This is a genomic window from Ruegeria sp. SCSIO 43209, assembly GCF_019904295.1.
GTDB lineage: Bacteria > Pseudomonadota > Alphaproteobacteria > Rhodobacterales > Rhodobacteraceae > Ruegeria.
Map to the genome: position 1 here is coordinate 335001 of NZ_CP065359.1, position 57671 is coordinate 392671.

Consider the following 57671-nt stretch of genomic DNA (forward strand, 5'->3'; position numbering starts at 1 on the left):
CTAATCAATAATGAGCATGAACAGGTACTTAAGACCTGAATACATAGGGTTTTAAGAGCAAACCCGGGGAACTGAAACATCTAAGTACCCGGAGGAAAGGAAATCAATTGATACTCCCCTAGTAGCGGCGAGCGAACGGGGACCAGCCGAGCCAGATAAGTGACTAGAACACGTTGGGAAGCGTGGCCATAGCGGGTGACAGCCCCGTATAGGAAGCTTTGATGGACGTATTAAGTAGGGCGGAACACGTGAAATTCTGTCTGAAGATCGGAGGACCACCTTCGAAGGCTAAGTACTCCTTGCTGACCGATAGCGAACCAGTACCGTGAGGGAAAGGTGAAAAGCACCCCGACGAGGGGAGTGAAACAGTACCTGAAACCGAACGCCTACAATCAGTCGGAGGATCCTCGAGATCTGACGGCGTACCTTTTGTATAATGGGTCATCGACTTGGTCTTACGAGCAAGCTTAAGCCGTTAGGTGTAGGCGTAGCGAAAGCGAGTCTTAATAGGGCGAATGAGTTCGTGGGATCAGACCCGAAACCGAGTGATCTAGGCATGGCCAGGTTGAAGGTAAGGTAACACTTACTGGAGGACCGAACCCACATCCGTTGAAAAGGATCGGGATGAGCTGTGCCTAGGGGTGAAAGGCCAATCAAACTCGGAGATAGCTGGTTCTCTGCGAAATCTATTTAGGTAGAGCGTCATCCGAATACCCCGGGGGGTAGAGCACTGGATGGGTAATGGGGCCCCACAGGCTTACTGATCCTAACCAAACTCCGAATACCCGGGAGTACTAGATGGCAGACACACTGCGGATGCTAACGTCCGTAGTGGAGAGGGAAACAACCCTGACCTACGACTAAGGCCCCCAATTCATGGCTAAGTGGGAAAGCAGGTGGGACGACCAAAACAACCAGGAGGTTGGCTTAGAAGCAGCCATCCTTTAAAGATAGCGTAACAGCTCACTGGTCTAAATAAGTTGTCCTGCGGCGAAGATGTAACGGGGCTCAAGCCATGAGCCGAAGTCTAGGGATGCGTAAGCATCGGTAGCAGAGCGTAGTGTGACATAGAACCTTGTCTATATTGCCGCCGGTTATGCGGCGCGAGTAATCGCGCTCAAGTAGCCACAATGGCGGTAGCGCAGACATAGGTTCTTTCGATGAAGCGGGCGCGTGAGCGATCCCGTGGAGAGATCACTAGTGAGAATGATGACATGAGTAGCGACAAAGAGTGTGAGAGACACTCTCGCCGAAAGTCCAAGGGTTCCTGCTTAAAGCTAATCTGAGCAGGGTAAGCCGGCCCCTAAGCCGAGGCCGAAAGGCGTAGGCGATGGGAACTAGGTTAATATTCCTAGGCCAGGAGGATGTGACGGATCACAGGTGTAGTTCAATCTTATCGGATTGATTGGGCTGCTGAGTGGTTCCTGGAAATAGCCCTCCATCAGACCGTACCCTAAACCGACACAGGTGGACTGGTAGAGCATACCAAGGCGCTTGAGAGAACGATGTTGAAGGAACTCGGCAAAATACCTCCGTAAGTTCGCGAGAAGGAGGCCCGGTTCCTAGGCAACTAGGGGCTGGGGGCACAAACCAGGGGGTGGCGACTGTTTATTAAAAACACAGGGCTCTGCGAAGTCGCAAGACGACGTATAGGGTCTGACGCCTGCCCGGTGCCTGAAGGTTAAAAGGAGAGGTGAGAGCCTTGAATTGAAGCCCAGGTAAACGGCGGCCGTAACTATAACGGTCCTAAGGTAGCGAAATTCCTTGTCGGGTAAGTTCCGACCTGCACGAATGGCGTAACGACTTCCCCGCTGTCTCCAACATCGACTCAGCGAAATTGAATTGCCTGTCAAGATGCAGGCTTCCCGCGGTTAGACGGAAAGACCCCGTGCACCTTTACTACAGCTTCGCACTGGCATCAGGATTGTGATGTGCAGGATAGGTGGTAGGCTTTGAAGCGGAAACGCAAGTATCCGTGGAGCCTCCCTTGAGATACCACCCTTCGCACTCTTGATGTCTAACCGCGGTCCGTTATCCGGATCCGGGACCCTGCGTGGCGGGTAGTTTGACTGGGGCGGTCGCCTCCTAAAGCGTAACGGAGGCGCGCGAAGGTTGGCTCAGAGCGGTCGGAAATCGCTCGTTGAGTGCAATGGCAGAAGCCAGCCTGACTGCAAGACTGACAAGTCGAGCAGAGTCGAAAGACGGCCATAGTGATCCGGTGGTCCCGAGTGGAAGGGCCATCGCTCAACGGATAAAAGGTACGCCGGGGATAACAGGCTGATACTGCCCAAGAGTCCATATCGACGGCAGTGTTTGGCACCTCGATGTCGGCTCATCTCATCCTGGGGCTGGAGCAGGTCCCAAGGGTACGGCTGTTCGCCGTTTAAAGAGGTACGTGAGCTGGGTTTAGAACGTCGTGAGACAGTTCGGTCCCTATCTGCCGTGGGTGTAGGAGACTTGAGAGGAGTTGCCCCTAGTACGAGAGGACCGGGGTGAACGATCCACTGGTGGACCAGTTGTCGTGCCAACGGCAGTGCTGGGTAGCTATGATCGGACAGGATAACCGCTGAAGGCATCTAAGCGGGAAGCCCCCCTCAAAACAAGGTCTCCCTGAGGGCCGTGGAAGACCACCACGTCAATAGGCCGGAGATGTAAGCGCAGTAATGCGTTCAGTTGACCGGTACTAATCGCCCGATAGGCTTGATTTGATCCAGTAATGGAAAGACAAGACCAAAGCATACACACCTTGAGTTGGATAACGTCGCAGCGTCAAGCCGCGATGTTGGTTGATTATATAACCGAGTGGCAACGCGCCTTTTGCAAGCAAAAGACGCTGCCTGCCACCTCGTCGCTTTCCTGCAACGCAGGAAAGTCGACATGGGCTTTTCCTCGGTTTGGTGGTCATAGCGCAAGTGAAACACCCGGTCCCATCCCGAACCCGGAAGTTAAGCACTGCCGCGCCAATGGTACTTGGGCTTAAGCCCCGGGAGAGTAGGTCACCGCCAAACCTAGAAAAAGCCCACATCTCTCTAACACGATGAAAAGAACACTACCCGGTCTCAAGTAGCCGAATAGGCGATAGACCAACACAAGACCTCAAGTAGCGTAAGCGATAGGTCACTTAAAGTGTCGCGGGATGGAGCAGCCCGGTAGCTCGTCAGGCTCATAACCTGAAGGTCGCAGGTTCAAATCCTGCTCCCGCAACCAACTTTAGAAAATCCCAGAGCAGCCCGCGCAGACTACAAACAGTCCACCGGACCGTTCGATTAACGATCAAACCTCGTCAGGCTCATAACCTGAAACTCAGAGGTTCAAATCCTACTCCCGCAAACAAAAAACACCGTGCAACATCAGATGTTTACGCACCGCCCTAGGGCGGTTTTGTTCATTCTGGGACGCCCCCAAAGTAAGCAAATCCGCAAGTTCCCCAACAAGTTTAATCGCATACTTCCGTTCTTTGGGGACCTACTGGGTCTCCGACAGAAGGCAGCGGATGATCGCCATCACCTCGGCTTTTGTGTATAGATCATTCAACGCTTCTTTTCAAAGTTAACTTGATGATTGGCGATGACTGGAGGCAGCTGTTGGGACGAAAGCGGTTAAGTGTCATTCATTAAACGCTATAGGTCAAAACCAGCCAATCCGGTTCGATGTCTGCTGCAGATACTGACGTTTACTGGAACTCCAATCTGAGAATGGCAACCTTTCAAACTGCCTATTCGAAGCGGTCTAAGTACTTTTTCGATTTGTCAAATTTTGTGTTGAAGGAACCCTTATCAAAGGTCTGAGACGGCATCGGCGCAGATGGTAAGCCGGCAAAGACTACGTTTCACACGACCAAGTTACTCGCAGCAAGCCAAAGCGTTACGGAAAAAGCAAGAAAACGTAGATGAAGTAACATAAAGCTTGCTGCGAATCGATGAGAGGCTTATTAACCGACCTATCGGTCACTTAATGATGTGAATTCAAATTCGGAGTAATCGACCTATGGACGCCTTTATCTGCGACGCCCAGCGCACCCCGATCGGACGATATGGTGGTGGACTAAGCCAGGTGCGCACAGATGATCTTGCCGCCCTGCCAATCGCTTCGCTTGTCGCGCGTAACCCACAGGTGGATTGGTCCAGTCTGGACGACGTGATTTATGGCGATGCGAACCAAGCCGGTGAAAGCAACCGCAATGTGGCGCGGATGGCGGCGTTGCTGGCAGGGCTGCCGGTGGATGTACCGGGAACGACAATCAATCGGCTCTGCGCGTCTGGCATGGATGCGGTGGGCATGGCTGCGCGCGCCATCAAGGCTGGGGATTATGACATGGCGATCGCGGGTGGGGTCGAAAGCATGTCGCGTGCGCCATTTGTGATGCCCAAGGCAACATCCGCCTTTACTCGTGCCAATGCCGTTTACGACACCACGATCGGCTGGCGCTTTGTGAACCCGAAAATGGAAAAGGAATTTGGTATCGACTCGATGCCCGAAACAGCGGATAACGTAGCGGCAGCTTATGGTATCAGTCGCTCCGATCAGGACGCGTTTGCCGAACGCAGCCAGGCCCGCTGGGCCGCGGCGCACCAGACCGGGGTGTTTCAGGAGGAGATCACCCCGGTCACAATCCCCCAGCGCAAAGGTGACCCGGTAGTGGTCGACACCGACGAGCACCCACGTCCGGGGACTACAGCAGAGAAACTGTCTAGCCTAAAGGGCATCAACGGGGTGGACAAGACTGTGACCGCCGGAAACGCCTCGGGTGTTAACGACGGCGCGGCGGCGATCCTGATGGCGAATGAATCTGCTGCGGCAAAGAACGATCTGATCCCGATTGCCCGTGTGGTTGGCATGTCCGTTGCTGGGGTGGAGCCGCGCGTGATGGGCATCGGCCCGGTTCCAGCCAGCCGTAAGGTGCTTGCACGGGCTGGGCTCAGCATTGATCAGATGGATGTGATAGAATTGAACGAGGCGTTTGCCTCGCAGGGCCTAGCCACGCTGCGCGAACTCGGGGTGCCTGATGATGCGCCGCATGTGAACCCTAATGGCGGGGCAATCGCCATTGGCCACCCGCTTGGAATGAGCGGTGCGCGGCTAGTGATGACTGCTGCCTATCAACTGCGCCGCACCGGAGGCCGCTACGCGCTCTGTACCATGTGTGTCGGGGTAGGGCAGGGTGCCGCACTTATTCTTGAACGTGTGTAAGGGAGGAGACCTCACATGTACGCTCAGATGATCAAAACAGCCGGAACAGGCGTGAAATCCCGCGAGGAGATGACCGAGCAGGAACGCGCGTTTCAGGACAAGATCGACGCCGATATCAAGATCGAGCCCAAGGATTGGATGCCCGACGACTATCGCGCGACACTGATCCGTCAAATTGGCCAGCACGCACATTCTGAAATCGTAGGCCAGCTGCCCGAAGGAAACTGGATCACCCGAGCGCCAACGCTGGAGCGCAAGGCGATCCTGCTGGCCAAGGTGCAGGATGAGGCCGGGCATGGGCTGTATCTCTATTGCGCGGCAGAAACGCTGGGTGTCAGCCGGGATGAGATCACCGAGATGCTGCTGGACGGGCGCATGAAATACTCGTCGATCTTTAACTATCCGACCCTGAACTGGGCTGATATCGGCGCGGTCGGATGGCTGGTCGATGGCGCTGCGATCATGAACCAGGTTCCGCTGCAGCGGACGTCCTTCGGACCATACTCGCGCGCAATGATCCGCATCTGCAAAGAAGAGAGCTTTCACCAGCGCCAGGGCTATGATGCGATCCGCAAGATGGCAGAGGGTACGCCAGAGCAGCGTAAGATGGCGCAGGATGCAATAAATCGACTGTGGTACCCGTCGCTGATGATGTTCGGGCCGTCGGACAAGGAAAGCGTGCATTCGGCGCAATCCATGGCGTGGAAGATCAAGATCAACACCAATGACGAGCTGCGCCAGAAATTCGTGGATCAGACCGTGCCTCAGGCCGAATATCTGGGTCTGAGTATCCCTGACCCGGACCTGAAATGGAACGAAGAACGGGGCCATTATGATTACACCGACCCGGACTGGTCCGAGTTTTTCGATGTGATCAAGGGCAACGGCCCCTGCAATGTCGACCGGCTGGCCGCGCGTAACAAGGCGTGGGACGACGGTAAATGGGTTCGCGACGGGCTGCTGGCTCATGCCCGCAAGAAACGCGCCGCAAATCTGGCTGCAGAATAAGACTGCCCTGAGGAGGATACCAAATGAACAACGAATGGCCCCTGTGGGAAATCTTCATCCGCGGACAACATGGCATGAGCCACCGCCATGTTGGGTCGTTACACGCCCCGGACGCGGAAATGGCGATCAAGAACGCGCGCGATGTCTACACGCGCCGCAACGAAGGCGTTTCGATCTGGGTGGTTGAGGCCAACAACATCTCGGCCTCATCGCCCAGCGACAAAGGTCCGCTGTACGAGCCCAGCGAAAGCAAAGTGTACCGCCATCCAACCTTCTTCGATATTCCCGAAGAAGTGGGGGCGATGTAATGAGTGTTCCGGTTTCCAATGACGCTTTGCTGCAGTTTCTGCTTCGGATGGGGGACAATACCCTGATCCTCGGCCATCGCGTCAGCGAATGGTGCGGTCATGCGCCTGTGCTGGAGGAAGACATCGCGCTGGCCAATACCGCGCTGGACCTGATCGGTCAGACTCAGATGTGGCTGGGTCTTGCGGGTGAGATCGACGGCGGAAAATCCGCCGATGATCTGGCCTTTCTGCGAGATGCCTGGGATTTCCGCAATGTGCTGCTGGTCGAAGTGCCGAACGGCGACTTCGGCCGCACGCTGATGCGTCAGTTCCTGTTCGATGCGTGGCATTCGATCATGCTGGGGCGTCTGATGACATCCTCTGACGACCGGGTCGCGGCGATTGCCGCCAAGGCCAGCAAAGAAGTTAGCTATCACCTCGAACGCTCGGGCGACACGGTTGTGGGCCTCGGCGACGGGACCGAGGAAAGTCATGCCCGCATGCAAGAGGCGCTGGACTATCTCTGGCCATATGTCGGCGAGATGTTTGCCAGTGACGATGTTGATGCAGAAATGGTTACGGCGAGGATTGCCCCGAACCCGGCAGATCTGCGCGCAGAATATGACGCTCTGATCGAGCGTGTGCTGTCCGAGGCGACACTAACCATTCCCGAAAGCCGCTTTGCCCATAAGGGCGGGCGCGACGGTCGCATGCATACCGAGCATCTGGGCCATCTTCTGACACAGATGCAGTGGTTGCAGCGCGCATATCCCGGCGCGAAGTGGTAAGGATCAATGCGGGCTTCAACGGATCAGGTGTGGGAATGGCTGGACGCTGTACCAGACCCTGAGATTCCGGTGATCTCGGTCGTCGATCTGGGCATTGTACGCGATGTGCGATGGGATGATGACACTCTGACGGTTACCGTCACGCCGACCTATTCAGGCTGCCCGGCGACCTCGGTCATCAGCATGGATATCGAAACTGCGCTGCGTGATCATGGAATCGACGATCTGCGGATCGAGACAAGTATCGCACCGGCTTGGACCACCGATTGGCTCAGCGACAAGGGCCGTGCTCGGCTCGAGGATTACGGCATCGCCCCGCCGCAGCCTGCAGGTGGACCTGAACGCTGCCCACATTGCGGTAGCAAGGCGGTTGAAAAGGTCAGCCAGTTTGGCTCGACCCCTTGCAAGGCCCATTGGCGCTGCACCGACTGCCTGGAACCTTTTGACTATTTCAAGTGCATCTGAGGGAGGATCACCGGATGGCACGCTTTCATGATCTGGAAGTTACCGATGTTCACAAAACCATCCGCGATGCGGTGGTCGTGACGCTGAAACCTGTAAACGGTTCAGCCGATGAATTCGACTTTACCCAAGGCCAGTACCTGACCTTCCGCCGCGATTTCGATGGGGAAGAACTGCGCCGGTCCTATTCGATCTGCGCGGGCAAGGATGAGGGCATTCTGCAGGTGGGGATCAAGCGCGTGGATGGCGGCGCATTCTCGACCTGGGCCAACTCCGATCTAAAGGTGGGCGATACGGTGCAGGCGATGCCGCCGATGGGTAGCTTTTACACCGCAATCGATCCCTCCGCCGAAAAGCATTATCTGGGCTTTGCGGGTGGGTCGGGCATCACGCCGGTTCTCTCGATCCTGAAGACGACGCTTGCCCGAGAACCACATTCGCGGTTCACATTAATATATGCCAACAAGGGCGTGAACACGATCATGTTCCGAGAGGAGCTTGAGGACCTCAAGAACCTCTATATGGGGCGTCTGAACGTGATCCATATTCTGGAAACAGACGCGCAGGAAATCGAGCTTTTTACAGGTCTGGTCACGCAAGACAAATGTGCCGAACTTTTTGAACACTGGATCGATATTGAGAACGTCGACACGGCTTTTATCTGCGGCCCCGAGCCGATGATGCTGGGCATTGCCTCAGCCCTGCGGGCGCATGGGCTGAACGACGGGCAGATCAAGTTTGAACTCTTCGCCAGCGCTCAACCCGGTCGGGTCAAGCGCAAAGTGAGCGGGGCGGACACGGCATCTCAGGACAACCAGACCAAAACATCAATCACCATGGACGGGGCAACGCAAACGATCACCATGCCGAAGGATCAATCGATTCTCGATGCCGCGTTGGAGAATGCGATGGACGCGCCTTACGCCTGTAAGGCCGGGGTCTGTTCAACCTGCCGCTGCCGGGTGCTTGAGGGCGAGGTCGAGATGGTCGCCAATCACGCATTGGAAGACTACGAAGTCGAGAAAGGATACGTCCTGAGCTGTCAGGCCTATCCGCTGACCGACACTGTAGTCGTGGACTACGATCAGTAGACGGAGGGAATGATGGCTGAAGACATGACAATCGAGAGCTATTTGGCAGCGGGTGGTGTCCTGAGTAATCCAACCAACGTGCCTCCGCGCTATCGTGCAGAGCTCATGAAACTGATGGCGACCTTCGTGGACAGCGAACTGGCCGGCGCAGCGGGCTTTGCCGACATCATAAATCTGGGCCCGGGCATCAAGGAACGCATCGCGGCGGCCAAGATTGTGCTGGAAAAGACCGACAACGCAGATCGTGTCCTGAAAATCATGGGCGAGTTCGGAGCCAACACTGACCGCTATGCAAATCACCATCCCTGGACCACACGTCTGGATCGTGATGCGGATATCCGGGCTACGCGGTCCGAACACGACATGCGCCTTGCTGTATTCAACTATCCGATCGAAGGATGGGAAGATGCCGTGGTTATGAACCTGCTGATGAGCCTGGCGGTTGACGTCCAACTGGCTCAGTTTTCGCAGATATCCTATCAGCCTCTGGCCGAGGCCTTCCGCGAGATTTCCCCGATCGAGGCGCGCCATGGGGAGCTTGCGCTTGAGGGTGCGGGCAAGCTGATCGAACAGGGAAAGGCTGCAGAAATGCAAGCGTCGGTCGACTATTGGTGGCCCCGGGTCGCGGCAAGTTTTGGGGCGGGCACAGCCGAGAAAACCGAAACGCTCCGCAAGCTGGGGCTGCGGCAATTAACCGGGATTGAGATGAAAGATCAGTGGACAGTAAAAGCGACCGAACAGGTCGAAAAGCTGGGACTTGAAGTACCCTAGCTTTCAAGGTTGGCGTTTACGGCTCAACAACCCATACTTCACGGCCAATCCGCGAAGCGTGCGACGCTTTCGCCGATCTTTCTTCAATGACTGCTGGGCTTTAGCACCACATTTCCGATTGAACTCAAAAACGTCAATCACCCGCTCGGCGCAGCCACAGGCTTCGCCCAGACCTACTTTGGCGAAATAGAATTTGTCGAAACGATCAGGGCGTTGCATGGGTAACCTCCGCCCTTATTGAACCTCATCCTGACCGAAGAGCCAAATCAACTCTGTGCCAACAAGGGTTCAAAGGCCATCAACACCTGATAATGTCAGATTGCTTACCAACGCGGCGTAATCGCTGCGCGCGTCGGCATCCGCCCCGGCATTCCACATGTAGAACCAGTTCAACATTCCGAAAACGGACATGGTCGTGGCCCGAAGCTTGGCCGCATCATCCTTGAAAGTTGCAGGCGAGATGCTGGCGATGATGTCACTGACGAACACCACCAGATCCCTCTGATAGCTACGCAGCAGATTCTGCTGCTCTTCGGGCAATGCGGACATGCCGCTGGTTTGCACGCGATGCTCATCATCCACGCCTTGATAGGCCAGTAGGATTTCCCGCACCACCCGTTTCAAGCGATCCGCGGGTTCCATCCCGTCAAGGTCCAAGCCGCAAACCTGGTCACGCAATTGCAGCAGGTAACTGTCGAGAATATCAAACAGAATGGCGTCCTTGCTGTCGTAGTAGTGATAAATATTGGCCTTGGATATCCCGCACTCCCGCGCCAGCTGAGACATTGACGCCCGATCAAATCCTTCCTGCGCGAAGACGCGGGCGGCGCATTTTAGGATGCGAGTTCGTTTATGGTCGTGGTCTTTTGCTATCGTGCGCGCCAAATCCTGACCCTCCGTCTGTCGCTTAGATGTCCCGATTGTCAATCACGCGCCGGGCCTTGCCTTGTGAGCGTTCTACCTCGCCCGGCTCGCCTATATCGATCTCGGTCGAGATGCCAACCACCTCTTTAATCCGGCGAGATAGCATCCGAGCAGCGGCGGTTTTGCTCAGCTCATCGGCTGCATCCGGCGTTGCTTCGACATGCACGCGCATCGCGTCCATCCGGCCAGCTTTGTAAAGTTCGATCTGGTAGTAGGGCGCCAGACCGCCGGTTGCCAGAACCTGCTCCTCGATCTGACTGGGGAAGACGTTGACACCCCGCAGAATGATCATGTCATCCGAGCGGCCCGTGATCTTTTCCATCCGACGCATCGACCGAGCCGTGCCGGGCAAAAGCCGCGTCAGGTCACGGGTGCGATAGCGGATCATCGGAAGACCTTCTTTGGTCAGCGTGGTGAACACCAGTTCACCAATCTCACCATCAGGCATGACCTCGCCGGTCTGCGGGTCGATGATTTCGGGGTAGAAGTGGTCTTCCCAGATCACGGGCCCGTCTTTGGTTTCGACGCACTCATTGGCGACGCCCGGTCCCATGATCTCGGACAGGCCGTAGATATCGACGGCATGCATATCGAATGCTTGTTCAACCTCGGAGCGCATCGAATCCGTCCAAGGTTCAGCGCCAAAGACGCCGACAGCCAAGGAACTTTCGCGCGGATCGAGTCCAATCTTGTGATACTGCTCAAGAATGTTCAGCATATAGGATGGTGTTACCATAATCCCGTCAGGTTTGAAGTCAGTGATCAGGTCGACCTGCTTGCCGGTCTGCCCACCGCTCATCGGGACGACCGTGGCCCCCAGACGTTCGATTCCATAATGCGCGCCCAGACCGCCGGTGAACAGGCCATAGCCATAGGCGTTGTGCACCATGTCGCCCCGGCGCAAACCGCTGGCACGCAACGACCGCGCCACCAGATCCGCCCAGTTGTCTATGTCGCCTTGCGTATACCCCACGACGGTTGGCTTGCCCGTCGTTCCCGACGAGGCATGAACACGAATGATCTGCTCACGCGGGACCGCAAACAGACCAAAAGGATAGTTTTCCCTCAGATCGTTTTTGTAGGTAAACGGAAACCGTGCCAGATCACTGAGGGACTGAAGGTCGTCAGGATGCACACCGGCCTCATCAAACCGCTGCCGGTACATAGGCACGTTGTCATAAGCATGGCGCAGCGACCATTTCAGCCGATCCAACTGTAGGTTGCGGATTTCATCAATCGAGGCGATCTCTATCGGATCAAGATCCGCCTTGTTCGGAGTAAGATCCTTCATGCCATCCCCCTCATCTCAGGTCTCGTCAAACACCGGGCCTTTGACCGCGCGGGAAAAGCCCCGAAATTCTGCGATCTTTTGTCCGGCTTGGTTGGTTATGGATACGTCATAGATACCGCTGCGCCCTGTCAGGCTCAGTTCCGTTGCGCGGGCCGTCAGCAGATCACCGGATCGCGCGGGCGCGACGTAGCTGATCACATTGTGCTGGGCGACCGTGGACTGGTTGCGACTATTGCAGGCAAAGGCAAAGGCGCTGTCGGCCAACATGAATGTCACGCCGCCATGGCAGATCCCGTGCCCGTTGCAGTGATGGTCAGCCACCTGCAACGCCAGCGTCGCAGCGCCTTCATCCATCTCCACCAGTTCCATGCCTGCCCATTTCGAGGCATTGTCCCGCCCCCACATGGCAGCAGCGGCTTTCTGGGCGCGTTCCTTCGGCGTCATCTCATTCTCCCCGAAATACTGGCGCACGCTTTTCCAGAAACGCAGTAACGCCCTCGGCATAGTCGACGCTTTCGCCGCAGGTTTTCATTGCGTCCGCCTCAATCTCGAGATGATCGGTCAGGGTATTCGTGGCAGCCGCCTGTATCGTCTGTTTCGTCAGGCCAAGTCCCAGCGTTGGACCATTGGCGAACTGTTCCGTTAGCGCGCGCGCCTCGGTCATTAGTTCAGCGTCTGGAATTGCTTTCCAGATCAGCCCCCAATCCGCAGCCTGCTTTGCTGGCAGGGGTTGCCCAGTCAGGGCCAGCCCTTTGGCTCGGGCTTCACCCAGCAAACGTGGCAGATGCCAACTGCCGCCGGTATCAGGTATCAGGCCCACTTTGGAAAATGATTGGATAAACTTGGCAGAGTCAGCGGCAAGTACCACATCACAAGCCAGGGCTAGATTCGCACCCGCCCCGGCGGCAACGCCATTGACGGCGCAGACAACAGGTAATTCCAAAGACCTGATCAGGCGGACCAAAGGTGCGTAGAACGTGCGAACCGTATAGCCCAAATCCGGCGGACCCTCCATCGTGGCAGGGTTTCGATCGCCCAAATCCTGCCCTGCGCAGAACCCGCGCCCCGCGCCGGTTAACAGCACCGATCGGGCACCACCGTCACGCGCGGCCTCAAGTGCAGCGCGCAGGGCATAGTGCATCTCATCAGTGAAACTGTTCAGGCGATCAGGGCGATTGAGTGTAATTTCAACCCATTGACCCATATTCTGCGAAATAATCGTGTCGGACATGCCCGGTTCGCTTTTCATAAGTTACAACAAACTTCTTGCATAAACCGAACGGTTGGTCAATAAATTCTATAGCCGTTTGTGACTCGGCGATCGGAAATGCACTTTGGCCAGCGGGCGGAACAGCATTTCTCGTCGTTGATAGTTACAAAACGTACCATTAACACATTCACGACTTGCGATTTTGAGGAGGAGACCCGGTCATGAAATTCACCAAGCTCACCACATTGTTGGCGTCTGCAACCTTGGCGGTGTCCGGCACCATTGCTTTTGCGGCTGACTACACCCTGACAATTTCCAGCTGGGCCCCACCCACCCACGGCATCAACGCAAAGATGTGGCCCAAATTCGTCGAAATGGTAGAGGAGGCCACTGACGGGCAGGTCACCGCAGAGCTTAAGCTGGGTATCGCTCCACCGCCTGCGCAGATGGACCTGATTATGGATGGCGCGGCCGATGCCTCGATTATCTTTCACGGCTATCAACCGGGACGCTTCGTCACCACCAAGCTGATCGAACTGCCTGGTTACGAAGGCTCGGCCGAGGACGCTTCGGTTGCCTACTGGCGCGCCTACGACAAGTACTTGAAAGCTGCTGACGAGCATCGTGGTGTCAAAGTCATCGCCTTGCACACGCATGGACCCGCGCAGCTGCATTCCAGCGCGCCAGTAACCACTCTGGATGAGGTTTCGGGCCTGAAAGTACGTATCCCGGGTGGCGTTGGCGGAGACGTTGGTGCGGCGCTTGGCGCGACCGGCATTCAGGTGCCCGCTCCGAAAGTCTATGAAACACTGGCATCGAAAGCCGCTGACGGCGTGGTCATGCCACTGGAATCGCGCAAGGGTTTCAAGCTGACCGAGGTTGCGCAGAACGTCTATGAGATGCCCGGTGGCCTCTATCGTGGTTCGTTTGCATTCATCATGAACGAAGACACCTTCGCAGATCTGCCACCCGAGCTGCAGACGGCGCTGGAAGAAAACGTATTCGGTGAACCGCTGAGCCGTGAGATCGGCAAAATCTGGGATGAGATCGACGCCACTGGACGTGAGGCAACCGAGGCGGCAGAAGGCAATGCCATCAACGCTGCCACTGACGCGGATATGGAGAAGTTCTCGGCCATCGCCGAAGACATCCGCGGCAAGGTCATCGCCGAGGTTGACGCAACAGGAGTCGACGCACAGGCCGCATATGACATGATCAAATCGGAAATGTCCTCGAACTGATCCGACTGCAGGGCGGCTCTTGCGCCGCCCTGACTTACCCTGCGCGAGTTTCCCATGACCCCTATTATTCAGCTTGTGCGCCGTGCCAGCGCCCTTCCCGTGATCGTGGCCTGCATTGCACTGTTTATCCTGATGGTAATGACCTTTTGCGACGTGATCCTGCGTTCGGTCTTCAATGCGCCCATTGAGGCCGCCACCGAGCTGACGCGCATTCTGATGGCAATTCTGGTGTTTTCTGTCCTCCCGATCGTCTCCACCACCAATGGCCATATCGCGGTCGATCTGACAGACGGGTTCTTCCACCGTCTGCATCTGTCGCGTGCGCGGGACGTTGTGATCTATGTGGTCAGCGGCATCATGCTGTTCTGGCCGGTCCAGCGCGTTTGGGTCCTGGCCGAGCGTGCGCGGGATTATGGGGATGTAACCGAATATCTTTCAATCCCCACCTACCTGATCGGCTGGTTCATTACCCTGTCTGTTGCCATCACTGCACTGGTGATGATCGCCACTGGGCTGCTAAGGGCCTTCGCCCCAAATACACTGTCGGAGCCTATGTAATGACCGCAGCGCTAATCGGATTTGCGATTGTATTGATCTTGGTGCTGGTGCGCCTTCCTATCGTCTTTGCCATGGGTCTGGTCGGCACATTGGGATTTGCCTATGAGCGTGGCGGCTCAATCTTTGATGAGCGCGGGATGAAGGCTGCCATGTCCATGGTGGGCCGACAGATCACCGACACTGCGCAGGACTATGGTCTGTCGGTTGTGCCGCTGTTCATCCTGATGGGCCTGTTCGTGAACAAGGGCGGCATGGCGCGCGAGCTTTATGCGGTGTCCAACGCCTTTCTTGGCCACATGCGCGGTGGTATTGCCATGGCAACGGTTGCGGCCTGTGGCGGATTTTCGGCTATCTGCGGATCGTCGCTGGCAACCGCCGCCACGATGTCAAAGGTCGCGATGCCGCAGATGCGGCGTTACGGCTATTCCGATGAACTCTCGACCGCCTCGATTGCCGCCGGTGGTACGCTTGGCATTCTGATCCCTCCATCGGTCATTCTGGTCATCTACGGGTTGCTGACCGAGACCTCGATCGGGAAATTGTTCATGGCGGGCATCATCCCCGGCATCCTTGGCATCCTCTTCTACCTCTTTGCTGTGCGCTGGACCGTCTGGCGTAACCCCGAAGCCGGGCCCGCAGGCGAGCGCGCCACCTGGTCCGAACGCATCCGCGCGCTGGGTTCGGTTTGGGCTGTGCTGTTGTTGTTCTTCCTAGTTATTGGCGGGCTTTATGGAGCCTTCGATTTTGAGCCCCTAAACCTGACATTCTCACCCACCGAGGCCGCAGGTATGGGGGCCGCTGGGGCCTTTCTGATTGCACTCTTTCGTGGGGGTCTCACGGTTGGCTCGACATTCGAGGTGCTGAAAGAGACCTGCTTTACCGCGTCTGCCCTGTTTGCGGTGCTGATTGGCGCTCAGATATTCTCAAATTTCATCAATCTGGCCGGTTTGCCCGAAGCCCTGATCGCGATGGTGACCGCCTATGATGTTGCTCCGTTTGTCGTGATCCTGATGATCCTTGGTATCTACATCATTCTGGGTTGCGTCTTTGAATCTCTCTCGATGCTGTTGCTGACGGTTCCGATCTTCTTCCCGTTGGTCACGTCTCTGGGCTATGACCCAATCTGGTTTGGCATCGTCGTCGTGGTTGTCACCGAAATCTCGCTGATCACTCCACCCGTAGGCCTGAACGTCTTCATCCTGAAAGGCGTGGTGGGTGACGTCTCGACCGGCACCATATTTCGTGGCGTCACTCCGTTCTGGATCGCCGATATCTTCCGCCTCGCGCTGATCGTGCTGGTGCCCATCGTGGTGCTGTATCTGCCGCAGCAAATGGGCGCTTTGGGACACTAGTCCCACCGCATCAAACAGGAGAACACCATGTCCCTGCATCAGATTTCCAGCTTCGCCGCTGGTACTTGGGTCGCGCCTGGAGAAGGCGCACGCACCATCGCGTCCGCCATCACTGGCGCACCGTTTGCAAGCGCTGGCAATGCCGCGCTCGACGTGCAGGCGATGCTTGACTATGCGCGCAATACCGGTGGCCCCGCGCTGCGCAAGTTAACGTTCCACGACCGTGCTCGGATGCTCAAGGCGCTGGCGCAAGAGCTTTCGGCGCATAAACAAGCCCTTTACGACCTGAGTTTCGAAACCGGAGCTACGCAGAAGGACCACCTGATCGATATCGATGGTGGCATCGGCACGATGTTTGTCTTTGCCTCAAAAGGCCGGCGCGAGATGCCGGATGCGCAGGTTTATCTGGACGGCGAAATCGAGCAGTTGTCACGCAATGGCACCTTTTTGGGGCAGCATATCTGCACGCCCCTGCAAGGGGTCGCGGTTCATATCAACGCCTTCAACTTCCCGGTCTGGGGGATGCTGGAAAAGCTGGCCCCGACGCTGCTGGCTGGCGTGCCTGCAATCGTCAAGCCGGCTACCAACAGTTGCTACGTCACCGAACTGGCAGTGCGGATCATGCTGGATAGCGGCATCCTGCCTGCCGGTGCGCTACAGCTGGTCTCGGGCGGGTTGGGCGACATGCTCGATCACTTGGATTGTCAGGATGTGGTCAGCTTCACAGGCTCGGCGAATACCGCGTTGAAGCTGCGGCAGACGCCTGCGATCTTGCAGAACTCGGTCCGGTTTGTGGCCGAGCAGGACAGCTTGAACGCTTCCATCCTCGGGCCCGATGCCACGCCCGGCACGCCCGAATTTGACCTGTTCGTCAAGGAAGTCTCGCGCGAGATGACCACAAAGGCGGGCCAGAAATGCACTGCCATCCGACGCATCATCGCGCCCCAGCTGCAGGTCGACGCCATAATTGCCGCGCTGTCTGACCGATTGGCAAAGATCACCATCGGCGACCCCCGTTCCGACACCACTCGCATGGGCGCGCTGGTGTCGAACGGGCAGAAAGCCGACGTTCTGGAAAAGGCAGCTCTGATCGGGCAAGAGGCTGAACGGGTTTATGGCAACCCCGACGCGTTCGACCTGCACGGCCCTGAAACCGGCGCATTCGTTCCCCCGATGCTGTTTTACTGTGCTGACCCCGACAAAGCGCAGCGCGTGCACGATACCGAGGCCTTCGGCCCAGTTTCGACCCTCATGGGCTACCGCGATCTGGATCATGCGGTGGCACTTGCCAATCGCGGGCAGGGGTCTCTGGTCACGTCGCTGATCACTCACGACACAAAGGTCGCGCACAACGTAGTGATGGGGGCCGCAGCCTATAACGGGCGGATTTACATCAACGACCGCGACTCGATGGCTGAATCGACCGGCCACGGATCTCCGCTGCCCCATATGGTGCATGGTGGGCCGGGCCGTGCGGGCGGTGGTGAGGAAATGGGCGGCGTGCGCGGTGTGAAACACTATATGCAGCGCACGGCCATTCAGGGCTCCCCGCGCATGCTCAGTGGTATCAGCACCAAATGGGTGCCCGGAGCGCCCGAAATCCAAGGTCCGGCACATCCGTTCACCCGTAAATTTGGTGAGTTGCAGGTCGGCGAGACGCTGCACACAGCCTCGCGAACCATCACGCTGGAGGACATCGAACACTTCGCCAATTTCACCGGCGATACCTTTTATGCGCATATGGACGAGGACGCGGCGGCGCGAAATCCGTTCTTCCCCGGTCGTGTGGCGCATGGTTATTTGTTGCTCAGCTTTGCGGCTGGTCTGTTTGTCGAGCCGAACGAGGGGCCGGTGCTGGCCAATACCGGGCTGGACGGGCTGCGGTTCATGAAGCCCGTTGTTGCTGGCGACAGCATCAAGGTGCGCCTGACGGTAAAGCAGAAAACCCCACGCAATGACGACTATGGTGAGGTTCGCTGGCACGTGTCCCTGACCAATCAAGATGACGAACCGGTCGCAGAATACGAGCTTCTGACCATGAACGCCCGCTGACCCGCTGTACTACCTGTTTTTCTTATTGGGCCTAATGGGTTAAACTGGGTCCATGACCGAAAAGACCTCGTGGTTCGAAACGGCTGTGGCCGAACTGGCGGACCCGCAAGACCAGCGGGTCTGGTCGATTATCGTCTCGCTGTTTGGTGACATGGCACAAGAGCCCGGCGCGCAAATCTCGGGCGGTGTTCTGACCCGGATAATTGAGCCGATGGGCATCAAACCCGAAGCGATCCGCGTCGCTCTGCACCGGCTGCGCAAGGACGGCTGGATTGAAAGTGACCGGATTGGACGCGTCTCGCGCCATGTCCTCTCGGAATTCGGCCGGACGCAATCCGCCGCCGTCACGCCGCGCATATATGCGCGCGGTCCTTCGCCCATTGAAAATTGGCATCTTCTGATCGCCGAGGATGGATCGGGCACACAAGTGCTTGAAGACGTGATGCTCAGCGACGACTATATCCCTATTGGGCGCAACGTAGCGATGGGTGCGGGTCCCGTTCCAGATCAGTCGGACGGTTTGCTGGCCTTGGACATCTCTCCGCACGCAGCCCCCAAATGGGTGCAGGATCGGTTGTGTCCACCCGAATTGCGCGCCTCTTGCAAGGCTCTTCTGGGCGCGGTCGTACGCGCCGCAAAGTCCCGTCCCGAAGGCTGGGCGCCAACCCCCTTGCAGAGCGCAACACTGCGCACCCTGCTGGTGCATCGGTGGCGGCGCGTCGTGCTACGCCAGCCGGACTTACCTTTGGCTTTTTATCCTGTTGATTGGGCTGGCCCTGCTTGTCGCGATAGCGTGTTCGGGCTGCTTGATCTGCTGCCACGCCCCTCGGCTGACGTACTGAGCGGTAGTAGTTGACCGCTGAGCGGTCTGTTCAACCATATTATCAGTGCGGCGCACATACCGGGTGCTGGGAGCTTTTCTGACCAAGTCATACCAATTTACACACCAATAATTAGGTTGCGGTTATCTGCCTGCCAATTCAGCCGTTCAGAAAACGCATGGTGCAATCGGGCTCCGGGCAATACCATCGCCTGTGCAAACCTGCCGGAGAACCGTGATGTCGATTTTGCTAACGATTGTCTTGTTGCTGATGTCCCTTTTGCTGGGGATGCACATCTGGACTCGCCGCCTAACGCGGCAGGGCACCGAAATGGTGCCGCAACTGGGGCGGATCGTGCCCGTTCACGGTGGCAGCATTCACTATGTCGAAAAAGGCGACCCTTCCAACCCGACTATTGTCATGATCCATGGCCTATCAGGCCAATTGCAGCATTTTACGTATGCGTTAGTGGATGATCTTGCTCAGGATTATCACGTTCTCGCGGTTGACCGTCCGGGCTGTGGCTATTCCACGCGCGATGCTGCCCAGTTGGCGGAATTGCCCGAACAAGCCCGCATGATCCACGAGTTTCTGGAAACAAAGAACGTCGATCAAGCCACACTGGTCGGTCATTCTCTAGGTGGCGCCGTGTCTCTTGCGATGGCACTGGATTATCCCGACAACACGGCGGCATTGGCGCTTCTGGCCCCCTTGACGCAACAAATGCCGGAACCGCCCGCCGTTTTCAAACCACTTGAAATCCGTACCGAGTGGCTGCGCAACCTTATTGGCAATACAATCGCCGTCCCGATGGCCCGAAAAACCGCACCCCTCGTCCTGAAAGACGTCTTCGCACCCGAGCCCGCGCCCTCAGACTTCCTGAACCGTGCTGGGGGTGCCCTTGGTCTTCGCCCCTCAGCCTTTATCACCGCCTCACAGGACGTTGTTGGGGTAGAGGCCAGCATGGGTGCCCTGACTTCACGCTATAACGATCTGCGCGTGCCCGGAGGCATTCTGTTCGGGACAGAGGACCCGATCCTGTCCGCCGAGCTACACGGTGCCACAATGACGAAATTCGGCCTGACCTTTGAGGTCATGGAACACCGGGGTCACATGATACTCATCACAGAACCCGAAGTCTGCGCGCGTTTCATCCGCCAGATCGCCGAGAATTCCCGCACCCGGCTGGCAGAGCAGGACGCGCATTGAATAACGCAATAAAGAATCTCGGCAGGCACGCTTTTCCCTCTTGACCCTCCCCGGCCCCTCGCTTAAATCGCCTCTCACTCGTGGCGGAGTAGCTCAGTTGGTTAGAGCAGCGGAATCATAATCCGCGTGTCGGGGGTTCAAGTCCCTCCTCCGCTACCAGAACTTCCCAAACAAGTACTGCGGCCCTGTTAGCTGGGTATCCATTTGGATCGCGCCCTCGGGTTCCGTGCGAGTTCAGACCAAACGCTGCAGTTCTTTGCGCTTCGTCGGTCTGAGGCCGCGAAGCGAGTTCTACCGCAACGTAAAAGGTTGGTTCCGGGCATGAACCGCGTGATTATGGTACTAAATCCGAGAAAATCAAATAAACCGAACGATCGGTCGAAAATATAGTTGAATACGAACGCAGACCGGGCCAGTCTTTGATCGCGCCGTGTCCGGGGATTCCCTGATTTACTACTGGCATCGCATTTCGTCTGAGGAGGCACGATCATATGACCAAAGTCATCGGGTATGAGAAAGTGGGCGATATCGCCGTTTTGTCGGCTGAGAACCCACCCGTTAACGCGCTGGGCGTGGATGTGCGCCGGGGTTTGTTGTCGGCGATCGAACGTGCCGAAACAGAGGGCGCGCGCGCGGTTTTGATCTATGGTGAGGGTCGGACTTATTTTGCAGGCGCAGACATTCGCGAGTTTGGCAAGCCGCCACAGGACCCGTGGCTGCCCGCACTCTGTGATCGGATTGAGGCGTCGCCCTTGCTGGTGGTTTCTGCGTTGCATGGAACCGCGCTTGGTGGTGGGCTTGAGGTTGCCTTATCCTGTCATTATCGCGTTGCCGTGCCGTCTGCGAAGGTGGGGTTGCCCGAGGTTAATCTTGGTATCATTCCTGGCGCTGGCGGCACCCAGCGCTTGCCGCGTGTTGCCGGAGTCGAGGCTGCATTGGACATGATCACGACGGGGCGGCACGTCCGAGCTCCAGAAGCGCTTGAGATGGGTGTGCTGGACAAAGTTCAGGATGGTGATCCGCGCGAGATCGGCCTGGCCTATGTCAGAGAGCTGCTTGCAACTGATGCACCTCGGCGTCCTGTTTGCGATATGGCCCGGCCCGCCCCAATCGATTTTGATGCGGCCTATAACGCGGTGCTGAAGAAGGGCCGGGGCCAACTGTCGCCTGCGATTGCAGTGCGGGCAATACAAGCCAGTTGCGAGGCCGAGGATTTTGCATCCGGTTTGGCTCGCGAACGGGAATTGTTCATGGACCTGATGGCCTCGGATCAGCGCAAAGGGTTGATCCACGCATTCTTTGCGGAACGTGCGGTTGCAAAATTGCCCGAGTTGAATGGGGTCGAGCCGCGGGACCTGCAACAGGTCGGCGTCATCGGCGGCGGCACGATGGGCGCTGGGATTGCCACCTCAGTTCTGCTGGCGGGGCTTCCTGTCGTGCTGCTTGAGATGTCACTCGAGGCAGCGCGGTCCGCTAAAGATCGTATCGCGGCAAATCTGGCTGGCGCCGTGAGGCGCGGAAAGCTGAGCCAGGACAAACATGATGATATTCTGCAGAACCGGCTGACCCTGGCCACGGACTATGACGCACTGAGTGGCGTCGATCTGGTGATCGAAGCCGTGTTCGAGGACATGGCAGTGAAGAAAAAGGTTTTTGCGCAACTGGATGCGGTCTGCAAAAGCGGTGCGGTATTGGCGACCAATACCTCATACCTTGATATCAACGAAATTGCCGGATCGACCGAAAGGTCACGGGATGTCATCGGTCTGCATTTCTTCTCCCCAGCACATGTGATGAAACTGCTTGAGATCGTGGTGGCGGATCACACCGCGCCCGAAGTTGTGGCAACGGGTTTCGCGTTGGGCAAGAGGTTGGGCAAGGTGGCCGTTCGGGCAGGTGTGTGCGACGGGTTCATAGGTAATCGGATTTTGGGCACATATCGGAACTGTGCTGATCACATGGTGCTGGATGGGGCGAGCCCATTCCAGATCGATGCTGCGCTGACCGGGTTTGGATTTGCGATGGGCCCCTATGCAGTGTCAGACTTGGCCGGATTGGACATTGGCTGGGCGGCGCGCAAGCGGAAACGGGCGGCAGGCCAGGATCCACGCGTTCGCGACAGTTTCTATGCCGACAAGCTGTGCGAGGCCGGACAGTTCGGCCAGAAAACCGGCAAGGGCTATTACATATATGAAAATGGCAAGCGGGCTGGAGAGCCGAACCCCGAGCTGACATCATTGATCGAAGCCGAGCGTGCGGCTCAGAACATAACTCCACGCGCGTTTACGGATGAGGAGATCATACGTCGCTATATGGTCGCGATGGTGAATGAGGCGGCGAAGGTGGTAGGCGACGGCATCGCGCGTAGACCGCTGGATGTGGACGTTACGCTGCTCTATGGCTACGGTTTTCCGCGCTACTGGGGTGGGCCGCTGAAATGGGCAGATTTGCAGGGTTTGCCGGGCGTATTGAACGATATCCGCAAGTGGGCTGAAGAAGATGCCTATTTCTGGCAACCTGCACCCCTGCTTGAACAACTGGTGGCCGAGAACCGCTGCTTTGATGATCTCAACAAAGATGCCTGAAGTCTCGGGGCAAAGGCTCCCGCGCCTGCGCAACATTAGCTGCGCCAATATTGCTAGCCGCCTTGGGCCCGGCATCGCGCAAAGCGCGATGCCGGGCCTAACAGGAGGAGGCGTTTCGTAAGAAACGTCGACGACTGGCGGGAGGGTTTGTTGTTAACCCAGTGCACCTTCGGCAGCAGTCCGCACAGCGCGAATATTGTCGCCATAGACCGACGGGTTTGAAACTGACCCGCCTTTAAAAACTGCTGATCCGGCGACCAACACGTCAGCGCCTGCGGCGGCCACCAGAGGCGCTGTTTTGGGATCAACACCGCCATCGATTTCGATATGAACCGGACGGTCGCCGATCATCTCGCGCAATCGCCGCACCTTTGCGGTCATGTCGATGAATTTTTGCCCCCCGAAGCCGGGGTTGACGGTCATAACGCACACCAGATCAGTCAGATCCAACAGCTGTTCGACGGCCTCGGCGGGAGTCCCGGGATTCAACGCGATCCCCGCTTTCATTCCCGCAGCGCGTATCGCCTGCAGCGTGCGGTGCGAATGCGGCCCTGCCTCGACATGCGCGGTCAGCACATCAGCCCCCGCATCAGCATAGGCTTGAATGTAAGGATCGACCGGAGTGATCATCAAATGCACATCCATGACGGTCTTAACATGCGGGCGAAACGCTTTGACCGCCGGGGGACCAAAAGTGAGGTTCGGGACAAAGTGGCCGTCCATCACGTCCACATGAACCCAATCCGCCCCTTGTGCTTCGATGGCCTGTATCTCCTGTCCAAAATTGGCGAAATCGGCGGACAGGATCGAGGGCGCGATCTTGATGGAACGGTCAAAGCTCATGACTGGCCTCATGTGGGTGTGCTGTTGCGGTGGCGTATACCCTCGACTCGCGTCAATGCATAGGCCTGACTGCGGTGAATCTGATCGATAGATTCAATATACAAACCCGCCAGTTCAAAGCCTGCTCAGGCGCGATAGAAAAGATATCGATCGGGCGCGATGGTCTCGGGGCCTTCAATCTGCGCAAAACCCGTCAACGGTTGCCCTGAAATCAACAACCCACCGGGTCGCATGACCTGTTTGATCAAAGGGCTGAGGCGCGCCGCTTCGGCAACATCTTCTGACTTGATCCCGCGGCCGAAATCGTAGTGCGCCAGCGCGATTGTTTGGCCTGCGTCCGCCAGTTTACGCAACATCGGCTCGGCCTCACCCTGCAGGAAATCCTGTGCCGGTGGCGTGCTGTCGGGATGACACTGCAAGACGCGATCCATCACCCATATACGCCGAGAGGGCAGGATCTCACGCAGATGATCATAGGTACGTCCGTTACCTAGCCCCAGGTCCAGAACGTCCCCTTCCATGGTGCCGATCTGTGCGGCGGCCCAGTTCAGCCCATCGCGTTGCGCCGTCAAGCGGCGCAGCATGGAATCCAGTCGGCTCATTCGGGCTCTCCTTGCGGTTTAGTTGCGTGGTGCGGTCCAGGGTGTGCCCGGTCCATCAAGCAGCCTGTGCAACAGATCCTGTGTAAACGTCCAGATGTCCTGATCATGGACCAGATGATGCGTCAACACCCCAAATGCTTCGGCATTGTCTGCGCGACCGGTGCGTCGGTCATGCAGCAGCTCAACTGTCTGTGCGATCAGTCTGTCAGGGTCGATTAAACCGCGCGTCCCGCGCCAGTCGATTGGATCGAGATGTGTGTTTATCTGCGCGAGGCCGGGCGCCGCGAGCGGTATCTTCCGGGGGGTCGCCGTCGACAGTATCCGATAGCCCAGCCCGTGAAGCTGCATGGCGACTTTGGAGTCGATCCGATTCCACGGGGGCACAAACATCGGACGCAAGTTGTCACCGAACAAACCTCGCAGCCGGGACAATCCAGCCTCGGCATCTGCAACTACCGCTTCAAGGGGCCGGTGCAGGCGAAATTCGGCTTTCTTCTCGTCTGCAGGCGCGTGGTTCTGATGCGCCCAGCCATGCACAACCGGGATCAAAACAGACTGATCTGACACATACTCTGCAAGTACCGTCTGCGCCTCACGCGGGATTACCGCCAGATGGACTGGCAGGCCGAGCTCGTCTGACATGGCCGATAGCTTTTCTATCTGTGGTGTCACTGTAACTGCATCGTCATCACGCCACCACAAGGGCAGGGTCAATCCTGCATCCTGCCAGCGCCGCAACTCTGACTGCAAGGGGCGCCAATCAGACCTCATCGGCTGGCCTCGTACAAGCTCACTGCAATATCCACTGACCGGCGCGCGCCATCAAACCCTTCGGTCATCGGGGGGCGTTCAACACTCGAAATGACATGCTCCAGCGCATTGGCCAGCGAGCCGGCGGTCAGGTCAGAACTGTTAAGCACCTCGATCCCGTTCAACTGCGAAAGAGATCGCGCGCGCAAAGATTGCTCAACCTCTTTGCCATCATCGAAGGGGATCAGAACCGCCGGGGTACCGCTTTGCAGCAGGTCCATGGCGGTGTTGTAACCGCACATGCTGACCGAGGCGGCGGCAAGCGGCAGCATTTGGCGAAAATCAGGGCGGACGGTTTCAAGAAGAACCGATGAACCCTCGGCCATTTGCGAAAGCTCGGCGATCCGCGCATTGGCATCCTGCCCGCCCACCAACAGGCGCCAGCGCCAGTTGGGCATCTTTCGGGCGGCCTCGATGGCCGCTTGAAAGATCGGCTGGCCGACCGACCCGCCACCCGCGCTGACCAATATCTCGCCCTGGCCTATGCCATCTGGATGGCTTGGCGCAGCACTTGGGGCGACGAAACCGGTGTAATGAAGGCGCGATGCCAGTTGAGCCGAGACAGGCCAACTGACCTCCAGCTTGGTGATCTTGGGGTCGGAATGGACCAGAACGCCGTCGTAAAACTCTGCGATAACCTCATCCGTTTGGGTTACCTTTGCGGGCTTCGATGGCGGCGCAAGAATGTCACGGATCGAACCAAGGATGACGGGTGGCCGAGGTAGGTCTCGTGCGGCTTTCAACGCAGATTTGAACTCCGCGGCCAAAGAGCGCCGCCCGAACGGATAAAGCTCGGTGATCAGAACCTGCGGCCCGAAGCTGCTTACCGCCTGCGTCAGGGCGTTTGTGCGCGCAGCGAAGTAGGCCAAGTCGGCCACAGCGCCATTCTGATCAAGCAGGCGGGTGAAATCGGTGCCATCAGACCGCAGCGGCGGTAAATTCAGTAATGATAATCCACGTGTGTCAAGCTGAGGCGCAGGCAGGCCACCCGAGACCACAAATACCTCGTGGTCCAGTTCGGCGAATGCGCGCCCCAATGTGAGGGCCCGGCTAAGGTGTCCGGTCCCTAGCAAATGGGTAACAACGATCATCACCTTCATGGTCAAGCCTCACGCGCAATCAATCGAACCGGTTCGGGTTCAGGCCGCATTTCGTCCAGGTCTACGATAAACAGTCTGTTGCGCTTGATCTTAAACGGCGCGGGACCGGAAAAGTTCCAGCCCCAGGCCTTGGCCAATATTACCCTCATGATTCCGATGTGGCAGACAGCAAGATTGTCTCCCTGCAACTCGGTCAACCATGGATTAAGCCTTGCCCATAATTCAGCCGGGCTTTCACCGCCCGGTGGCCGATAATCCCAGCCCCAGTCTTCGATGTGGCGATAACCGCTGTCGGGGATTTCGATCAGTTCGGCACCGCGCCGTCCCTCCCAATCGCCCCAATTCATCTCGGTCAGCGCCTGAGATGTTTTGGGCGCTTTATCCGATACCAACTGCGCTGTTTCAGACGCGCGGCTTAGCGGGCTGGACCAGATTGATGCTGCGTTCCACGGCGATGGCAGGCAATACCCCGCAAGTTCAGCCCGCGCGTCGGCATCCAACGGGATGTCGCTGCGCCCCTGAATGCGACCCGCGCGATTCCAATCCGTGTGTCCATGGCGCAGAAGGGCGAGACGGGTCATCGGTTTTTCTCCAACAATGGGCGCACAGTGGTCCAGAACCGCTCGGTGGCGGATGGCATCAGATGGCGGTGCGCGACATAGGCGCGGGCGCGATTGCCCTCAGACTGGCTCAGGTCGGGATGGTCCAGAAACCTCTGTATACGCACGGCCAACCCTTTGGCACCCGATCCGGTATCGGGATGATCGGAAGGTATCAGCACATCACGAACACCGGGGCGATCTTGTGCTGCGACGGGAACGCCGCAGGCCTGGGCCTCAAGATAGACCATACCATAGGCTTCGTTGACCCCAGGCCAAACGAACAAGGACGCTTGGCTGTACCGGGCCCGCAACGCGTCCCGATCCAGCTGACCCAGAAACCGGACACGAGGTCCGAACCGCGCCATCAGCGCCTCGACTTCCAATCGGGCCGGGCCATCGCCTACCACGTCCAACGCCCAATCCCCTGTCAGATGTTCCAGCGTGTCGGCCAGAATGGCGTACGAGGCCTGCTTGTCCCCCGGCCGCATCATGCCCACGGTCAGCATCGGCCCATCACGGGTCGAAACAGGGGGTAATTCCGTGATGGGAAGAAACGGAGGCAGCTCGACGAGCGCCTGCGTACCGAACCTTTCCCGTTCTAACGTGATCAGATCGTTGGCAGTGTGGTAAAAAATCACCTCCGCAGAATCGCACGCGTCGTGCGCCGCTTGCGCAAAATCAGCCCATGGGCCTGCAAGCCGGCTGGTGGCGCGGGTACTTTCCAGCTGCACATACGGGATGTCTCTTGCGCGGCTCACGGCCGGGCCGAGCAGGTCGGGGGCCTTGTAGTAGTTGTGATAAGTCACCCACAGGTTCGTGTCAGAGGGCAGTTCCTCAGCCAGTCGTGCAGCCTCGGTCGTTGCTTTGCGACGTAATTCGTCCTGAAGTGCCCGGTCGCCTGCCTTGTCGTAAATCCGCAATTGCGAGGCCAGCTCAACAATGTCTCCCTCAGCGCCGAGGGCTTGCCTCAGGTTGCGGGCCATTTCGCGATCACCCGAGGGCTTGGGACTGTCGGGGGACTTCATCGGTGCATAGAAAGCCACCCGCGCCATCAGGGCTCGTCCGCGCACAAGGCGCTGAGCCGCTCGGACAAGCGACGTATGCCCGGGTCCATCCGGAAGTCGGCGATCAACCGGTTATACGCGGCCTCAGCCATCTCGGCCGTTCTGGTCGGGTTCCTGGCGAGATCCGCAATAGCCGAGGCAAGAGAGGTCGGGTCATCTGCTGACAACTGACCGTGAACACCGGAATCAATGAACTCCGGGATGGCTGACACCGGCGTTGACAGGATCGGGAGGCGCTGGGACGCGGCTTCCATCAAAACATTGGGTAAACCATCGCGGTCACCGTCGGCAGCAATTCTGCTGGGCAGGACAAACAGATCAGAGCGGCGCATCTCGGCAATGACTTCCGGTTGATCGCAAGCCCCCATCCACGTGATCTGATCGGAAATCCCTGCGGCATCGGCTTGTGCGCTCAACTCATCGCCCAGATTTCCGCCGCCGATATGGGTCCAATGCCAATTCAGCGATCTGGGGAGTAGCGCGAAAGCTTGGAGAAGCCGGTCAAAGCCCTTCTTTTCGACAAGACGCCCGACCGACAGCATGTGAAAGGGTGCATCCTCTGCACGCGAACACTGCTGGGGAGGTGCAGGAAACCGCGACAGGTCCAGCCCATGATAGATCAGTTCTACCCGCGCAGGATCATCCGCCAGTTCGCGCAGATGTGCGGCACCAATGGCAGTACAGGTTGCCCCGAAGATGGCGCCGTGAGAGGCCAGTTGCAGCTTTTCCCGCTTTTCCCAGTCTGGTGAGGTCCAGATATCTTTGGCATGCGCCGAAAAACTCCAGGGCAGGCTGCGCATGATAGACGCATAGCGGGCGACCGAAGACGGAGTGTGCATGAAATGCGCATACAGCGCCCGCGTTTGATCGGGCAGCTCAGCGGCCAATACGCAGGCCTGACCAAACCGGCGAATTCGGTTGTGAGTCGGGTCTCGGCGAAGGTCTTGCCGCCAGACCTGGTAAGCTTGTGCGTATCCGGGCAGACGAGCTGCATTGTCTCGCGCAGTCGCCAGCCGCTCAGGCTCTTCATAAAGGTATTCCGGCAGGTAATGCACCTGCCCCTTGAAGCGATCGTGCAGAGGATGGCGCTTGGTATCGGTCGGGTGGCGCAACGACCAGATATCGAAGCTGTGCCCTGCCTCCTGCAAGGCCACCAATTCTTGCGCGATGAACGTCTCGGACAGGCGCGGCCAGCCTTTGACCAGCACCGCCAGCTTGGGGGGTTCGCGCGTCATCCGGTGGCGCGCTCTTGTTCCGCGCCTAGCAGCGCGTTTATGCGATGAGTGACGTAGCTTAGCCCGTCCAACAACCCTGCGCGAATGGCCTGCGAAGGCAGCGGCTGATGGGGCAAGGCGCGGATCGCGCGGATCATTGCATCCGCCGTCAGACCGTCACGGTTTTCATCCAGCATGCGTACCAGACCCAGATCCTCGGCGCGCGAGGCACGAATCCATTGCTCCAGCCGCGGCGTCGTGCGCGGAACAATGACGGCGCGTTTGTCGAAGGACAAAACCTCGCAGAAGGTATTGTACCCGCCCATGCAGACCACACCGGCAGCGCCCGCGAACAGCGTTTCGATCTGCGATTCAAAGCCAACGGCGGTCACACGGCCATTTAGGGCGGCGACACGGGTTTCAAAATCTTCGCGTAGTTCGCCTGACAGGAAGGGCCCATAGACCAGCACAGCGCGGGGTGACAGATCCGGGTCTTTTTCATATGCGGACAGCACCAAATTGACCATCGCCTTGCCATCGCCGCCACCACCAGGGGTGATCAGGATATACGGTTGTTCTGGTGGCTCACCAACCGGCCCAAGATCGCGACGTAGATACCCTGTCCAATGAATGCGCTGTTGCGTCGCCGGGCTGAGGGGAAGGCCTTGTGTAGGATCGTAGACCGATCGCAACCCATATACCCAGATCTCATCATAGAATCGTTCAGTCGCCGTGATCGCGTCCTTACGCTCCCATTCGGCGGCCAGTACTTCGGGCTCATCCAGAACGTCGCGCAGGCCCAGAACCAATTTGGTTGAGCAGGAGTTTTCAAGATACTCAAGCGTCGGCAGCAGCTCACCGCGAAAACCGGTAGGCTCTTTGTCGACGATCAGCACATCGGGGTCGAACTGTTCGACAGATGTCTGGATCAGGCTTGCGCGCAACTCGGTCACATCATCGATGCCCATGCCGATGGTCTGCGAAGCATACGAGCCGTCGGCGCGTTTGGTGACCCCGGGTAGACGGACATGGTCAACCCGACGCGGAAAAGTAAACCGTCCGGCAATGGGTGAACCGGTCAATATGAGGGCCGAAGCGCGTTGATCGGCTTGTGTTATGGCCGCAGCCAGCGCGCGTGACCGGCGCAGGTGACCCAGGCCGAACGTGTCGTGACTATATAGCAGGATGCGCGGTGCGCGGCCGTGATTTTCGTTTTTGATCCCTAGGCTCATGCCTTCGCCTGTTTCGGTTCCGGTGCAACTCCGCGCGTCTGCACCTGATTATCGTAATTCTGCCAGACCTTCTTGCCAAAGGCACAGATTCCGCCGTCCAAATGCGCCAAACATTGCGATTTGGCAACAACATAATGCCACCGCCGGCAACAGGCGCACCTTGCGATATGCAGGCCGATGGTTCTTCATGCACAAGCCAATTCGGAGGCTGGACGCCTCAGGTGGTCATATTCAATTTTTGTTGTCTTGGAAACACTTTATCCCATCCATTGCGTCAGGAACACGGGCTCTCACGATGTTGACACCGCGTGTGCGGATGATTTGAACAGCCTTCTGAGGTTCTATAGTCTTGGACGCAGCTACGAATTGGATGCGATATACGATGAAAATGAATGTTCTGGCCGGGCTGATTTTGGTGATTTGGGCGGCGATGCTGGCCAGTGCAACCGACGTGGTTGCGCAAACTTCGCTTATTCCGGGATACCCAATCGGATCAAGCGAGGAAACCGGTTCTTCAAGCTCTGCCGCTGATAGCGATCTGGCGGCGGCCATTCGTTCCGCTTCCGAGGCGGGCGCAAGCGTAATCGTAATCGACAGCGCCGGGCAGGTTGTATCGGCTGCGGGCAACAGCGGTGACGCGACGCCAGAGGCAGATAGCATTGATCACATGGCTGAGGGTTCTCAGCTGATGAAGGCGCAAGAGCGGTTCTCAAAGTTCCGGGATTCCGTACGCTCGCGGATGGAGGCGCTGCCCTATTCGGTCTTTGAGGTCCAATACATCCTCAGACAGACCAGTCCGGACGGGCGGATTCAGACCTATGTCGAGGTGTTGGTCCTGAACGTGTTGTTCCTTTTGCTGGGGCGTTGGTTGTCGATCGAAATCTACGGCAAGCGCATCGCGAAGCGTTTGGTGGTTGCGCGCATCAAGGAAAACCCGGTTGGCTATCGTGAGAAGATGCCTTTCCTTGTGTATCGTTTCGTGATGGGCATTGGTGGAACGATCTTTGCCATGCTCATGGCGCTGATCGTTGGCTATCTGTTCTTTGGTGAAGCGGAAGACATATCAATCCAGTTTACCGTTACGGCAATCTTTACCGCATTCTTCCTTTCGCGCACCGTCTCGGACTTGTGGCGGATGGTTCTGTCGCCTTACCTCAGCCAGTATCGCTTGCCGCCTTTTTCAGACCGGGACGCCAAGCGCCTGTATGTTTGGGCGTCAGCACTGGCGACCTATGACATCTCGGTTGTTCTGTTCTCGACATGGGTCGCGGATTTTGGGCTGAACTATAACGTCTATGCCATGGTCTATGGTAGCCTGACGCTGATCGGGGCGCTGGGCAACATACTGATGATCCTGTTCAATGCACGCGCGATTTCGAACGCCATTCGTGGCGGGCGTGCTCCGGATCAGGTGTCTTGGATACTGAAGTTCATCTCTTTCGCCTGGGCACCGGTTCTGGTGCTTTATATGGTGTTCAGCTGGTTCAAACTGGCCGTTGATCTGGTGCTCGAGGTTCAGGATTCGATCCCGATCGTGGCCAGCAGCTATGCCATCTTTATGTCCGTCGTCGTGGCCTACGGCGCGATGAACTATCTGCTTGAAAGGTATTTTGATCGCAATCGCAGAATTGAGGTGATGAATGCCGACGCAGAAGCGGCTGAGCAGATCGAGGATGAGCTGGTGGCTGATACGCCGCAGGCCGAAAAGCGCAAACACGCCATTCTGACGTACGAAGACCTTGCCCGTCGTGTGGCAGGCATTCTGGCCTTTGTGGTGGGTCTCTATGCGCTGGTAGTGATCTGGAACCCGCAGGCCAATTGGTCGGATGACTTGCCTATCGAGCGGGCGCTGGATGTGATGGTGATCCTGTTTATGGGTTACATTCTGTTTCACTTCTTCCGCGTCTGGATCGATAGCAAGATCGCGGAAGAGACGGATGACGGCGGTGCTGAAGCCGAGCTGGGCGACGAAGGAGGCGAAGGCGGGCAGAGCCGTCTTGCAACTTTGTTGCCTCTGTTCCGCGGGGCCATTCTGGCTGTGGTCGTTGTGACCATCGCGCTGATTGTATTGATGGAACTGGGGATCAATGTCAGCCCGCTGTTTGCCGGTGCAGGTGTTGTGGGTCTGGCCGTTGGTTTCGGGTCGCAAACCTTGGTCCGCGACATCTTCTCGGGTGCGTTCTTCCTGATGGATGATGCTTTCCGCAAGGGAGAATACATAGACATCGGTGATGTAAAGGGGACGGTCGAAAAGATATCGGTCCGGTCCTTCCAACTGCGCCACCACCTTGGTGCGCTCAACACGATCCCATTTGGAGAGATCAAGGTTCTGACAAACTATTCCCGCGACTGGGTAATCATGAAGCTGCCGTTGCGGGTGACCTATGACACCGATGTCGAAAAGGTGCGGAAGCTGATCAAGAAGCTGGGTCAAGAGCTGCTGAGCGATCCGGTGATTGGTGATAACTTCATCCAGCCGCTGAAATCGCAGGGTGTGATCGAAATGCAGGATTCTGCGATGATTATCCGGGTCAAGTTTATGACCAAGCCGGGCGATCAGTGGCTGGTGCGCAAGAAAGTCTATCAGGATATTCGTGAGCTGTTTGCCCGTGAAGGCATCCGGTTTGCGCATCGGGAAGTCACCGTGCGACTGGCGGATGACAAAGAGGTCGAGGACCTGACTCCCAAACAACGCGAGGCTGTCACAGGGGCCGTTCAGGCCGCGATTGACGAAGACTATCTGGACGATATCGGCCCCGGCGGTGGTGATGATCGCTAGGAGGGCTCCCGCCCCTTTGGTTTGCGTCTCTGGCGAGACGTCAACCAAAGCGTTGGGCCGGGCCGCGCGTCCCGCGCGGCGGCAGCTTTAAGCGGTAAGTGACGGCCAAGTGGGCTGCGAAGTTCCCAGTTTGGACGCAGGCAAAGCCCAGTGCATATTTGCGGATCCAACGGTTAGCGCCGGCTTCAATCGATAGCCGGGCCCCCACCCGGAAGGTTCGAGCGCATCCGCATAATCGACAGGCAGCGACTCGGTAATTTCGTCACCGGGCTCGCTCTTGGCGAGGGTGGCCAGCAATTCGGCGGTGCGCGCCAGCGAGAGCCGGGCATCCATGACGGCCTGACCGGATGCGGCTTCGGCGAGCGCCGAGAGCAGGGCGGCTGCCATCAAGTAGCCAGTTGCGTGATCCAGTGCCTGAACAGGCAACGGAGTTGGCTTGTCGACCCCCGCCCAACCCATCCCTGCATGTGCGATTCCGGAACTCATCTGTACAAGGCTGTCAAAACCGCGGCGCGCTGCCCATGGTCCTTGCCAGCCATAAGCGTCGAGCGTGACTTCAACCCTGTTGGGGGCAAGCTGATCCCGCGTGTTTTTGCCCAGACCGAGTGCGTCCAAAGCGCCGGGCCGATACCCGTGGACAAATATGTCCGCTTGGGCCAGCAGCTCTTGCAGTTTTAATTTTCCATCGGGTGATTTCAGGTTCAGATAGGCGCAGTGCTTGCCGAGAGAAATGTCAGGAATGACGCCAGGTTCATCCCAGCCGGGTGGATCGATCCTCAGGACCTCGGCGCCAAAACCCGCAAGTGTTCGTGTCGAGACTGGCCCGGCCAGAATGCGGGTCAGATCGAGCACACGCAGCCCAGAAAGAGGTCGCGCGGCAGTCGCCTGAGGCCGATCACGTAGTTGAATATTGCGTGGCCCCTGCCATCCGATCAACGGCTCGCGGGCCAATATGCGTCCTTGCGGATGGTCATGCCACTCAGAGCGGCCGCGCATTGCGGCAGCGACGCCGCCCTCGGCGACAATCGCGGCTTCCAGTTCAGAGATGCTCCAATCCCGAACTGCGCGCGATACCAGCGCACGGTCCGGCGCGACTTGCAAAACATTAAGGGCGGCGGCGCGATGACTGGGCAGGTTGGTGTGCAGCCTGATCCACCCATCAGAGGCCTGATAGTCGCCAGCAATCGCGTCCCAAAGGCTGGGCATATCCCACCCTTCGGGTTTGAAGGAAAAGCCATACCACAAGGAGGCCAGTCGATGATCTACGGCCACCTCCAGAGGTGCAGGCGCCAGGTTCAAGGCTGTCACAAGGCGCGACAGCTCCTGCCCGACTGCCGCAAAACTGGCCGTCGCCAGCTCCGAAACCGCGAAGGCGCTGGGCCGCGCACCCGCCCCATTGACCCTGTAGGTGTCAGTTGAGGGGAGGGCGGACAGCAAGCTCATTGCTGATAGGGATCAAGGCTGTCGCGCAGCCCATCGCCAAGGAAGTTGAAGGCCAGCACCACGACGATGATCGGTAGCATCGGGATCGCGGTCCATGGATAGATTTCGATTGAGGCGAGGTTCTGCGCGTCGTTCAACATCACGCCCCAACTGACCGCCGGGGCGCGCAGCCCAAGGCCAAGGAAGCTGAGGGCGGTTTCGCCCAAGATCATCGCAGGGATTGATAGCGTGGCCGAGGCAATCAGATGCGACATGAAATTGGGTAGCAGGTGCTTTCGGATCACACGACCGGAACTTGCGCCCATCATCTCGGCCGCACGTACGTATTCCTCTTCCCTGAGAGACAGGAATTTTGCGCGGACAGATCGGGCAAGGCCTGGCCAATCGAGAATACCGAGGATGATCGAGATGATGAAGAATACCGCGACCGGGCTCCAATTTGATGGCACCGCGGCGGATAAGGCCAGCCAGAGGGGAAGTTCCGGCAGCGAGCGCAGGATTTCGATCACACGGTTGATGGTCCAGTCGATGCGCCCTCCGAAATACCCGGCCATTGACCCGAACAGGATGCCGAGGAAGAAGGATACCGAAATGCCGATCAGGCCCACTGTCAGCGACAGTTGCGCGCCATATAGGATGCGGCTGAATACATCGCGGCCCAGACGGTCCGAGCCCCACAGAAACAGCGTGGCCCCTTCGGGTGCGCAAAACAGGTGCGTATCGGATTTTATCAGGCCTGCGAGTTTGTATTCTGACCCTTCGCAGAAGAACCGGATTGGGCGCGGGTCTTCCGTGTCAGCGACGAATTTCCACTGGAAAGTTTCAAGGTCCGCCTCTGCAACTATTGGATAAACGTAGGGGCCGATGAACTTCCCCTCATGAAACCAGTTGACCGACTGGGGTGGAGCATACAGGTGCTCTCCGTTCCGATCATTGGGGCCGTAGGGGGCAATAAAGCCCGCAAAAGGCAGCATCAAGTAGCAGAGCAGTAAGAAGAGGCCAGAAATCAGACCCAGCTTGTGGGTCCTGAACTTGCGCCAGACCAGCACCCAATTAGGGGCATCGAGATCTGCGCGCTCAAGCTGCTGAATAGAGGCCTGCGGGTCAAATGGTGCGTCGTCGACATAGCGACCATCGGGTTTATCGGTCATGCTTCGCGCCCCTCGTAACGAATGCGCGGATCAAGCATGACCAGCAGGATATCGGAAATCATGGTGCCGATCAGCGTCAGCAGAGCCACGAACATAAGAATGAAGGCCGACAGGAACTGGTCCTGCGTTTTCAAGGCAGTCAGCAGGGTCGGGCCGATTGTTTGCAGACCCAGAACCACCGAGACCAAAACCGACCCGGAAACCATCGAGGGCAGCAGGTTTCCAATGTCGGCGACAAACGGGTTGAAGGCCACGCGCAATGGGTATTTCGTCAGCATCCGCGATGGGGACATGCCCTTGGCGATTGCTGTTTCGACATAAGGTTTCCCTAGTTCATCCAGCATATTGGCGCGCAGGCGCTGCATCATGGCCGAAGCACCCGAGGTTCCGATGACGAAGGTCGGAACGATCAGGTGGACAAGGATGGATTTCAACTTGTCCCAACTCATCGGTTGTCCCTCAAAGGAAGGGTCCATTAGTCCGCCGATGGGCAGGTTGAAATAGCGATGGCCATAGTAGAACAGGATCAGCGCCAACAGGAAGTTCGGGGTCGCAAGACCCAGATAGCCTACAAAGGCCGAGGTATAGTCGATCCACGTCCGTGATCTGGCCGCAGCGATGACCCCCAATGGTAGAGCAACGGCATAGACGAATAGAATGGCAGCCAGATTGACCACAACCGTCAACCACAGCGTATCGCCCACGATCTCGCGCACGGGGCGGTCAAATTCGAAGGACCAGCCATAATTGCCCTGTAACAAGCCTTCGAACCCATGCGGTCCGGGCCAAAAGCCCATCCAGATCAGGTACTGCTCGGGCAACGACCGGTCCAATGAGTATTCCTTGCGCAGAAACTCGGCCTTGGCGACACCGGCGGACTGTCCCGAAGCCTGCAGTTCGGCGATCTGGTTGCTGAGATAATCGCCGGGGGGCAGGTTGATGATCACGAAAATCAGAACCGACACCACCAGCAATGTCAGCAGCATCGTGAAAAAGCGATACACCGCGTAGCGCAGCATGACCATTTAGCTGCTCCTGAATTAGTCGGCGAAGAAGAACTCGTCGGGACGGTGAATGCCGAAATGTGCGCCGGGTTCCCATGCCCACATGGCCTGCTCAGGCACATTGCGCAGGCGGTTCGACACGACAATAGGCTGCGGTGCGCCGTTCAGGATGCCGATCGCATAAAGCTGGTCAGCGTGAATTTTCAGCATCTCAGACCAGACTGCGCCGCGTTCTTCATCCGTGGAGGCGATTTCCCAATCGTGGGCAAGCTTCATGAGAAGTTCGGCCTCGGGCATGTCTGGTGGTTCGCCCGACCCTCCATTTGTCTGATAGTATTGGCCCCATTTAGGCCATGCCAGAAAGACCTGATCGGTCGGGGCGAGATAGGCCGGCGATGTGTGGCTTTGCGGAATGCCGTCATCCCAGCCGAACCAGACCGACGCCATTGTATTGCCCGAGAAGACCCGGTTGCGCAGGATGTCTCGATCCAATGGTCGCATGACCAGTTCGACTCCGATCTCACGCCAGGTATCCGTGACGATCTGCAGGGCATTTTCAACCTCTTGCCGCTCACCTGCGGTTTCGATGATCAGCTCCATCGGACGCCCGTCGGGCAACAGTCGGATACCATCTTTGTCACGCTCGGTCAGCCCAGCCTCATCAAGCAGAGCATTCGCCTTGTCGACGTCATACTGTGCCCAAGCCTGCGCATTCGCTTCGTCGTAGAAGGGCGATGCGGGCAGAACCGACATCGCGCCGGGTTGGGCCAGCTTGAAATAGAGCGCCTGATTGATCGTCTTGCGATCAATGGCGAGCGACAGTGCCCTGCGTACACGTACATCGCGCAGAACCTCGCGCCACGCATCGTCAGTGTAGTTCAAATTGGGATAAATCGCGATCTGCGACGCGACGCCTGTTTTCCACAGAAGCGTCTTGTATCCACCTTCAGCCTCGCCCTTTTTCAAGATCGAGGCATCGCGGAATGCCAATCCGCGACCTTGCAAGTCGGTTTCACCCGCATTTGCTTTGGCCGCGACCAAACCCGGTGCGACGATTTCCATTTCGACTACGTCGATATAGGGCAGCTGAACCCCATTTGAATCCACCCGATGGTAATAAGGGTTACGGACAAAGTTGTGCCGGATTTTCTTGCCCGAACTTGCGTTGAGCCATGGCTGCAACGTCGGCAGTTCATGATTGTCGTACTTATATAGATTGTCCAACTTGTTATGCAGCGCCGCCCAGCTTTTTACCCGCGCATCTTCGACCTTGAATGCCAGTTCTTCGGGGTCTGCAAACTTCTCGTGATACTGCTTAAGGAACTCAGACGGTCGATAGATAAAGGGCGGCCGCGCCTGAGCAAGTGATTGCAGGAAATTCGGGTTGGGGTCATCCCATTCGAATACAACTGTTGTTTCGTCGGGGAAGGTGACGGTGGGTGTTTTGCCTTCAACCAGCAGGAAATCTGGTGGGCCTGAAGGGCTGAGCAATTCGTTGTTGGCCACATCCTCCCACCAATACCGGAAGTCTTCGGATGTGAACGCGGATCCGTTTGACCATTTGTGGCCGGGTCGCAGGTTCAAAGTAAATTTGCGATTGTCTTCATTTTCGAAAGAAGCCAGCAAATCCGGGACGATGTTGTAATCCTGATCGAAGCCCACAAGCCTTGCGTAGCCATAGACCACCATTTGCCGAATATCTTTGGACCGGGTGACCATCGTGCGCAGTGTACCGCCGGGTACGCCGAATTCGCGACCTTTGGCGGCTAAGTCCACGATCAGCGGTTCTTGCGGAATACGTTCAGCAACCGGTGGCAGGTCGCCGCTTTCAACCTCGGTTTGCCAGAACGCGTTTTCCTGAAGATTAGACGGAATTTCTGCCACAGCGGGCAGCATTCCTGTGATGGCCAGCGACGCGGCCAAAATCAATCGGTGAGTGGTCTTAAACATGGCAACGTACCTTATGGCCGGGCTCCAACTCTACCAAAGAAGGTATCACGGAGTCGGAAAATCGAAAGGCGTCATCCCAACTGTCGGGAGAACCGGCACCCAACGCAACCAGTTTCAGATCAATCGGGCGATTGATATCTGGTTCCGGCTGGGCGGCAATCAGTGCCTTGGTATAGGGATGACGTGGATTGTAGAACAGGGTTTCGGGTGGGGCTTGTTCCACCACAAGACCCCGGCGCATGACGGCGACTTCGTCGGCAATGCGCGCGACGACGGCCAGATCATGTGAGATGAACAGGTAAGACAGGTTCAGACTGTCCTGCAGTTCTTCGAGCAGGGTCAAAATTTGCTCTTGAACGGATACATCCAGCGCCGAGGTTGGCTCGTCACAAACAATCAGCGCCGGGTCCAACATCATCGCGCGGGCGATAGATAGGCGCTGTCGTTGTCCACCAGAAAACGCATGCGGATAGCGTTTGAGCATATCGGCATTCAGCCCGACCCGCTGCAACATCGCGGCCGCTTTGTCGCGCTGCTCTGCCACAGTGCCGAGGCGGTGTATCTCCAACGGCTCGGTCATGGCATCCTGAATGCGCATACGGGGGCTAAGAGAGCTATAGGGATCCTGAAACACCATTTGCGCCTTGCGCTGAAACGCGGTGCGTTCGGTCCGTGTCATACTGTGAACCGTTATCGGTTCGGAATCCCTTGTTGTTCTGAACAGAACTTCGCCGCCCGGGTCGGGCAGTTCAGCGCCCAGAGCGATTCTGGCGGCGGTTGTTTTGCCAGACCCGCTTTCGCCAACGATTGCAAGCGTCTTGCCGCGCGCCAGCTTCATATCTACGCCCCGGCAGGCATGGATCAGTTTGTCGGCTTTCCAACCTTTGCTCGATCGCATCGTGTAGGTCTTTGAGACCCCGGTCATCTGCAGAATTAGGTCCTCGTCGGGCATCGGTATGCCGACGGCATCCTGATCGGGTATCTCAGGCGCTGCGTCGAACAGCTGCTGCGTATAGGGGTGCGCCGGATCGTTCAGAATTGGTGCTGCCGGGCCAGCTTCCATCACGCGGCCTTTGTGCATGACGACCACCCGCTCGGCCATGTTAGCAACTACACCCAGGTCATGGGTGACAAGGATCAGCGCCATACCGGTCTCGCGCTGCAGCTCTTTGATCAGCCCAAGAACCTGCGCTTGGGTGGTAACATCCAGCGCTGTTGTCGGCTCGTCCGCGATGAGCAATTCAGGCTTGGACACCATGGCCATGGCAATCATGGCACGCTGGCGCATGCCGCCGGACAGCTCGAACGGATAGCTGTCGTAGGCGCGGGCAGGGTCGGGGAAACCAACCCTCTCAAACTGGGTCAGAACTTCTTTGCGGGCCTGTGCATCGGATGCGCCGCGATGCAACCAAAGAACTTCGCTGACCTGATTTCCGATTTTGTGAAGCGGTGACAGAGATCGCATCGGTTCCTGAAAAATCATAGAAACCCGATTGCCGCGAATACCACGCATCTGTCTTTCACTCAGTTCGATCAGATTAGCGGTGCCTTTGGAATCGTTCAGCGTGATCGTTCCGCTACGGATCTTGGCGGTACGCGGCAGAATACGCAGTGCAGCGCGACAGGAAATCGTTTTGCCCGAACCGGATTCTCCAACCAATGCAAGTGTCTGCCCGGGTTCGACCTCGAAGCTGACATCTTGGACAACGGATGGACCCGTGCCAAAGCCGATGCTGAGATCCCGAACGGACAACAACGCACTCATGCGGGTTTTCCACCCGTCTGGCCGCTAAAAAACATCGGCTTTGTGAACTCCCTGTCTTTTTTGAGCAGTTTCGCGCGGTTGGGGCGGCGTAGTCAAACACCTTCTTCACCCGAATTGTCGCGGAATCGTGAAACTCGGGCCGTATGGCTACACAAAGTCTTGAGTTTTTGCCATCAAAGGCGCAATCGCCCCCCGACTGGTGTCGAATGATTTTGAAAGAGGTGCCCCGTGTCCGAGCAACAAAGCCGATTGGATCTGTTCATTGACCGAATGGTCTCGCAACGTGCTTGTCTGGACTTTGCCATCGCGCAGACCACGGGGCAGCCCGGTCCGGTTTTTGAGCTGGGATTGGGAAATGGGCGCACATATCACCACATGGTTAAGCACATTCAGGACCGTCCTGTTTATGTTTTTGAACGGGCCGTTGCGTCTCATCCCGATTCGACACCGCCCGATGATCTGGTGATTCTCGGTGATGTGCGCGAAACATTGCCTGCTTCGGTTACGCGATTTGGCGCGTCAGCCAGTCTGATCCATGCCGATCTTGGGGGACACAACCGGCAAAAGAATGATGCTTTTGCCCGCCTCGTCTCACCTTTGATCGAACCGCTTCTGGCGCGGGATGGACTGATGGTTTCCAGCGATCGTATGTATTTCGAAACACTGACCGAAGTGCCGCTGCCTGCAGGCGCGGTGGAGGGACGTTGTTTCATCTACCGGCGTTGATCTGCCGTAGGGTCACTGTGTGATCCGACTCGCGCTGTAGTACCGGGCCGGTCTAACGTCTGAGGCGTGAAGCTTTGGAGGGGACCGTCAAAAATGCTGTTCTACGATTGTTCAACCGCGCCAAGCCCGCGCCGTGCCCGGATGTTTATTGCGGAAAAGGGGCTGGAGATTGAAACCCGCCATATCTCAATCGCCAAGGGTGAACAGTTTAGTGATGCCTTCCGGACCGTGAACCCCGGTGCAACGATTCCTGTGCTTGTTACGGATGAAGGTACCACGCTCACAGAAAATCTTGGCATCGCCGCCTATCTCGAGGCGCGCTTTCCGGAACCTGCCTTGATGGGGCAAACGCCGGATGAAAAAGGCGAAATTCTGATGTGGAATGCCATCGCCGAACAACAATGTGGCGCACCAATCGCGGAAACATTGCGCAACACCCATCCTTCGTTCAAAGATCGCGCGATTACCGGGCCTGCAAACCACGCGCAAATCCCTGAACTAGCGCAGCGGGGGGCTGAGCGGGTGCGTGCCTTCTTCGATTTGCTTGAGGCCCGTCTGCAAGTGAGCGGTTTCGTTGCGGGTGACATGTTTTCACTGGCCGATATCACCACATTTGTGTTTGTCGATTTCGCACGTGTCATCAAGATGCGTATCCCAGAAGAGAACACGGCCACACGCGCCTGGTTTGATGCCGTTCAGACACGCCCGAGCGCCCGGCTTTAAGCTGATCCGGGTGCTGTCCCTCGAACTGTACAGAAATGTCTAGACAGAAGTGAACAGTGCCTCTAGCGTCCTCTGCGAGTCATGCAGGGGAGCGCAGGATGAAATCACAGTATCGTGTCGTAGTCATCGGTGGCGGCGTTGTCGGCGCCTCGGTTCTGTACCATCTCGCCAAGTTTGGCTGGTCAGATGTGGTCATGCTGGAAAGGCGGCGTTTGGCCTCGGGGTCTTCGTGGCACGCGGCGGGAGGCATCCATGCGCTGAACGCAGATCCGAACATGGCGTCGCTGCAGGCCTATACGATTGATCTGCTCAGCGAGATCGAAAAAGAGTCGGGCCAGAATATCGGCCTGCACATGACCGGCGGCCTGACGCTGGCGGGCACGCCCGAACGGTGGGAGTGGCTGCAGGCCAACTACCGCATTTTTCAGTCCATCGGCATTGACGACTGTGAGTTGTTGTCGCCAGAGGAGGCGCAGAAACGCTGCCCGATCATGTCCACCGACGGCGTGCTGGGCGCGATGTGGGCGGATCGCGAAGGTTACATCGATACAACCGGTACGGTTCAGGCTTATGCAACTGCGGCCAAGAAACGTGGCGCGGAATACTACGAAGAAACCAAGGTCGAAAGCCTGACACAGACTGCGGATGGTTGGGAAGTTGTGACCGACAAAGGCACTATCACTTGTGAACATGTGGTCAACGCTGCTGGCCTCTGGGCCAAACAGGTGGGGCGCATGGCCGGAGTGGAGCTGCCGGTTTCGCCGCTGAAACACCACTATCTGATCACCGATACGGTGCCTGAGGTGGCCGAGGCGGATTTCGAGATGCCGATGACGGTTGATCTTGAAGGCTTCACCTATATGCGACAGGACCAGAAGGGCGTTCTGGTGGGCATCTACGAGGTCGATCACGAGCACTGGGCTATGGACGGTGCGCCGTGGAATTACGGTGAAGAATTGTTCCAGGAACAGCTCGACCGGATCGAGAACGAGCTGACGCTGGGCTTTGAACGGTACCCGTCGATCCAGAATGTTGGCATCAAAACATGGGTGAACGGCGCGTTCACCTTCTCACCCGATGGCAACCCGCTGGTCGGTCCGGTCCCAGGCAAGCGCGGTTATTGGTCAGCTTGTGCGGTGATGGCCGGATTCCTGCAGGGTGGCGGCGTTGGTAAGACGCTTGCCGAATGGATGATCCATGGCGAGCCTGAGGCCGACGCATGGCCTATGGACGTGGCGCGCTATGGCGATTTCGCTCAGAACAAACGCTACATCCGCGAAACAACCGGTCAGTTCTATTCCCGTCGTTTCGTGATGACTTACCCGAACGAGCAACTGCCCGCAGGTCGCCCGCTGAAGATGGCCCCAGCCCATGATGCAATGACCGAGGCGGGGTGCAAATGGGGCGTCAGTTGGGATCTGGAAGTGCCGCTTTACTTTGCGCCCGAAGGCTTTGAAGAGACGCCGACGCTGAAACGCTCGAATGCGCACGACATCGTGGCTGAGGAGTGCAAAACCATCCGCGAAGGCGTGGGACTACTGGATATCTCGGGCTTTTCGCGCTTTGAGGTCACTGGGCCAAATGCCGAGGCTTGGCTGGACAGGATCATGGCGTCGAAACTGCCTGCACCGGGGCGTGCCAAACTGGCTCCAATGCTGGGTGAAAACGGTCGCCTCAAGGGTGATCTGACCGTGCTGAACTGGGGCGACGGGACCTGGTGGATCATGGGTAGCTATTATCTGCGCGCATGGCATATGCGCTGGTTCAATGATCACATGATGGACGCCGTGAATATCCGCGATCTGGGCGAGGAATATTGCGGTTTTGCCGTGGTTGGGCCGAAATCGCAGGCTGTGGTCGAGAAACTGGTCGAACAGGATATCTCGGGCCTGAAATTCATGGGCTGTGGCGACTTTGATATCGGTCTGGTGCGTGCCCGTGTGGCGCGTATGTCTGTGACGGGCGAAAAAGGGTATGAGATAAACTGCCGCTATGGCGACCACATCAAACTGCGCCGGATGCTGCTAGAGGCCGGGGCCGGGGACGGTATCCGCGAATGCGGATTCAACGCGATGCTGTCGACGCGGCTTGAGAAGAGCTTTGGTATCTGGTCTGCAGAATTCACTCAGCTTTACACGCCAGGCATGACCGGAATGGATCGCTGGATCGACTGGAACAAGGATTTCGTTGGCAAAGAGGCTGCGCTGGCTGAACGCGATGGCAACGGTCCGGCGCAAGTTCAAGTGACGCTTGAGGTTGACGCGCTGGATGCCGATGCCAGCGGGTATGAACCGATTTGGGCCGGGGAAGAGCGCGTTGGATTTGTGACTTCGGGTGGCTATGGCCACTACACGGGCAAGTCGCTGGCCATGGCTTTGGTCGACCGCGACAAGGCTGAACCAGGCACCGAGTTGTCGGTGCATGTGGTCGGTGTCGAACGCCCGGCCCGCGTGATTGCGCCGTCGCCCTATGACCCGCTTGGCAAAGCGATGCGAGGTTGACCATGTCGGACTTGGGCCAAAGACGCCGACGGCGCGGGCGCGGGACCGATTCCGCCCCGCAATCTAGTCGCGAGGTGAATTATCGCCAATTGCGCAATCCGTTTCCACAGATGGAAGTGTTCCCGACGGATCAGATTGCAGATATGCACGACAACGCATTGCGCACACTGGAAGAGTTGGGCGTGAAAGTTCTATTGCCCGAAGCGCGGCGAATCTACGCGCAGGGTGGCGCCCGCGTGGATGAAGACAGCGAAATGGTCTTCATCGGGCGGGATATGGTTGAGGCTGCGGTGGCCTCAGCTCCGAAATCCATCGCCTGCCGGGCGGGCGCTCGGCACCGGGATTTCACTTTGGAGCTGGGCTCTTTGGTGTTCCAACCCGGCGCTGGCGCTCCAAACGCGACCGATCTGGAACGCGGTCGGCGGCCAGCGAGTGGGCAGGATTATCTGGAGTTCCTAAAGCTCACTCATCACTTTGATGTCTTCCAGATGATCTCACCGCAGGTCGAACCGCAGGACGTGCCAACCAATGTGCGGCACTATTTCACCACACAAGCGCAGATGGAGCTGACGGATAAGTTCCCGTTCTTCTTCTCGCGAGGCGCGCCGCAAGTGATGGACTGCTTCGAGATGCTCTCGACGGCGCGAGGTCTGTCTGACAAGGAGTTCCGCGCTAACGCCCATTGTTACACGATTATCAACACCAACAGCCCGCGGACGCTGGATATTCCAATGGCTCAGGGGCTGATCGACTTTGCGCGCCATGGTCAGATGTCGATCATCACACCCTTTACCCTGATGGGCGCAATGGCTCCGATCACGGTGGCCGGGGCCATCACGCTGTCCCATGCCGAGGCGCTTGCGGCCTTGACGCTGACCCAGCTTACCAACCCCGGTGCGCCGGTGTGCTATGGGACCTTTACCAGCAATGTCGACATGAAATCAGGGGCGCCTGCATTCGGGACACCCTCGCATTTTCAGGCGTCTTTGGCGGCGGGCCAGTTGGCCCGGTATCTAGGCCTGCCCTGGCGGTCTGCGGCGGGGTCTGCGGCAAATATCAACGACGTTCAGGCCGCCAATGAAAACCAGTTCGGCCTGTGGGGCTGCCTGATGGCCGGGGCTACGGTGATCATTCATTCGGCCGGATGGCTCGAAGGTGGCCTGACCGTATCTTTCGAGAAGATGATCTGCGATGCCGAAGTGTTGAACATGGTGGCCGAGCTTTGTGCAGGGGCACAGGCCAATGGTGCAGAGATCGGGTTTGATACTGCGCTGAGCGAGGTTGAACCCAGCGGACATTTCTTCGCCACGAGCCAGACAATGGAGCGCTATAATACCGCATTTTATGAGCCGCACCTGCATGATTACGCAAATTTTGGCACCTGGACCGAGCGTGGCGCGATCGACGCCAACCATCGCGCGACCGGTGTATGGAAGGAAATCCTGGCAAATTTCAAAGCACCGGCATCAGATACGGATCGCCTTGGTGCGTTGAAGGATTTCATAGCGCGCCGTACAGAAGAGGGCGGCGCACCGCCGGAGAGTTGAATGAGCACCAAACCCATCCTGCACAGGGACGATCCCGAAGCTGAGCCACTGATTGGTAACGTCAAGGTCACGCGCGATGATTGGCTGAACGTGGCCATGGACGTCCTGATTTCGGACGGGGTCGAGCAGGTGAAAGTCATGAACCTTGCCGAGCGGATGGCGGTCTCGCGCTCATCATTCTACTGGTACTTCAAGTCGCGGCAGGAATTACTGGATGCGCTGCTGGCGCGATGGCAGGCGACAAATACGGCGGCCTTGATCGCTCAATCCGAATTGCCTGCTGAAACGATCACGGCTGCGGTTTGCAATGTTCAGCGCTGCGTTGTGAATACCGAACTATTTGATACGGCGCTTGATTTTGCTGTGCGGGATTGGGCACGAAGATCGGGAAAGGTGCGGCGTATGCTGGACCAGTCCGATGCCCGTCGCCTGGCCGCGCTGCGCGCGATGTTCATCCGGTTCAACTATGATGAGACCGAGGCAGAGACGCGGGCGCGGGTGCTATATTATATGCAGATCGGATATGATCTGGCGCAGTTAAACGAACCATTGGCGATCAGGCTGTCGATGGTTCCACACTACCTTTATGTTTTTACAGGGGTCGAACCGCGACCCGAGGAAATCACCGAATTCAGCGCGTATGCGAAACGTTTCTGGGAAGGGGCAGGACATGAACCAACCTGACGCAATCATCATTGGCACCGGTGTGATCGGAGCCGCCATCGCGTTCGAGATGTCCAAGGCCGGTTGGAAAACTCTGTCGTTGGATCGCAATGCGCAGGTTGGGCATGGCTCGACCGCAGGCTCTTGCGCGATAATTCGGATGCATTATTCGACCCTCGATGGAACCGCGTTCGCCTGGGAAGGCTATCACTATTGGCGTGATTGGGCGAACTATCTGGGCTTGCCCGACACAGCCGATTTGGCGCAGTTTCGTGAGACCGGGTGTTTGGTCGTCAAGACCGAGGCCAATGGGTTTCTTGAGAAACATAAGAAATACAGCGCCGAACTGGATTGTCCGTTTGAAGAATGGGCACCTGAGCGGATTACCGAACGTCTGCCGATCTATTCTCTGGACAGCTTTGCCCCGGCGCGGCGCATGGATGATCCGGAGTTCGGCCAACCGAACGGAGATCGGATTCAGGGCGCAGTATTCTGGCCGAAAGCAGGTTATGTGACCGATCCGGCCTTGTCGGCGCAAAACCTGATGGATGCCGCCAAGCTGCATGGTGCCGAAGTGCGAACAGGCGCAGACGTACGTGAAATCCTGTCGCAGCAGGGGCGCGTCGCAGGTGTCAGGCTTGCCTCTGGTGAAGAAATCCACGCCAAAGTAGTGGTGAATGTTGCCGGTCCCGGGTCAGCGCTTGTCAACGAAATGGCCGGGGTTCTGGGCGACATGACAATTCGGACCCGCCCGCTGCGGCAGGAGGTGGTGCATGTACCCGCGCCCGAAGGATTTGATTTCGAAACGCAAGGAACAATTGTCTCGGATAGTGATATCGCGCTGTATTGCCGTCCAGAACATGGCAATCATATTCTGATCGGTTCCGAGGATCCGGCATGTGATCCGCATCAATGGTGCGAAGATGATGTAAGCTATAACCACGATTTTACGGATCAATGGACCACGCAGGCCATGCGTTATGCCCAGCGGGTCCCGAGCTTGGGGATACCCTCCAGAACCCGTGGGGTGGTGGATTTGTATGATGCCTCGACTGACTGGATTCCGATCTATGACAAGTCCAGCCTGCCGGGGTTTTACATGGCCTGCGGCACCAGCGGTAACCAATACAAGAACGCGCCGATTGCGGGCAAAATGATGGCTGCGCTGATCGACTACGTCGAAGGCGGTGCGGATCATGACGACAAGCCGATGCAGTTTGAACTGCCTTACATTGGACGCACAATCGACACCGGTTTCTATTCCCGCAAGCGACCGGTCAATACCGATAGCAGTTTCTCGGTGCTTGGTTAACGCGCCATCGCGCGCGCCTTCTCATAGCTTTCTTCCCGTACTGGACCGAAACCGCGTATCTGGTCCGCAGCTGACAGCACGTCCAGCCACTCGGCCTCGGAATGGGCGGAGGGGTTTGTCAGATACATGTCCAACAGCGATTGGTACCAGTTTAGGATATCTCGATGCAGTCGCGCTTCGGAGTGATAGCCGAAGGGGTTCAGGACCGAGCCGCGCAAACCACGTAGACGGGACAGTCCCCGCAGAACCGGACGCATCCATGGGCCCAGTGCAACCTTGAGGGGGCGGCCCCGTTCGTCTTTGCGCCAGCTGAGCATTGGCGGGGCGAAATGGTAACTGGTTTTGAAATCTCCCTCGAATTGTTGCTTCAGTTCGTTGTCGAAGTTTTGGGACGTTTGCAGCCGGGCCACTTCGAACTCGTCCTTATAGGCCGTGAAGCGGAACAGGTTACGGGCTACGGATTCTAGAATATCGTCGGATATTTTCGGGTTCGACGCGCGGATTGCTTCAATCTGTTGCGCATAGCGATCCGCATATGCGGCATCCTGATAATCTGTCAAAAACGCCACCCGACGCGCAATCACCTGATCCAAGGTGCCGTTTGCCTCTTCGGGTAGTGCCAGCCCGTGAATGCGGTCGGGGTCAGCCGCCAGACAACGCCCAAGAGCAAAGGCCAGCCGGTTTTTTTCGACGGCAACACCGTTCAGCAAGATGGCCTGAGCCAATGCAAGATGCGACACCGGAACCAGCTCGTTTTGCCATGCATAACCCAGCAAAATGACGTTGGCGAAGACGGAATCCCCCAGTAGCGCCTCAGCTATTGCATTTGCGTCAAGGCTGGCGAGATTGTCCACCCCAACCACATCTGCGATCGCCTGTTCCCGCTTATCGACCCGCAATTGGGCATCGCGACGCAGGACAAGATCGCCGGTGGGCATCTCAGCCCTGTTCAGCACAACGCGTGTCCCGCGGGCATAATGAGCTGAGGCTTTGGGGGCCGAACTCACCACCACATCACAGCCAATCACCGCATCCGCAGCGCCTTGATCTATGCGTACTTGGTTAAGCGCATCCGGAGCTGCGCCAAGGCGGATATAACTGAGTACCGTGCCGAATTTCTGCGCAAATCCGGTGAAATCCAGGACCGAGGCACCTTTGCCTTCCAGATGCGCGGCCATAGTGATCAGGGCCCCAACCGTGACAACCCCAGTGCCACCCACGCCTGTCACAAGCAGATCAAACGGTGTGTCCAAAGATGGAAGCTTTGGGTCCGGCAGGCCTGTTTCAAGCGCATTGAAGTCCATTTCGATGGCGCGCTTTCGTCGGGTTGCGCCCTCAACGGTCACAAAACTCGGACAGAACCCGTTCAAGCACGAAAAATCCTTGTTGCACGAACTTAGATTGATCTTGCGCTTGCGCCCCAGCGGGGTTTCTCGCGGCTCAACGCTCAGGCAATTCGATGCCACCGAACAATCGCCGCAACCTTCGCAGACAAGATCATTGATCCAGACGAACGTCGAGGGGTCCTCCATTGTCCCACGCTTGCGGCGGCGGCGTTTCTCGGTGGCGCAGGTCTGTTCATAGATCAGGACCGTGACTCCGGGTATGTCGCGCAGTTCGCGTTGCAGGCTGTCCATCTTTGCCCGGTCGTGGAATGTGGTGCCAGCCGGGAAATCGGATCGGTGAAACTTGGCAATGTTGTCCGAGACCAGCGCGATCCGCGCAACGCCTTCAGCCCGGCAGGTTTGGGCAATGCCTGCAACGCTGACAGGTCCATCCACTGGTTGCCCTCCGGTCATTGCGACCGCATCATTGTAGAGGATTTTATAGGTGATATTTGTCCCTGCCGCGACCGCCTGACGGATCGCGAGTGATCCAGAATGGTACCACGTCCCTTCGCCAAGGTTCTGGAAGATATGCTTTCCGCCATTGAATTGTGAGGCCACCACATGGGGTACGCCTTCGCCTCCCATCTGTGCATACCCGACCGTCTCGCGATCCATCCAAGATGCCATTACGTGGCAACCAATGCCGCTGGCAGCGGTAGAGCCTTCTGGAACTTTGGTTGATGTATTGTGCGGGCAGCCCGAGCAGAAATAGGGTGTCCGTGTTGCGCCCGGGACGTTGATCACGGGCGGTTCTGTCTCAGTCAGTGCACGCGCTTTGGCAGGCAGGTTTTCTTCAGGGAAGAACGTGTTAAGTCGGGCGGCAACAATAGGGGCCAGCATCAAAGGGCTGAGTTCCCCGGTCCATGGGATCAGCGGTTCGCCATGGCTGTCATATTTACCTACCATCTTATGGGGTTTGTCGCCGGGCCAGTCATAGAAATATTCTTTGAATTGGCTTTCGATGATGCCGCGCTTTTCCTCGACGACCAGAACCTCGGCCTTGCCTTTCACAAAGCGCAACGCGTTGCGACGGGCCAGCGGCCAGACCATGCCAACCTTGTAGATGTCGATCCCCAAGCGGCGACAGGCGGCTTCATCAAGGTCCAGCAAACGCAGCGCCTCCATGAGATCGAGGTGCCCCTTGCCGGTGGTCACGAAGCCGAACTTCGCACTGTCGATGTCATAAATACGCCGGTCGATGGGGTTTGCTTCGGCAAAGGCCCGAACGGCGCGCAACTTGCGTTGGATGCGGGTCTCGATCTCGGGCGAGGGCAAATCGGCGGTGCGGACGTGCAAACCGAGTTCGGGCAAGTCGATCTGCGGCAGGGAAAAGCTGCGATCCGGGTGCAGATCGACGGACCGTGCGCTTTCGACCGTTTCCGAGACCGCCTTGAACCCGACCCACGTGCCTGAGAAACGGGACAGAGTGAACCCGTACTCGCCGAATTCCAAATATTCCTCGACCGAGGCTGGGTTCAATGTCGGCATGAACCACGACATGAAGGCCACATCCGACTGATGCGGCATCGAAGAACTGACGCAACCATGATCATCGCCTGCCACGACCAGCACGCCACCTTTTGGCGCAGACCCATATGCATTCCCGTGTTTCAATGCATCGCCTGATCGGTCGACACCGGGGCCTTTACCGTACCACATCGAAAAGATGCCCTCGACCTCGCAATGCGGGTCCAAAATGGCCTGTTGCGCACCCAGAACCGCCGTTGCGCCGAGGTCTTCGTTCACGGCGGGCATGAACGTGATGCGATCCGTCTTCAGCCGGTCCTTTGCGCGCCATAGCTCAAGATCCAGCCCGCCCAGTGGCGATCCGCGATAGCCCGAGACAAACCCCGCCGTGTTCAGCCCGGCCTGACGGTCGCGTCGGGCCTGGTCCATCATAATCCGCGCCAAGGCTTGCGTGCCTGTTAGAAAAACCCGGCCCTGCGTCAGGGTATAGCGGTCTTCAAGCCGATAGGTGCGGGGGGAGGGTTCGTGGTGGCTCATTGCTGCGCGTCCATGGGTTTTTGTCTTTGGTGTTCGGTTATTTTAACCCCCCGCAGGTGAATTTCTGTTTCAGAGTTTGTGCGAGTTCTGCAAAATATGATAGGATTTACCAGATTTAGTTATATTTACGGATGAATCTTTCCAAGATGACTACTCTTGATGATCGGGACCACCGCATTCTGACGCTGCTTCAAAATGACAGCCGGGTTTCAAACGCCGAATTGGCAGATGCAGTCGGCATGTCAGCCTCCGCGCTATGGCGCCGGGTGCGCGCGCTGGAAGAGGCTGGGGTGATCGAACGGTACGGCGCTTTGGTGAACCCTGCCGAGATGGGGTTGACGTTCGAAGCAATCGTGCATGTTCACCTGACCCGGCATGACCCGGACAAGATTGTCGACTTCATCCGGGCCGTCGAGATCAGCCCCGAAGTGCAGGAATGCTACGCCACGACTGGTCAGGCCGATTATCATCTGCGTGTCTTGTGCAGGAATCTGTCTGCTTACAACACGTTTCTGGAAGATTTCTTGTTTCGATTGCCCGCCGTCGCCAGCGCGCAAACGAATGTCGTGCTGCGGACGATCAAGCGGAACCGACCGGTGGTACCCTGAAGCTTAAGCCGCGAAAGCCACCCAAGCCCAGGCCATGCCAATATAAGTAAGGTTGTGAAACAACTGATCCAGACCAGCGGCACGCCAAAAAGCGGCCTGATTGGGTTGCAACTGTTTGCGGTCAGAATAGTTGGCTTTGGCAAAGTCGATGTGGAAATGCACGATCCATTCCAACGCAGCGATGATCAGTATGAATTCAATCGGGGCGCGAAAGAGCGCGAAAATCACGACCGAACCCACAACATGCACAGCAGCATGTTGCGCGCGCCCCATGTGGAAATACGTGCCTCGCCCGGAAAGCATCTTGGGCGTCTGTAAAAAATAGTCGGCGAACATGTGTTTGATCTGAAGCAGGCACAGCAACAGAAACACAGCGCCAAAGCTGGCAGGCAAATGAATCCTCCCGATATCGTCCTGAATCAGGAGATTAGGGGGTAAACGCGAAACGCGCAAATGAACTTGTTCACACAACGCAAATTAGGCGCAAATCGGAAATTCATTTGCGTCCGAGGATACGATTGCGGTAAATTCGGCCCGTTGTATTCACGCCAAAATCAGTGATTTGAGCGGCGGATCGTTAGTAGGGGCGGGTTCAATAGAACGATCGATCTTTCAGTTCATCTGGAAATACTCGAAGCGCGACCAGTTGATTTTGCTGGCCGTGACGTCGACCTTGTTTCCTTTGCTTTACCTGACGTTGGAGCTGCCCAAGCGCATCATCAATGACGCAATCGGCGCGACAAGTCAGATTGTCGATGTCTGGGGTTATAGCCTGACGCAGACCACTTTTCTGATGATCCTGTGCTTTGCCTTTCTGGCTGCGGTGCTGGCGCACGGGCTGATGAAGATGCGTATCAACACCATGAAGGGTGTTCTGAGCGAGCGTATGCTGCGTCGCTTTCGCTATCAGTTGATCAACCGCGCGCTTCGCTTCCCACAACCATATTTTGAGCGGGTCAGTCAGGGCGAAATGGTCTCGATGATAACCGCTGAAAGCGAACCGATGGGTGGGCTGATGGGGGATGCGATCAGTCAGCCCGTGCTGCAGGCCGGACAAATGATCACGATCCTGTCCTTTCTGTTCCTCCAAAGCGTTTGGTTCGGACTGGCCGCGGTGGCGTTGATCCCGCTGCAGGCCTGGTTGATCCCGCGATTGCAACGCCAGATCAATCTTCTGAACAAGAAGCGCATTCAAGAGGTCCGCGTTTTGGCTGCCCAGATCGGCGAGAACGCTGCCGGTGCTTCGACCCTGCGCGCCAATGGCGGTTGGCGTTATCGGCGGGCGATGATCTCGGATCAGCTGGGGCGCCTGTTCGCCATCCGCTTTGAGATCTATCAGAAGAAGTTCTTTATGAAGTTCATCAACAACTTCATATCGCAGCTGACGCCATTCATGTTCTACCTTGTCGGTGGCCTGCTGGTGTTGCAGGGGTCTGTTTCGCTGGGTGCTCTGGTGGCTGCGCTGGCGGCTTACAAAGACTTGAGCTCACCCTGGAAAGAACTGCTGACCTATTATAATCAAACGCAGGACATGTCGCTGCGATGGGATGTTGTGATTGATCGTTTCGCACCGGATGGAATGATTGATGAGGCCCTGTTTGACGGAGAGCCAGCGGATCGTCCACATCTGAATGGCGATATCGTACTGAATCAAGTCTCGGTTCGTGATATCGACGGCAATCAGGTTTTGGATGATCTGGACCTGACGTTCCCAGCAGGTAAAACTGTCGGCATTTCGGCCACCAGCGAGGAAGATCGCCATGCGCTGACCGAGTTGCTGACCCGCGAGATTCTGCCAACCTCTGGCCGTATTGAAATCGGCGGCATCAATATGGCTGGCCTGCATCAAAGCGTTGTTGCCCAACGAATAGGTCTAGCAACCTCGCGCCCCATAATGTTTCAGGGCACGTTGGGTGAAAATGTGATGATGCCGATGCGGTCACATCCATTGTCCAAGTCCACCGAGGATCCGGATTTCCCCGAGACGCTGAGGGCAGGCAATAGTGCTGATCCATTCAACGCCGAATGGCTTGACCCCGGAATGGCGGGTTTTGACGATACGGCGCGGCTGCGCGATTGGTGGCTGAAACTGATCGATGGCATGGGCTCGGGCGCGGCGTTGTTTCAGCGCGGTGCCGAGCAGGTGTTTGATGCGAATGAGCGCCCGGAACTGGCAGCAAAGCTGGTCGAATTGCGCCCTCGGGTTCAGAAGGCGGTGCGCGAGGCCGGGCTTGATCAGCAGGCGCTGATTTTCGATCGCTGCGCGTATAACCCTGCGCTACCCGTTGCTGAGAACCTGTTGTTTGCCACCCCCTGCGTTCCGGTGACGCGACAATTGCTGGCACAGCAGACCGTGTTTCTGGGCCAGTTGCGCGAGTTGGGGTTGGATGAAACCCTGATCAGCCTGACACGCGACGTAATTGAGATGCTGCGCCAGATATTTGGGCTTGATGGAACAGATCATCCTTTGTTTCGCAAGCTGGGGCTTGAGGCCCAGACCTACGAGGCCGCGGTTGAATTGGTCGAGCAAACCCGGAAGGAAGGCGCAAACGGGCTGGATGACGAACAATTGGCTAGCTTGCTTTCGGTGCCATTTGTGATCTCGGCCGAGCAGATTGGCCCGGCGTTTTCGGATGAGCTGAAGAACCGCATTCTTGAGCTTCGCCACAGCCATTCGGCCAAATTGCTGGAACCCTTGCACGATGTATTCGTCCCGTTGGATGAAGATGCCTTTGCACCCGGTTTGACGGTCATGGAAAACGCACTGTTTGGCAAGGTCAGCCAGATCGGCGGTGCGCGGACCGACGAGGCGCGCAAACTGATCGTCGATGTTCTGGCCGAGAACGGGGCGCGACCGATGGTGGTGGAACTGATCTATGATGTTCCGGTCTCGATTGGCGGCCAGAACTTGCCTGCGGTATTTGCCGAACCACTGGCCTTTACCCGCGCTGCGATCAAAAAGCCGGATATTCTGATCCTGGAAACCGCGCTTGCCAGCTATGATATGGAGACACAGGTCGCAGTTTATAAAAATCTGCGTGAATTGCTGCCCGAAACTACTGTAATCTATCTAAATGATGCGTTCGAAAATCCAGATGTTTTCGACATGTATGTTGAAATCCGTCAGGGCCGGGTCGTGACGGGTGAAGGCCCAACCGACGTCGACGGCGACGGTGCGGCGTCTGCCGATCTGGTACGCAAATTGCGTGCGCTTGAGCAGACCCCGTTGTTCTCTGGGCTCGACCGTCGCCAGCTTCGACTGCTGGCCTTTGGTGCGCGCTGGTTCGAAGCGAAACCTGGCCAGGTGGTGTTTCTGAAGGATGATCAGCCAACCGATGGCGCCTATGTCATCCTTGAGGGCGAGGCAGGATTGTACCTGCCGCGTTCGGGCGAGGCCGATCAACTGATCACTACGGTTGGTGCGGGCGCGTTGGTGGGAGAGCTGGGGTTGATCCGAAAAGAGCCTCGGGCGTTGAGCATGGTGGCTGAAACGGAACTGTCCTGCCTACGGATCGGTGAAGAGGAATTTCTGGCGGTCGTCGAGAACGATGCAGCCACAGCCTTTAAACTGTTGCAGGTCATCGCGGGGTATGTCTCGAACTGATCGGCTTGCTCGCCTGTCGATTGTTACCCTTCGGTTGCGGGTGCACCGCCTTGAAACGCATTCCCATTTGCATAGTCACATGGGGTTTCCTGCATCTGTAGGTGCAGCCCGTTACCTTTGTAGGGATGGGCTCGGGCAAGGCCTTCATCGACTTCGATACCAAGGCCGGGCTCGATCGGAGGAGTGACGAACCCCTTCTCGACGCGGATGCTTCCCTTTATCAGTTGATCGTGGAATGGGGTCTCGATGCTTTCAAGCAGCAGCAGGTTCGGGATCGACGCCGCCAGATGAATATTCGCCGCCCACTCGATCGGTCCCGCATACAGATGGGGTGCCATCTGGGCGTTGAAAACCTCGGCCATCGCGGCGACTTTCTTCATCTCCCAGATACCACCAGCGCGTCCCAACGCAGGCTGAAGGATTTCGGCGGCCCCGGCGCGCAGGACCGCGCCAAATTCCGCTTTGGTTGTCATCCGTTCACCGGTCGCGACAGGGATACGGACATTGCGCGCCACACGGGCCATATCCTCGATCATGTCGGGGGGTGTGGGTTCTTCGAACCACAGCGGCGAAAAGGGTTCCAGCGCTTGGCCCAGACGTATAGCTCCGGCTGTGTTGAACTGGCCATGAGTACCGAACAGCAGATCGGCCTTGGCTCCAACTGCCTCACGGATCGCTTTGCAAAACGCTATCGACATTGAGATATCGGACATCGCGGGCATGTGCCCGCCGCGGATTGTATAAGGCCCGGCGGGATCAAACTTGACGGCGGTATAGCCGCGCCGGACCATTTCAGCAGCACTTTCTCCGGCCTGCTCAGGTGAAGTCCAGAAGTCCGTCAGGTTATGCTGAGGAAGTGGGTAGAGATAGGTGTACGCCCGGATACGGTCGTTCATCCGCCCACCCAGCAGCGCATAGACCGGACGATCACGATCCTTGCCCAAAATGTCCCAGCAGGCAATTTCGAGCCCTGAGAACGCACCCATGACGGTCAGGTCTGGTCGCTGAGTGAAGCCGCTGGAATAGGCGCGGCGGAACATCAACTCGATATTCTCGGGGTTTTCGCCCTGCATGTGCCGTTCGAATACATCGCGAATGACATGGGTCATGGCTTCGGGACCAACCGAGGACGCGTAGCATTCCCCCCAACCGATCACGCCCGTATCCGTGGTGACCTTGACCAAAATCCAATAGCGCCCACCCCAACCCGGTGCCGGAGGCGCGGTGACAATGACATCGAGATCTTGCAGTTTCATCGGGTGTTCCTTTTGCGGGGTTCAGTCGCGATCAAACAAGATTACATTGCGTTTGGCCGCACCGGACTTGGTGTCTTCGATGGCCTCATTGATCTGTGACAGGGTCCAGCGACCCGAGATCAACTCGTCCAGTTTCAGCCGCCCCTGTTCATACAGATCGATCATCCACGGGATGTCGCGCTGGATCACTACATCGCCCATTTTTGAGCCCACCATGCCCTGGCCAAGCGCGGCCAGCACGACGGGTTCGTAGCTGGACATGTCACCAGAATGGGGCATCCCGATCATGATCGCCTTGCCGCCCCGACCAAGGTAACGCGGGGCCTGATCATAGGCCGGGATTGCACCAACAGTAATCAAGACGGCGTCTGCGCCACGTCCGCCCAGCGCCTTGTAGGCGGCTTTCCACGGCTCTTTCTGGCTGGCCAAAACACCATGGGTCGCGCCGAACTCCATTGCGATATCCAGCTTATCCTGTGTCATATCGACCCCAACGATACGGCGAGCTCCGGCAATACGTGCGCCTTGGATTGCGTTCAAGCCGACGCCCCCGGCGCCGATGACAACCACGTCCTGCCCGGGGCGAAGCTGGGCGGCGTTGACCGCTGCGCCAACACCGGTGATCACCCCGCAAGACAGCAGGCTGGCAAGGTCCTTGGGCAGGGTCTCAGGTATGCGGACGATCTGTCGGTGGCTGACAACTACCTTTTCGGCAAAGGCCCCGCATGCCATGGCCTGTTCCAGCGCATCACCGTCGGCAGTCTGCAGCGGACCTTTCACCGTGTCATAAGGTGTTTCACAAATGGTGGGCATGCCACCGGCACAGGACGGGCAGGACCCGCAGGCGCGGATCAAGGTTACCACAACGGGATCACCAAGTTTGAAATCCCCTGCGCCTTCACCAACAGCAGAAACGATGCCAGCCGCTTCGTGCCCGTAA

At 57.5% G+C, this 57671-nt stretch carries 45 protein-coding genes, 2 tRNA genes and 2 rRNA genes (2 of these 49 cut by a window edge); 27 read left to right on the forward strand and 22 right to left on the reverse strand.

Translation table 11 applies throughout. The annotated features are described in order from the left end of the window. The 10 genes from I5192_RS01730 to I5192_RS01775 all read left to right on the forward strand — a co-directional run. Nucleotides 1-2708 (forward strand): 23S ribosomal RNA (locus I5192_RS01730); it begins 158 nt to the left of the window's first position. 185 nt (nt 2709-2893) lie between these two features. Then, nucleotides 2894-3008 (forward strand): 5S ribosomal RNA (gene rrf, locus I5192_RS01735). A gap of 122 nt (nt 3009-3130) precedes the next feature. Beyond that, nucleotides 3131-3207 (forward strand) — tRNA-Met (locus I5192_RS01740). 780 nt (nt 3208-3987) lie between these two features. Next, nucleotides 3988-5190: a 3-oxoadipyl-CoA thiolase gene (gene pcaF, locus I5192_RS01745; RefSeq protein WP_223117612.1), complete on the forward strand. Its 1203-nt coding sequence runs from the start codon at nt 3988-3990 to the stop codon at nt 5188-5190. Between the two features lie 15 nt (nt 5191-5205). After that, nucleotides 5206-6198: a 1,2-phenylacetyl-CoA epoxidase subunit PaaA gene (paaA, locus tag I5192_RS01750; RefSeq protein ID WP_170404695.1), complete on the forward strand. Its 993-nt coding sequence runs from the start codon at nt 5206-5208 to the stop codon at nt 6196-6198. A gap of 23 nt (nt 6199-6221) precedes the next feature. Further along, on the forward strand, nt 6222-6506 hold the full coding sequence (gene paaB / locus I5192_RS01755; protein WP_170404692.1) for a 1,2-phenylacetyl-CoA epoxidase subunit PaaB: 285 nt from the start codon (nt 6222-6224) through the stop codon (nt 6504-6506). Then, nucleotides 6506-7273, forward strand: coding sequence for a 1,2-phenylacetyl-CoA epoxidase subunit PaaC (gene paaC, locus I5192_RS01760; RefSeq protein ID WP_223117613.1), 768 nt, complete (start codon nt 6506-6508; stop codon nt 7271-7273). Before paaB ends, paaC begins: the two co-directional genes overlap by 1 nt. A gap of 6 nt (nt 7274-7279) precedes the next feature. After that, complete coding sequence (gene paaD / locus I5192_RS01765) at nt 7280-7738, forward strand: 1,2-phenylacetyl-CoA epoxidase subunit PaaD (protein ID WP_170511230.1); 459 nt, start codon at nt 7280-7282, stop codon at nt 7736-7738. Nucleotides 7739-7752: 14 nt separating this feature from the next. After that, complete coding sequence (locus I5192_RS01770; protein WP_170636486.1) at nt 7753-8826, forward strand: 2Fe-2S iron-sulfur cluster-binding protein; 1074 nt, start codon at nt 7753-7755, stop codon at nt 8824-8826. A 12-nt stretch (nt 8827-8838) separates the two neighbouring features. Next, nucleotides 8839-9597, forward strand: coding sequence for a Phenylacetic acid catabolic protein (locus I5192_RS01775; protein WP_223117614.1), 759 nt, complete (start codon nt 8839-8841; stop codon nt 9595-9597). A gap of 3 nt (nt 9598-9600) precedes the next feature. Here I5192_RS01775 and I5192_RS01780 read toward each other — a convergent pair whose 3' ends face one another. The 5 genes from I5192_RS01780 to paaG all read right to left on the reverse strand — a co-directional run bounded on the left by I5192_RS01780 (nt 9601) and on the right by paaG (nt 13043). Further along, entirely contained in the window at nt 9601-9816 is a 216-nt protein-coding gene (locus I5192_RS01780; RefSeq protein ID WP_170511540.1) for a hypothetical protein, read from the reverse strand. 69 nt (nt 9817-9885) lie between these two features. Then, nucleotides 9886-10482, reverse strand: a complete 597-nt coding sequence (locus tag I5192_RS01785; protein ID WP_170596872.1) for a TetR/AcrR family transcriptional regulator — start codon at nt 10480-10482, stop codon at nt 9886-9888. Nucleotides 10483-10504: 22 nt separating this feature from the next. Further along, nucleotides 10505-11812: a phenylacetate--CoA ligase PaaK gene (gene paaK, locus I5192_RS01790; RefSeq protein ID WP_170511538.1), complete on the reverse strand. Its 1308-nt coding sequence runs from the start codon at nt 11810-11812 to the stop codon at nt 10505-10507. A 15-nt stretch (nt 11813-11827) separates the two neighbouring features. Further along, nucleotides 11828-12256 carry a hydroxyphenylacetyl-CoA thioesterase PaaI gene (gene paaI, locus I5192_RS01795; protein ID WP_170397710.1) on the reverse strand — a complete coding sequence of 143 codons (429 nt, stop codon included), beginning with the start codon at nt 12254-12256 and terminating at the stop codon, nt 11828-11830. Between the two features lies 1 nt (nt 12257). Next, entirely contained in the window at nt 12258-13043 is a 786-nt protein-coding gene (paaG, locus tag I5192_RS01800; RefSeq protein ID WP_223118251.1) for a 2-(1,2-epoxy-1,2-dihydrophenyl)acetyl-CoA isomerase PaaG, read from the reverse strand. Nucleotides 13044-13243: 200 nt separating this feature from the next. Here paaG and I5192_RS01805 point away from each other — a divergent pair, with 200 nt between their 5' ends. The 8 genes from I5192_RS01805 to I5192_RS01840 all read left to right on the forward strand — a co-directional run bounded on the left by I5192_RS01805 (nt 13244) and on the right by I5192_RS01840 (nt 22840). Then, nucleotides 13244-14263, forward strand: a complete 1020-nt coding sequence (locus I5192_RS01805; RefSeq protein ID WP_170397704.1) for a TRAP transporter substrate-binding protein — start codon at nt 13244-13246, stop codon at nt 14261-14263. A gap of 54 nt (nt 14264-14317) precedes the next feature. Continuing rightward, entirely contained in the window at nt 14318-14821 is a 504-nt protein-coding gene (locus I5192_RS01810; RefSeq protein WP_223117615.1) for a TRAP transporter small permease, read from the forward strand. Then, the gene (locus I5192_RS01815; RefSeq protein WP_170397698.1) at nt 14821-16173 is read left to right on the forward strand and encodes a TRAP transporter large permease; all 1353 of its coding nucleotides are present in this window, start codon (nt 14821-14823) and stop codon (nt 16171-16173) included. The genes I5192_RS01810 and I5192_RS01815 overlap by 1 nt, the downstream gene beginning before the upstream one ends. Before the next feature lie 27 nt (nt 16174-16200). Then, nucleotides 16201-18225: a phenylacetic acid degradation bifunctional protein PaaZ gene (paaZ, locus tag I5192_RS01820; RefSeq protein ID WP_223117616.1), complete on the forward strand. Its 2025-nt coding sequence runs from the start codon at nt 16201-16203 to the stop codon at nt 18223-18225. A gap of 52 nt (nt 18226-18277) precedes the next feature. After that, entirely contained in the window at nt 18278-19081 is an 804-nt protein-coding gene (locus tag I5192_RS01825; RefSeq protein WP_170397693.1) for a PaaX family transcriptional regulator C-terminal domain-containing protein, read from the forward strand. 202 nt (nt 19082-19283) lie between these two features. Next, on the forward strand, nt 19284-20255 hold the full coding sequence (locus I5192_RS01830; RefSeq protein WP_170397690.1) for an alpha/beta fold hydrolase: 972 nt from the start codon (nt 19284-19286) through the stop codon (nt 20253-20255). 82 nt (nt 20256-20337) lie between these two features. Next, a tRNA-Met gene (locus I5192_RS01835) sits at nt 20338-20414 on the forward strand. 332 nt (nt 20415-20746) lie between these two features. After that, a complete protein-coding gene (locus I5192_RS01840) occupies nt 20747-22840 on the forward strand; it encodes a 3-hydroxyacyl-CoA dehydrogenase NAD-binding domain-containing protein (protein WP_223117617.1) in 2094 nt (697 codons plus the stop codon). A 153-nt stretch (nt 22841-22993) separates the two neighbouring features. Here the strand turns inward: I5192_RS01840 and rpe are convergent, their stop codons facing one another. The 8 genes from rpe to I5192_RS01880 all read right to left on the reverse strand — a co-directional run bounded on the left by rpe (nt 22994) and on the right by I5192_RS01880 (nt 30307). Beyond that, a complete protein-coding gene (rpe, locus tag I5192_RS01845) occupies nt 22994-23683 on the reverse strand; it encodes a ribulose-phosphate 3-epimerase (protein WP_223117618.1) in 690 nt (229 codons plus the stop codon). Between the two features lie 125 nt (nt 23684-23808). Further along, a complete protein-coding gene (locus tag I5192_RS01850; RefSeq protein WP_170397683.1) occupies nt 23809-24285 on the reverse strand; it encodes a class I SAM-dependent methyltransferase in 477 nt (158 codons plus the stop codon). A gap of 18 nt (nt 24286-24303) precedes the next feature. Continuing rightward, on the reverse strand, nt 24304-25056 hold the full coding sequence (locus I5192_RS01855) for a polysaccharide deacetylase family protein (RefSeq protein WP_223117619.1): 753 nt from the start codon (nt 25054-25056) through the stop codon (nt 24304-24306). Then, nucleotides 25053-26195 carry a glycosyltransferase family protein gene (locus tag I5192_RS01860; RefSeq protein WP_223117620.1) on the reverse strand — a complete coding sequence of 381 codons (1143 nt, stop codon included), beginning with the start codon at nt 26193-26195 and terminating at the stop codon, nt 25053-25055. The genes I5192_RS01855 and I5192_RS01860 overlap by 4 nt, the downstream gene beginning before the upstream one ends. A 2-nt stretch (nt 26196-26197) precedes the next feature. Further along, a complete protein-coding gene (locus tag I5192_RS01865) occupies nt 26198-26776 on the reverse strand; it encodes a histidine phosphatase family protein (RefSeq protein ID WP_170636477.1) in 579 nt (192 codons plus the stop codon). Then, complete coding sequence (locus I5192_RS01870; protein ID WP_223117621.1) at nt 26773-27849, reverse strand: glycosyltransferase family 4 protein; 1077 nt, start codon at nt 27847-27849, stop codon at nt 26773-26775. Before I5192_RS01870 ends, I5192_RS01865 begins: the two co-directional genes overlap by 4 nt. Next, nucleotides 27849-29096, reverse strand: a complete 1248-nt coding sequence (locus I5192_RS01875; protein ID WP_223117622.1) for a glycosyltransferase family 4 protein — start codon at nt 29094-29096, stop codon at nt 27849-27851. Before I5192_RS01875 ends, I5192_RS01870 begins: the two co-directional genes overlap by 1 nt. Then, a complete protein-coding gene (locus I5192_RS01880) occupies nt 29093-30307 on the reverse strand; it encodes a glycosyltransferase family protein (RefSeq protein ID WP_170596924.1) in 1215 nt (404 codons plus the stop codon). Before I5192_RS01880 ends, I5192_RS01875 begins: the two co-directional genes overlap by 4 nt. Before the next feature lie 382 nt (nt 30308-30689). Here I5192_RS01880 and I5192_RS01885 point away from each other — a divergent pair, with 382 nt between their 5' ends. After that, nucleotides 30690-33086, forward strand: coding sequence for a mechanosensitive ion channel family protein (locus I5192_RS01885; RefSeq protein ID WP_223117623.1), 2397 nt, complete (start codon nt 30690-30692; stop codon nt 33084-33086). A gap of 87 nt (nt 33087-33173) precedes the next feature. On the opposite strand, the gene I5192_RS01890 is transcribed toward I5192_RS01885, so the two are convergent. The 5 genes from I5192_RS01890 to I5192_RS01910 are packed head-to-tail and all read right to left on the reverse strand — an operon-like array spanning nt 33174 to nt 40399. Beyond that, on the reverse strand, nt 33174-34529 hold the full coding sequence (locus tag I5192_RS01890; RefSeq protein ID WP_223117624.1) for a CoA transferase: 1356 nt from the start codon (nt 34527-34529) through the stop codon (nt 33174-33176). Beyond that, the gene (locus I5192_RS01895) at nt 34526-35680 is read right to left on the reverse strand and encodes an ABC transporter permease (RefSeq protein ID WP_170397657.1); all 1155 of its coding nucleotides are present in this window, start codon (nt 35678-35680) and stop codon (nt 34526-34528) included. Before I5192_RS01895 ends, I5192_RS01890 begins: the two co-directional genes overlap by 4 nt. After that, complete coding sequence (locus tag I5192_RS01900) at nt 35677-36705, reverse strand: ABC transporter permease (RefSeq protein WP_170397654.1); 1029 nt, start codon at nt 36703-36705, stop codon at nt 35677-35679. Before I5192_RS01900 ends, I5192_RS01895 begins: the two co-directional genes overlap by 4 nt. Nucleotides 36706-36720: 15 nt before the next feature. Beyond that, complete coding sequence (locus tag I5192_RS01905) at nt 36721-38634, reverse strand: ABC transporter substrate-binding protein (RefSeq protein WP_223117625.1); 1914 nt, start codon at nt 38632-38634, stop codon at nt 36721-36723. Further along, complete coding sequence (locus tag I5192_RS01910) at nt 38627-40399, reverse strand: ABC transporter ATP-binding protein (protein WP_223117626.1); 1773 nt, start codon at nt 40397-40399, stop codon at nt 38627-38629. The genes I5192_RS01905 and I5192_RS01910 overlap by 8 nt, the downstream gene beginning before the upstream one ends. A gap of 228 nt (nt 40400-40627) precedes the next feature. Here I5192_RS01910 and I5192_RS01915 point away from each other — a divergent pair, with 228 nt between their 5' ends. From I5192_RS01915 to I5192_RS01940, 6 genes are all read left to right on the forward strand, one after another. After that, entirely contained in the window at nt 40628-41125 is a 498-nt protein-coding gene (locus I5192_RS01915; protein WP_170397645.1) for a class I SAM-dependent methyltransferase, read from the forward strand. Nucleotides 41126-41218: 93 nt separating this feature from the next. Next, nucleotides 41219-41848 carry a glutathione S-transferase family protein gene (locus I5192_RS01920; protein WP_223117627.1) on the forward strand — a complete coding sequence of 210 codons (630 nt, stop codon included), beginning with the start codon at nt 41219-41221 and terminating at the stop codon, nt 41846-41848. Nucleotides 41849-41946: 98 nt separating this feature from the next. Further along, nucleotides 41947-44349, forward strand: coding sequence for an FAD-dependent oxidoreductase (locus tag I5192_RS01925; protein WP_223117628.1), 2403 nt, complete (start codon nt 41947-41949; stop codon nt 44347-44349). A gap of 2 nt (nt 44350-44351) precedes the next feature. Beyond that, nucleotides 44352-45896, forward strand: coding sequence for a trimethylamine methyltransferase family protein (locus I5192_RS01930; RefSeq protein ID WP_223117629.1), 1545 nt, complete (start codon nt 44352-44354; stop codon nt 45894-45896). Beyond that, entirely contained in the window at nt 45897-46580 is a 684-nt protein-coding gene (locus I5192_RS01935; protein ID WP_170404600.1) for a TetR/AcrR family transcriptional regulator, read from the forward strand. Continuing rightward, nucleotides 46567-47871 carry an FAD-binding oxidoreductase gene (locus I5192_RS01940; protein WP_223117630.1) on the forward strand — a complete coding sequence of 435 codons (1305 nt, stop codon included), beginning with the start codon at nt 46567-46569 and terminating at the stop codon, nt 47869-47871. The genes I5192_RS01935 and I5192_RS01940 overlap by 14 nt, the downstream gene beginning before the upstream one ends. Here I5192_RS01940 and I5192_RS01945 read toward each other — a convergent pair. Further along, entirely contained in the window at nt 47868-51263 is a 3396-nt protein-coding gene (locus I5192_RS01945) for an indolepyruvate ferredoxin oxidoreductase family protein (protein ID WP_223117631.1), read from the reverse strand. The genes I5192_RS01940 and I5192_RS01945 overlap by 4 nt on opposite strands. Before the next feature lie 146 nt (nt 51264-51409). Between I5192_RS01945 and I5192_RS01950 the strand changes: the two genes are divergently transcribed. Continuing rightward, nucleotides 51410-51871 (forward strand): Lrp/AsnC family transcriptional regulator, encoded by a 462-nt coding sequence (locus tag I5192_RS01950; RefSeq protein WP_170397624.1) that lies wholly within the window; start codon nt 51410-51412, stop codon nt 51869-51871. 3 nt (nt 51872-51874) lie between these two features. Here I5192_RS01950 and I5192_RS01955 read toward each other — a convergent pair whose 3' ends face one another. Then, a complete protein-coding gene (locus tag I5192_RS01955; protein WP_223117632.1) occupies nt 51875-52264 on the reverse strand; it encodes a DUF3307 domain-containing protein in 390 nt (129 codons plus the stop codon). Nucleotides 52265-52433: 169 nt separating this feature from the next. Between I5192_RS01955 and I5192_RS01960 the strand changes: the two genes are divergently transcribed. Further along, nucleotides 52434-55475, forward strand: a complete 3042-nt coding sequence (locus tag I5192_RS01960; RefSeq protein ID WP_170511501.1) for an ABC transporter transmembrane domain-containing protein — start codon at nt 52434-52436, stop codon at nt 55473-55475. Between the two features lie 23 nt (nt 55476-55498). On the opposite strand, the gene I5192_RS01965 is transcribed toward I5192_RS01960, so the two are convergent. Together I5192_RS01965 and I5192_RS01970 are read right to left on the reverse strand one after the other, a co-directional pair. After that, nucleotides 55499-56731, reverse strand: a complete 1233-nt coding sequence (locus I5192_RS01965) for a mandelate racemase/muconate lactonizing enzyme family protein (RefSeq protein ID WP_223117633.1) — start codon at nt 56729-56731, stop codon at nt 55499-55501. 21 nt (nt 56732-56752) lie between these two features. Beyond that, nucleotides 56753-57671: the 3' portion of a Zn-dependent alcohol dehydrogenase gene (locus tag I5192_RS01970; protein ID WP_223117634.1), read on the reverse strand. The gene runs 176 nt beyond the window's last position; the window shows 919 of its 1095 coding nt (coding positions 177-1095); its start codon lies off the right edge, out of view; the stop codon is at nt 56753-56755.

Excerpts from the sequence above, each read along its gene's own strand:
- pcaF (WP_223117612.1), top strand. The coding sequence starts at position 3,988 with ATGGACGCCTTTATCTGCGACGCCCAGCGCACCCCGATCGGACGATAT.
- paaA (WP_170404695.1), top strand. The coding sequence starts at position 5,206 with ATGTACGCTCAGATGATCAAAACAGCCGGAACAGGCGTGAAATCCCGC.
- paaB (WP_170404692.1), top strand. The coding sequence starts at position 6,222 with ATGAACAACGAATGGCCCCTGTGGGAAATCTTCATCCGCGGACAACAT.
- paaC (WP_223117613.1), top strand. The coding sequence starts at position 6,506 with ATGAGTGTTCCGGTTTCCAATGACGCTTTGCTGCAGTTTCTGCTTCGG.
- paaD (WP_170511230.1), top strand. The coding sequence starts at position 7,280 with ATGCGGGCTTCAACGGATCAGGTGTGGGAATGGCTGGACGCTGTACCA.
- I5192_RS01770 (WP_170636486.1), top strand. The coding sequence starts at position 7,753 with ATGGCACGCTTTCATGATCTGGAAGTTACCGATGTTCACAAAACCATC.
- I5192_RS01775 (WP_223117614.1), top strand. The coding sequence starts at position 8,839 with ATGGCTGAAGACATGACAATCGAGAGCTATTTGGCAGCGGGTGGTGTC.
- I5192_RS01780 (WP_170511540.1), bottom strand. The coding sequence starts at position 9,816 with ATGCAACGCCCTGATCGTTTCGACAAATTCTATTTCGCCAAAGTAGGT.
- paaK (WP_170511538.1), bottom strand. The coding sequence starts at position 11,812 with ATGAAGGATCTTACTCCGAACAAGGCGGATCTTGATCCGATAGAGATC.
- paaI (WP_170397710.1), bottom strand. The coding sequence starts at position 12,256 with ATGACGCCGAAGGAACGCGCCCAGAAAGCCGCTGCTGCCATGTGGGGG.
- paaG (WP_223118251.1), bottom strand. The coding sequence starts at position 13,043 with ATGTCCGACACGATTATTTCGCAGAATATGGGTCAATGGGTTGAAATT.
- I5192_RS01805 (WP_170397704.1), top strand. The coding sequence starts at position 13,244 with ATGAAATTCACCAAGCTCACCACATTGTTGGCGTCTGCAACCTTGGCG.
- I5192_RS01810 (WP_223117615.1), top strand. The coding sequence starts at position 14,318 with ATGACCCCTATTATTCAGCTTGTGCGCCGTGCCAGCGCCCTTCCCGTG.
- I5192_RS01815 (WP_170397698.1), top strand. The coding sequence starts at position 14,821 with ATGACCGCAGCGCTAATCGGATTTGCGATTGTATTGATCTTGGTGCTG.
- paaZ (WP_223117616.1), top strand. The coding sequence starts at position 16,201 with ATGTCCCTGCATCAGATTTCCAGCTTCGCCGCTGGTACTTGGGTCGCG.
- I5192_RS01825 (WP_170397693.1), top strand. The coding sequence starts at position 18,278 with ATGACCGAAAAGACCTCGTGGTTCGAAACGGCTGTGGCCGAACTGGCG.
- I5192_RS01830 (WP_170397690.1), top strand. The coding sequence starts at position 19,284 with ATGTCGATTTTGCTAACGATTGTCTTGTTGCTGATGTCCCTTTTGCTG.
- I5192_RS01840 (WP_223117617.1), top strand. The coding sequence starts at position 20,747 with ATGACCAAAGTCATCGGGTATGAGAAAGTGGGCGATATCGCCGTTTTG.
- rpe (WP_223117618.1), bottom strand. The coding sequence starts at position 23,683 with ATGAGCTTTGACCGTTCCATCAAGATCGCGCCCTCGATCCTGTCCGCC.
- I5192_RS01850 (WP_170397683.1), bottom strand. The coding sequence starts at position 24,285 with ATGAGCCGACTGGATTCCATGCTGCGCCGCTTGACGGCGCAACGCGAT.
- I5192_RS01855 (WP_223117619.1), bottom strand. The coding sequence starts at position 25,056 with ATGAGGTCTGATTGGCGCCCCTTGCAGTCAGAGTTGCGGCGCTGGCAG.
- I5192_RS01860 (WP_223117620.1), bottom strand. The coding sequence starts at position 26,195 with ATGAAGGTGATGATCGTTGTTACCCATTTGCTAGGGACCGGACACCTT.
- I5192_RS01865 (WP_170636477.1), bottom strand. The coding sequence starts at position 26,776 with ATGACCCGTCTCGCCCTTCTGCGCCATGGACACACGGATTGGAATCGC.
- I5192_RS01870 (WP_223117621.1), bottom strand. The coding sequence starts at position 27,849 with ATGGCGCGGGTGGCTTTCTATGCACCGATGAAGTCCCCCGACAGTCCC.
- I5192_RS01875 (WP_223117622.1), bottom strand. The coding sequence starts at position 29,096 with ATGACGCGCGAACCCCCCAAGCTGGCGGTGCTGGTCAAAGGCTGGCCG.
- I5192_RS01880 (WP_170596924.1), bottom strand. The coding sequence starts at position 30,307 with ATGAGCCTAGGGATCAAAAACGAAAATCACGGCCGCGCACCGCGCATC.
- I5192_RS01885 (WP_223117623.1), top strand. The coding sequence starts at position 30,690 with ATGAAAATGAATGTTCTGGCCGGGCTGATTTTGGTGATTTGGGCGGCG.
- I5192_RS01890 (WP_223117624.1), bottom strand. The coding sequence starts at position 34,529 with ATGAGCTTGCTGTCCGCCCTCCCCTCAACTGACACCTACAGGGTCAAT.
- I5192_RS01895 (WP_170397657.1), bottom strand. The coding sequence starts at position 35,680 with ATGACCGATAAACCCGATGGTCGCTATGTCGACGACGCACCATTTGAC.
- I5192_RS01900 (WP_170397654.1), bottom strand. The coding sequence starts at position 36,705 with ATGGTCATGCTGCGCTACGCGGTGTATCGCTTTTTCACGATGCTGCTG.
- I5192_RS01905 (WP_223117625.1), bottom strand. The coding sequence starts at position 38,634 with ATGTTTAAGACCACTCACCGATTGATTTTGGCCGCGTCGCTGGCCATC.
- I5192_RS01910 (WP_223117626.1), bottom strand. The coding sequence starts at position 40,399 with ATGAGTGCGTTGTTGTCCGTTCGGGATCTCAGCATCGGCTTTGGCACG.
- I5192_RS01920 (WP_223117627.1), top strand. The coding sequence starts at position 41,219 with ATGCTGTTCTACGATTGTTCAACCGCGCCAAGCCCGCGCCGTGCCCGG.
- I5192_RS01925 (WP_223117628.1), top strand. The coding sequence starts at position 41,947 with ATGAAATCACAGTATCGTGTCGTAGTCATCGGTGGCGGCGTTGTCGGC.
- I5192_RS01930 (WP_223117629.1), top strand. The coding sequence starts at position 44,352 with ATGTCGGACTTGGGCCAAAGACGCCGACGGCGCGGGCGCGGGACCGAT.
- I5192_RS01935 (WP_170404600.1), top strand. The coding sequence starts at position 45,897 with ATGAGCACCAAACCCATCCTGCACAGGGACGATCCCGAAGCTGAGCCA.
- I5192_RS01940 (WP_223117630.1), top strand. The coding sequence starts at position 46,567 with ATGAACCAACCTGACGCAATCATCATTGGCACCGGTGTGATCGGAGCC.
- I5192_RS01945 (WP_223117631.1), bottom strand. The coding sequence starts at position 51,263 with ATGAGCCACCACGAACCCTCCCCCCGCACCTATCGGCTTGAAGACCGC.
- I5192_RS01950 (WP_170397624.1), top strand. The coding sequence starts at position 51,410 with ATGACTACTCTTGATGATCGGGACCACCGCATTCTGACGCTGCTTCAA.
- I5192_RS01965 (WP_223117633.1), bottom strand. The coding sequence starts at position 56,731 with ATGAAACTGCAAGATCTCGATGTCATTGTCACCGCGCCTCCGGCACCG.